A 55,652-nucleotide genomic window follows, 5' to 3' on the forward strand; every position below is an offset into this window, starting at 1 on the left:
AAAATGTTTTTGTATGAAACGCCGTTGTTCAGCAGCGACGTTTATTAATATATCAAGATGATAAATCAAAGTCAACGATTTTCACAAAAAAAAAATACTTTTTTGCTTGTCCGCAATTTCCGCGGCATCAACTATGATTTCCCCTGCTCTATTCTTTTGGTTTTCATGTATTTCATACAGTCTTTATGGGAAGCGACCCTTTTGAATAATTCAAATAATATTTTATATCTTTCATCCATTGCTCTTTTTACAATATGATCTATTCTTGAATCTTTCAAATCGAAAAGAATTTCATCCATTTCTCTTTTCAATAAGTATTCCATTTCCTGCTTCTCTCTTTCGTTTATTAAGAAACCCAGCAACTCTGTCACCCCTTCAACGTAGTAATTGTAGTTTTTTCCAACTGGGCGGAATTTATAATAGGCTTTTCGTTATTTCTGTAATATTTTTTCTTCGGACATGCATATGTTAGAACAGGATATTGTCTCTTGGAGGGATTGTATGAATGTTTTCTACTCATTAAATGCCCGAAAACTAAAACAGGGTATTCTGATTCTGGTCATTTCTTTTTTCACGGCTTTATTCATTTTTACCGGCAGCCTCTCTGCTCTTCCTGTTTTCTCAACGGATGATGGGCCAAAAGCCATTTATAAAGGTGATAAGGGAATATCCCTGACATTCAACGTGGGCTGGGGGGACGAGAAAGCTGAACCGATCCTTGAGAAGCTCAAGGATCAAGGGGTTCAATCCGCTACCTTCTTCCTTTCTGGAGCTTGGGCTGAAAGACATCCGGATATAGTTGAAAAGATCAATAAACAAGGATACGAAATCGGGAGCCTGGGTTATGCTTATAGTGATTACAGCGAGATGGAAGATGCCAAAGTGCGTCAGGACATCCTGAAAGCCCAAGAAGTCTTTGAGAAGTTGAATATTAAAGATGTCACTCTTCTTAGAATGCCAACCGGACATTTTGATAAACGGGTGCTGTCTATTGCCGATAAACTCGGATTTACTGTGGTTCATTGGAGCATCAACTCCCAGGACTGGACAAATCCAGGTGCCGAACAGATTATCAAAAATGTCTCTGCAGCGAAAAAAGGTGATATAGTGCTCCTTCATGCTTCGGATTCCGCTAAACAAACTGAAAAGTCCCTTCCGGAAATTGTTAAGGTTCTTAAGTCTAAAGGAGAATTCAAAAGTGTCTCTGAAATGATTGCCAATGGTAAGACGAAAACGACATTGGTTCCTTAATCAGAAAAGGACTGGCCCCTCGGCGGGATCAGTCCTTTCATCATTTCTTTGCTTTTCTTTCCTCTTCTGAGCGCTTATTGAATTTTGGCAATGCGAGCAGCTGGTAGGCATTACAGGCCACCAATGCAAACAGCATCAGGAAAAGCCACTTACTTTCTTTAGCCTGCAGGACCGGGAGCCACTCCAGCACCGTTACAACAACCATAAAGAAAATCGCCGGGATGAATGTATTCTGGGCTGACTGCTTGTTTTTCAAGAAGGCAACCCCCACCCCGGTCACGGTAATCATTAAGAATAAAAAGATATATGAATACCTGACCTCTCCATTGTTCGTAAATCCATCGAAGCGGAAATAAATCAAATCAAACAAAACAAAAAGAATTACTACGACCTGCACTGTATTCCAAAAAGAACGGAACATGCCAAGGCCAAATTGATGAATGGTCAAATAAGCGAAAAACCCCATTTGACTGATGACACTAAACGTAAAGCCGACTACTATAAGCCATAGAAGAACAGAAAGAATCCTTCCGAGGTCAAAATCAATGAACCATGGTTTGAATTCATCCCACCTCAATATCAGGCCTGAAACACCAGTTACAACTCCACCCACCATAAGTGTGGAGAAAAATAATCGAATCCAATTTCGGATAGTCACTTAAGAAATGCCTCCATTACATTTTTTTGCACTTCTTTGATTGTACCAAACGACCATTTAAAAAATCCACATCTACCTTATCCTGCGGTATATTTTTTTTGGTTTAATCCATATTAATTGTAGGGGTATTTTGAAGTGAAAGGGGCTTAAAAATGAAAAAATTATCCTTTCTATTTTTATTATTGCCGCTCCTGCTTCTTTCTGCGTGCGGCGGAGGAGGCGGGCAAGCGAGCGCCAGCCAGCCTGACTATGAGGAAACCAAGAAGATGGTTGTAGATATACTGAAAACAGATGATGGGAAAAAGGCGATCCAGGAGATAATGGCTGATGAAAAAGTGAAACAGCAGCTTATCATGGATGAAGGGGTTGTAAAGGAAACGATAACGACCACTCTAACTTCTGATAAAGGCAGCGAGTTCTGGAAGAAAGCTTTTGAAGACCCTAAATTTGCTGAATCCATGGCAAAGAGTATGAAGGGTGAAAATGAAAAGCTGCTGAAAGATCTCATGAAGGATCCCGAATACCAGGGCATGGTCATGGATATCATGAAAGATCCTGAAATCCAAAAGGAAATCGGAGAGACTCTGAAAAGCAAAGAGTACAGGGAGCATCTCCAGCAAGTAGTGACCGAAACCTTTGAAAGTCCGCTGTTCAAAGCTAAGATTCAGGACATCCTTCTTAAAGCAGCGAGCGAAATGAAAGGCCAGGGCGGAGAGCAGGGCGGACAAGGCGGTGCTGGTGAATCTGGTGGCGGAGGCGGACAAAGCGGCGGTGAATCCGGTGGCGGAGGCGGAGGCGGTGCTTGATCAGCCCTTCTCCTTCCTCCTCTTAAAACACATTTTCTCTTACGGAGAGAATCCCCATAGTAGGATCTCCCCTCTGTTTCTCTGATTGACTATCGCAGCAATTTATAAAAAAGGGAATAAAAAAACAAGCGGCTGTCGTTTCAAGCCGCTTGTTCTACGTTTCAATTCAGGACAGCAAGTCGATGACTTTGTGGGCGATATCCCCATAGATCTTTCCGACTCGGTGGTCTGTATCGTATACGGATGGAGCAAAGTCATCCTCATTCCAGTCAGGCTGCTGAAGCGGGAGCTGCCCAAGGAGGTTCGTTCTTAATTCTTCTGACAGTTTCTCTCCCCCGCCTCTTCCGAATACATATTCTCTTTCGCCGGTGTTCTTGCTCTCGAAGTATGACATATTCTCGATAACACCCAGGATCTCATGGTCAGTACTTAAAGCCATGGCGCCCGCACGCGCAGCAACGAATGCTGCAGTCGGGTGAGGGGTCGTCACGATGATCTCTTTACATTGCGGGAGCATTGTATGGATATCCAGGGCTACGTCGCCTGTTCCCGGCGGAAGGTCAAGCAGCAGGTAATCAAGGTCGCCCCATTCCACTTCATTGAAGAAGTTATTCAGCATTTTTCCAAGCATGGGCCCTCTCCAGATGACTGGTGCATTGTCTTCCACAAAGAAGCCCATAGAGATGACTTTAACGCCAAATCTTTCAACAGGGATGATCTTTTCTCCTCTTACGACCGGACGCTTCACAATCCCCATCATATCAGGAACGCTGAAACCATATATATCGGCATCGACCAATCCTACCTTTTTACCTGCGCGCGCAAGTGAAACAGCAAGGTTGACGGATACTGTCGACTTACCGACTCCGCCTTTTCCGCTGGCGATCGCGATGAATGTTGTTTTGCTTCCAGGAGACAGGAGGCTGCCGGACTCTTCGCCTTCCGGTTGTGATCCCCTATGTTTTTCAAGTTCCTCAGGAGAAAGATCTGCAAATCGGATACCCACCGTTTCAGCCCCATTTTCTTTAAGGACCTTGACGATTTCCTGCTGCATCTTCATTTGCTCTGCTGTCCCGGTTTTGGCAATCGCAACCTTTACACTGACATGATTCTTTTCCTCTTTGACACTTACTTCAAGAACACCGTTTGTTTCTTCCAGTGTTTTATGTAAAAATGGATCTTTGATTTTATATAGTAAATCTCTAACTTGTTGTTGGGATAACATAGCTAACACCTTCCTCTAATCTTGAATTCGTTTTCATTCTATTTCAGTATAACATATCCTAATTGTATTGAATTGTCTAACAGCTTATAGAAATAAAAAAACTGAGAGGTTATTCCTCATCAGTTTTCTCATCATAATACTTTAATACTCCTTCATATATGGAAGCAGCTACTTTTTGTTGATACTTCTCAGTAATAAGGTTGGCTTTTTCTCCCGGATTGGACAGGAAGCCAATCTCTACCAGGGCACCAGGCTTATTGATATGTTTTACCAAATACACATTCTGGATCCCCTTTGCCTCTCTCTTCGTGTTTTCAAGATTTCGGATCAGCTCGGACTGAATCTTTTCGGCAACCTCTTTGTTCTCCTTGAATTTAGGATTATAGAAGGTTTGTGCTCCGCTCCATCTGCTGGAAGGAATTGCATTCAAATGAATGCTGAGATACAGGTCGGCGTTGGATGAATTGATCATCTCCAGACGCTTCTTAAGATCCTGTGTTTTTCTCCGGCTGTATCCTCTTGTTCCTTCTGGAGCAAGATCACTGTCATCATCCCTCGTCATGATGACAAGGGCGCCCTGCTCCTGAAAGTAATCACGAAGCATCTTTGAAACATTCAAGGCAATATCTTTTTCCAGTACTTCATCTGACCCCGAACCGCTTTCCGCTCCCCCATCAGGGCCTCCGTGACCGGGATCAAGATAAATAATTTTTCCTGACAAAGGAAGATTCCAGGATTCCCAAGTGCCTGTATCAAGCAGTTTATATTGAAAAATGATGAATATTATGATGGCAACCCCGGCAAACCCTATCATCTTCAATTTATTTTTCATTTGAAATCCCTCCCCCATCTCTATAAAAAATATGGGACAAGGGATGAATTTAGAACTGCCGGAAAAAATTAATGCATTCTGAGCTTATGCCGTTTAATACCATTTTGATACCCTTCACTCCACCACGTCTCAACAAAATGTTCGCAGCTGTAATAAAAGGACTCGTCCACGGTATTGGAAACGCCAAGCTCTGACCAGTATAGCCAGAAGTTATATAAAGTATCGATATAGTGCTTCATTTCAGGATTACAGCGTTTTTGTACCTCTTCCAGTGTTTCGCCGCTGTATCCAAACTTGCTCAGCTTCCCGCCAAGTAAATAAGCCTCTACCGCCACATCAAAGCAGGCTTCATCAAACCCCTGCTGCATAAAGACGCCTCCCTGGATCTTGATCTGGCCAAAATGCTTTCGGACACTTTCCTGAAGCATCTTAATGGAGACTTCCCGCAGCAGCTTTCGTTCATGCTGTATCTGCTTCTCTCTTCTTTTTGAATTAAATGAAGTAATAACGCTCAAAGCGATTCCCTCCCTTTGAACGTTATTTTTAGCTTAAAGTCGTTCTTCATTCGAGCAATGGTTTCCAATTCTGGCTTTAGTGACAGTCACGCCCCGGATCTTGTCGAACCTGAGGTGCCTTGTTTGTTCTGCAGGCTAAGCGGGATACATTAATTTGGAAGTTTAGCGTTTGATGTAGCCCCGCCGGCCGAGCAACCAGCATCTTTTTATGTTTTTGACGTTATATTGTGCCTATTAACCCTCCTTTACTGCATCATCCATTGGTTCATCACAGTTGATGTCCGAATTACCCTCTTTTTACTACATCAAATAACTGGTTCTCCTGCTTTGATGTTCTAATCTGCTCTCTTTTCCTGCCTCGCAACTCTTTTCATTTTAAATGATGCCCCTATACCTCCAATAACATCAAAAAATCCCAGCTGGATAATCCAGCTGGGATCGAACGTTAATAAGATTAACGTTTTGAGAACTGAGGTGCACGACGAGCGCCTTTAAGACCGTATTTCTTACGTTCTTTCATACGAGCGTCACGAGTCAGTAATCCTGCGCGCTTAAGAGTTCCGCGGTATTCAGGATCAGCTTGAAGCAATGCACGTGCGATACCGTGACGGATTGCACCAGCTTGGCCAGTGTATCCACCACCGTGTACGTTTACCAATACATCATAGTTGCCAACAGTTTCAGTTGCAACTAGAGGCTGCTTGATAACCTCACGTAGTGCTTCGAATGGGATGTAGTTTTCTACTTCACGATCATTAATAACGATCTTACCGTTACCTGGTACTAAACGTACACGAGCTACTGAGCTCTTACGACGACCAGTTCCGTAATATTGAACTTGTGCCAAGATAATTACCTCCTCTTATTGATTATCCACGAAGTTCGTAAACTTCTGGTTGTTGTGCTTGATGCGGATGTTCAGCGCCAGCGTATACATGCAGTTTCTTGAACATTTGACGGCCTAAAGATCCTTTTGGAAGCATACCTTTAATACCAAGTTCAAGCATTTTTTCTGAGTAGTTTGTACGCATTTCAAGAGCTGTACGAGACTTCAAACCGCCTGGGTGTTGGCTGTGACGGTAGTAAATTTTGTCAGTAAGTTTCTTACCAGTCAATTCGATTTTGGAAGCGTTGATGATGATAACGTGATCACCAGTGTCAACGTGTGGTGTGAAAGTTGGTTTGTGTTTACCACGTAAGATTGCTGCTACTTCGCTGGAAAGGCGACCAAGAGTCTTTCCTTCGGCGTCAACAACGTACCACTTACGTTCGATTTCATTAGCTTTTGCCATATATGTCGTACGCATGAGTTACCCTCCTAATATTTATCATTCAATTTCATTTAAGTTCCGATAGTATATATCTTCAATCACAATAAGATTCCGGGGCTTATCGTGGGGTTAATAACATACCATATGTTATAATATCTTGTTCGCGCCGGGATGTCAAGGGAATGTTACACCTGGATTAGTTGTTTTAGTATTTTTTTTTCAATAGTATACTTTCCAGAGATACAGCCCTTGCGGAGCAGCTGTTTTGCCCGCTGCACCCCGGTCTGCCGCCTCCAGCATGCCTCTTACATCATCCGCAGTGTACTTGCCCCTTCCGACTTCCAAAAGCGTCCCTGAAAGGATTCTGACCATGTTATAAAGGAACCCATTCCCTATATAGGAGAAAGTGATCTCTTCTTCGGCTTCCTCGATTCCAATTGAGTAAATCGTCCGAACCTTATCCGCCACTTCCGTCTTCGCTGAACAAAAACTGGTGAAGTCATGTTCTCCAATCAAATACTCCGCAGCATTCCTCATTTCTTCGATATTTATCTGAAATGGATAATGCAATGCAAAGTGTCTTTTAAAAGGATCTGCTGCTTGGTTTTGGTAGACGCAGTATCGGTATTCCTTTTTGACGGCAGAAAAGCGTGAATGAAAATCACCTGAAACTTTTTCTGCCCAAGTGAGGACGATTTCCGGCGGCAGTTTGCTGTTCAGAACCGTTGGCCACTTCTCCTCTGGGATCGAGAGCCCTGTGTCGAAGTGAAAGACTTGTCCCTTTGCATGGACTCCTGCATCCGTTCTTCCCGATGCTGTTATCTTTACATCTTCCCCTTTATGGATTTCCCGGAGGGCTTTTTCTATTTCCAACTGGACTGTCCGCTTCCCAGGCTGCACCTGATAGCCGGCAAACGGTGTGCCGTCGTATGCCACTGTACACTTTATTCTCTGCATGAGAACACTCCTATCAGCCTCTTAATACAATCAGGATGGCTGCCAGGACAACCAGGGAACCAAGGACTGCCGTGTCTGTCACTGTCCAGTGCAGAACCCTGTATTTCGTCCTGCCTTCGCCGCCCTTGTAGCCTCTCGCTTCCATTGCGGTCGCCAAATCCTCCGCACGCTTGAATGCACCAACAAACAATGGAATCAGTAAAGGCACAATCGACTTGATTCTTTCTTTAACGGGCCCTGAAGCCAGTTCTGCTCCCCTGGCTGTCTGCGCTTTGATGATCTTGTCCGTTTCTTCCATCAAGGTAGGGATGAACCGGAGGGAGATACTCATCATCAATGCCATTTCATGTACAGGGAACCTGACTTTTTTCAGTGGGTTCAGCAAAGTTTCAAGACCGTCTGTTATCGAAATTGGCGATGTCGTAAGTGTCAGCAGGGTCGTTACCAGGATGAGATACGTAAAACGAAGCGAAATGAAGACAGCCTGTCTCAGACCCTCTTCATGGATTTTCAGGAAACCCACGTCCAGCAGAACTTCTCCTTCTTTAGTGAAAAATATATGCAGAAGGAAGGTGAACAAAACGAGCCACATGACTGGTTTCAATCCCCCAATTAGGAACTTGACTGGAATCTTCACCGAAAGCATGGCTCCTAATGTAAATGCTCCAAGGATTGCATAGGTTACCGCATTATTAGCAAGGAATACAATACATATGAATGCAAAAACAAAAACCAGCTTGGAGCGGGGGTCCATTTTGTGAACGAAAGAATCACTTGGTATATACCGGCCGAAAATCATTTTATCCATCATGAACGGTCACCGCTTTCCACATGGGCCAGTATTTCATCAGCAAGCTCTTCTATGGTCAAGCAGGTTCTGCCGAATTTGTGCCCCAGCTGCTGTTCCACGCTGTATTGAAATTTGACTGTCTCAGGGACATCCAGCCCAAGAGAGAATAACCAGTCCGGCTTCGAAAAAATCTCTTCCGGAGATCCCTTCCCGACTAGCTTCCCTTTCTGCATGATGACCAATTCATCCGCATACCGTGCTGCATCCTCCATGCTGTGTGTAACCAGCACTGTAGTCAGCCCTTTTTCCAAATGGATCCTATTGAACATATCCATGATTTCCGTCCGCCCTCTGGGATCGAGTCCTGCAGTAGGTTCATCGAGGACCAGGACATCCGGTTCCATGGCAAGTACTCCGGCAATGGCCACCCTTCTCTTCTGGCCACCTGATAAATCAAAAGGTGAGCGTTCCAATACTTCCTCATCGAGCCCGACAGTGACGATCAATTCCCTTGCACGCCTTTCTGACTCTTCCTCTGAAACCCCGAAATTTTGGGGACCATAGCAGATATCCTTAAGGACTGTCTCCTCAAAAAGCTGATGCTCAGGGAATTGAAAGACGATGCCGACGCGCTTCCGGATGGGCTTCAACTGCTTATTCTTCTTCTTTGGGGTTATTTCATATTCACCAATGGACACTTTGCCTGAAGTTGGCTTAAGCAGGGCATTCAAGTGCTGGAGAAGAGTCGATTTACCGGAACCGGTATGCCCTATGATAGCTGTGTATTTCTTTGAAGGCAAAAGGAGGTTGAGATCCTCAAGGGCCAGCTTCTCAAAGGGTGTCCCGGCAGAATACCGGTATTCTACTTGTTCAAATGATATGTCCATAAATCCCTCACCAATTCTTCCTGTGTTAAATAGGTTTCAGAAAGGGAGATCCCCCGTCTTTTCAACGCTTTTGCCATTCTTCCCGGAAACGGGATATCCAGCCCAAGAGCAGTCAATTCCTCGTCCAGTTTGAAAATTTCCAGAGGAGTCCCTTCCTTGAATACCTCTCCTTTGTTTAACACCAGCATACGATCAGCCTTTGCAGCTTCTTCCAAGTCATGGGTGATCGAAATGACTGTCAGGTTACTGTTCTTTTTTAGCTCACGGATTGTTGCCAGTACTTCCTGCCTGCCTTTAGGGTCCAGCATGGAGGTAGCTTCATCCAATATGATAATATCAGGCCTGAGCGCAACGACTCCAGCGATGGCCACACGCTGTTTCTGGCCACCAGACAGGTGGTGGGGTTCTTGATTAAGAAAATCACTCATATTGACCATGTCAAGGGCCCCGATGACTCTTTCTGCCATTATATACTGCGGGATTCCGTGATTTTCTAAACCAAAAGCCACATCATCTTCCACTGTCGTCCCGACAAACTGGTTATCGGGGTTTTGAAAAACCATTCCTATTTTGGCCCGGATATCCCAGACGCTCTCTTCTGATAATGGAATTCCATCCACTGTTACTGTTCCTTTTTCAGGAAACAGCAGCCCATTCAGCATTTTGGCTAAAGTTGATTTGCCAGAACCATTGTGCCCGACAATCGCCAGCCATTCTCTATCAAAGACTTTTAGGGAAATATCATTCAGGGCATAGGTTTCCTGCTCATGATAGCGATAACTTACATTTTCTATGGAAATGAGTTCTTTCATCGTACCACTCCTCTCATCTCTTCTATGCTCAAACTGTTCTCTTCTAAAATTTATTGAATTGGGAAAGCTACTTGTGAATCATTAGTATCTAGTTAAAGACAGAACACGGATTTCAAATTTTAATCCAACACAAATGGTAGTCTTTTTCAAATAGTGTTGGTCGGAGCGGAAGGTACCCAACTCCTGCGGGATTAGCGCGACGTCTAGTTCCAGCGCCCAGCCCCTCGGGGTCAAATAACCCAAAGAGAATAAAAGGGAAAATCGCCTTTTTTTCTCTTTGGAACATTTGCCTGTCGGGACTGATCGGGGCGCTTCCACTTTTGATGACAGGTGAGACCCCACAGGCCAGCCGAGGAGGCTCAATCCAGCTCCAGTGGCCAACGACTAGCAGATTTCGATCTCTCTTCTTGCGAATCCAGCTCCAAGGTACAGCTGATAGCGGATTTCCCAACTCCTCCTTGCGATAAGTCAACATCAACTCACGTTGTTCGTTATGTTTCCTTTATCTCATGCGAGTCAGTCCAGTCCGTACGCAGCTGAAAGGGCCTTTCCGCTTTTTAATGATAAGTCATCATCGAATCGCTTTGCTCTTCGTGATTCCTTTATCTCATCCGAGAGCTCTCCAATCTGTACGTCGCTGATCGGCCACTTGCGCTTTTTTGTTCACCGCGCGCCCCGCGGAGTTGGGTGCCTGCAGCTGAGATCAACACTTTTCGAAAAAGTCCTGAATACAAAAAAAAGCCTGCACCTCGTTCCATAGATAGCGGCTGCTTTCTTGTTCAGCGTGTGAACGGACTTCTAATGGATAGAAGCTGGAAGAGGTGCATGAGCTAGACGGGTCACTTCAGGGAATGCCCATCGTAACGCTCTGCTTTTTGAGTATTGACCAAGGTGTAAACAAAAAGGGCATAGAAGCAGTTAACAAAATAACTGTCCTGCCCTTGTTGTGTATGAATGAAATTATACTAGCTCAATGATAACCATTGGAGCACCGTCACCACGACGAGGTCCAAGCTTCATGATACGAGTGTATCCGCCTTGACGCTCTGTGTAACGGCCAGCGATATCAGAGAACAACTTTTGGATTGCATCCTGGTTCTCTTCTGCATTAGCAACTTCATGACGGATGAAGCTTGATGCTTGACGACGTGCATGCAAGTCACCACGTTTTCCTAATGTGATCATTTTCTCAACAACTGAGCGAAGTTCTTTTGCACGAGCTTCTGTTGTTTCGATGCGTTCGTTGATGATTAGGTCAGTAGCTAAATCGCGAAGCATTGCTTTACGTTGAGCGCTAGTACGCCCTAACTTTCTGTATGCCATTTTAGATTCCCTCCTTTGTTAAATCGTTAAATAACCTGATGCTTGACTCAGTCGTCCTTGCGTAAACCTAAGCCCAGATCTTCAAGCTTAACTTTAACTTCTTCCAAGGATTTACGCCCTAAGTTACGTACTTTCATCATATCTTCTTCAGTCTTGTTGGCAAGCTCCTGAACAGTGTTGATTCCCGCACGCTTCAAGCAGTTATATGAACGAACAGATAGATCCAGTTCTTCAATTGTCATTTCAAGAACTTTCTCTTTTTGGTCTTCTTCTTTTTCTACCATGATTTCAGCATTCTGAGCTTCGTCAGTAAGACCGACAAAGATGTTAAGATGCTCATTGAGGATCTTAGCACCAAGGGAAATGGCTTCTTTCGGGCCAATGCTTCCGTCAGTCCAAACATCAAGAGATAGTTTATCGAAGTTAGTCAATTGACCAACACGAGTGTTTTCTACTTGATAGTTAACGCGTGAAACTGGAGTGTAAATAGAGTCGATAGGGATCACGCCGATTGGCAGGTCCTCTCGTTTGTTTTGATCAGCAGGTGTATATCCTCGACCTCGTTGAGCTGTCAGACGCATACGGAAGTTGCTGTTAGCAGACAATGTAGCAATGTGCAGTTCAGGGTTAAGAACTTCTACATCACTATCGTGAGTAATATCAGCAGCTGTTACTACTCCTTCACCATTAACGTCAATTTCAAGCGTTTTCTCTTCATCAGAATAGATCTTCAGAGCAAGCTTTTTGATATTCATGATGATTGTCGTTACATCTTCCACGACACCTTCAATTGTTGAAAATTCATGCAGCACTCCATCAATTTGAATGGAAGTTACAGCAGCACCAGGGAGTGAGGACAATAGGATACGACGTAAGGAGTTACCCAAAGTTGTACCATACCCACGCTCAAGTGGTTCTACGACGAATTTTCCAAATGCGGCATCATCGCTGATCTCAACCGTTTCAATTTTTGGTTTCTCAATTTCGATCATTAATATTTACCCTCCTTCAAAACGTCGAAATCCCGGCTTAGGCAGCACCGAAATTTCCCATGTTTACGTTCCCGATTGTATACCAACAACTGGTTTAACCCTCTCCATGAAACGTATCATTTTATCATATCCATTATTGACAGGGATACGAAATTTATACAGAGAAATTAAACACGGCGACGTTTTGGCGGACGACATCCATTATGAGGAACTGGAGTAACGTCTCTGATAGCAGTAACTTCGAGTCCTGCAGCTTGAAGAGCACGGATTGCTGCTTCACGGCCTGCACCAGGTCCTTTTACTGTTACTTCAAGAGTTTTTAATCCATGTTCCTGGGATGCTTTTGCAGCAGTTTCAGCAGCCATTTGTGCAGCGAAAGGAGTAGATTTACGAGAACCTTTGAATCCTAAAGAACCTGCACTTGACCATGCTACAGCATTACCATGAACGTCAGTGATCATTACAATTGTATTGTTGAATGTAGAACGAATGTGTGCAATACCAGCTTCGATATTCTTTTTCACACGACGCTTACGAGTATTAGTTTTACGTGCCATTTTCAGATGTAACCTCCTTTACCTATTATTTTTTCTTGTTCGCTACAGTCTTACGAGGACCTTTACGAGTACGAGCATTGTTTTTAGTGTTTTGACCGCGAACCGGTAAGCCTCTGCGGTGGCGGAGACCACGGTAAGAACCGATTTCCATTAGACGTTTGATGTTTAGGGAGATTTCACGACGAAGGTCTCCTTCAACTTTCAACTTGTCAACGATGTCACGGATTTTACCAAGTTCATCATCAGTTAGATCGCGAACGCGAGTGTCTTCAGAAACACCAGCTTCTGCAAGGATCTTTTTAGCGGTATTTTTACCAATACCATAAATGTATGTTAGTGAAATGACAATACGTTTGTCACGTGGGATATCTACACCAGCAATACGTGCCATATTAAGCGCGCACCTCCTTCATTATTAGCCTTGTTTTTGTTTGTGTTTAGGGTTTTCACAGATAACCATTACTTTACCGCGACGGCGAATAACTTTACATTTTTCGCAGATGGGCTTTACAGATGGTCTGACTTTCATCTTATTCTAACCTCCTTGAGAGTACGGAGTGCAATAGATTATTTATAACGATAAGTGACTCTTCCGCGAGTCAGGTCATATGGAGAAAGTTCAACAGTAACTTTATCTCCTGGCAGGATTCGGATGAAGTGCATGCGAATCTTCCCGGATACATGAGCAAGTACCGTATGACCATTTTCTAATTCTACCTTAAACATAGCGTTAGGCAAAGTTTCAACTACCGTGCCTTCCACTTCGATTACATCATCTTTCGCCATCGAATTCGTCTCCCTTCTTAACATCATCTAAGACTTCATTCAAAAACTTTGTTAGAGCGTAACGCAGTTTCCCATTTGTCACTCGCCCAGTTTCTGATAAACTGTTCTGAACTTCTGGAGAAATATAATTGTGAAAAGAGAGATGTTGAATGTTTTTCTTCTTTGGACGATCAAACTTTCGTTTATCTCCATCCGCAATCAACACAAACCGTTCATCCAGCTTCTGGATGATCACCGAGTACTGCCCGGCATCTCTTCCTTTTTTGGTTGAAACGATTTGACCTATACACGGAGTCGTATCGGACTCGATCAATCAGATCACCTTCACTTAGGCTTTCGTTAAAATCTCGTAACCTTCTTCTGTAATAGCAATTGTGTGTTCAAAGTGAGCACACATTTTACCATCAACTGTGACAACTGTCCAGTTATCCGTCAATGTTCTTACATAACGACTGCCTGCATTCACCATAGGTTCAATAGCAAGTACCATACCAGGTTTAAGACGCGGACCTCTGTTAGGAGGACCATAATGAGGAATTTGGGGATCCTCATGTAAGTCTTGACCAACACCGTGCCCGACATACTCACGAACAATGGAAAACCCTTCTGCTTCAACAAAAGTCTGAATCGAATGAGAGATGTTCGATAGACGTTCACCTGGTTTTGCTTCTTTTAAGCCAAGATATAATGATTCCTCAGTTACATCCAGCAGTCTTTGAGTTTCGTCATCTATAGTTCCAACAGGATAAGTCCAAGCTGAATCACCATGGTAACCCATATATTTCGCACCGATATCGATGCTGATAATATCGCCGTCTTTCAACGTCCGGTCACCTGGAATCCCATGAACCAACTCGTCATTTACGGAAGCACAAATGCTGCCACGAAACCCATTATAACCTTTAAAAGAAGGAATTGCATCATTTTGACTTATGAATTTTTCAGCGATTGCATCCAATTCACGAGTCGTGATTCCCGGAGCGATATGCTTTTGCAATTCCTTGTGAGTGAGTGCGACAATTTTACCTGCTTCACGCATGATGTCTATCTCACGAGGAGTTTTACAAATGATCATTAGCGGGAGCTCCCGATCAGTTTATCGATTTCAGAGAATACCTCTTTGATATCCCTCTGTCCGTCGATGTTTACTAGATAGCCTTTGTCCTGATAGAAATCAAGAAGCGGCTGTGTTTGTTTGATATTGACTTCCAAGCGATTCTGAACCGTTTCCTCGTTGTCATCAGCACGCTGATAAAGTTCTCCGCCGCAGCGGTCGCAAACGCCGTCTTCACTTGGAGGATTAAATACAAGATGATAAGTCGCTCCGCAGTTTTTACAGATGCGCCGGCCTGTCAGGCGTTCCATCAAGACACCCTTATCTACTTGAATGTTAATCACATAATCAATTTTCTTGCCAAGGTTATCGAGGATGTTCTCAAGAGCGTCTGCCTGGGCAACCGTTCTTGGGAAACCGTCCAAAAGGAATCCTTTATGAGCATCTTCTTTGCTAAGACGCTCCTGAACGATACCGATCGTAACTTCGTCCGGTACCAATTCACCTTTATCGATAAAAGATTTTGCCTTCAAGCCTAGTTCCGTTTCTTCTTTCATAGCGGCACGGAACATGTCGCCTGTGGAGATATGAGGTATCCCATATTTCTCAACGATCTTTTCAGCCTGAGTTCCTTTTCCTGCACCCGGCAAACCCATCAATACTATATTCACTCGAATTCCACCTCAGTTTCTATTAGGGTTTCAGGGAACTGAAGTCCCCAAAACCTTTTTTATTTAATGAAGCCTTTATAGTGGCGTTTCACCAACTGAGCTTCCAGCCCTTTCATCGTTTCGAGTGCAACACCCACAACGATCAGCAAGCTTGTTCCTCCAATTTGAGCAGCAGGCGGTAAACCTGCAAACTTAATGAAGAAAACAGGAAGAATGGAAATGACAGCTAAGAATATCGCACCGACGAATGTCAGACGATATAGTACCCTTGTCAAATACTCCTGAGTGTTTTTACCAGGGCGAATTCCCGGAATGTAACCACCTTGCTTCTTCAAGTTCTCTGACATTTGTTCAGGATTGACTTGAATGAAAGCATAGAAGTACGTAAATGCGATGATCAACGCAACATAAATGATCATTCCGATCGGCTGGGTATAATCAAACACATATTGGATCGTACTTGTAACATCATTCGTACCAAAGAATGATGCGATGGTTTGCGGTGTAATAATGAAGGATATCGCGAAGATAACCGGAATTACACCTGCAGCATTAACTTTCAATGGCAAGTGAGTGGATTGTCCTCCGACAGGACTGCGGCCTACCAGACGCTTGGCGTATTGGATAGGAATCTTTCTCAGTGCCTGCTGGATAAAGATAACACCGACTATGATTGCCACGATAGCTAATAAGATCAATAGTGTCACCACGATGCGAAGGAACAGGGCGTCGCCGGCTCCTTGAAGCTGTGATGCATAATATTGGTTCACTGCATTAGGGATAGCTGCTACGATACCTGCGAAAATGATGATCGAAATACCGTTTCCAACACCTTTGGCAGTGATTTGTTCACCCAGCCACAATAAAAACGCCGTACCGGCAGTAAGGATCAATGCAATTAAAAGGTACGTCGTAACGCTTGGGTTAGGAATTAATAATCCACTATACATTGTATTGAATCCATAAGACATACCCAATGCCTGTATGAAACCAAGAATGATAGTGAAATATCGGGTAAACTGAGCTAATTTACGGCGGCCAACATCCCCCTGTTTAGACCATTCCGTAAATTTAGGCACAACATCCATCTGCAGTAGCTGCACAATGATAGATGCTGTGATATACGGCATGATCCCCATAGCAAAGATCGAGAAGTTTTGAAGCGCTCCTCCGCCGAATGTATTCAGGAAGCCGATTAACCCGGCTTGTTCTTGCATTTTCAGTACGTTTGCATCCACGCTCGGTACTGGAATGAAAGTACCCAAGCGGAAGACGACTAACATAAGAAGGGTGAAGATAATTTTGTTTCTTATATCACCCACGCGCATAAAATTGGAGATTGACTGAAACATTAAATCACCTCGGTTTTACCGCCAGCAGCTTCGATTGCTTCTTTAGCAGTAGATGAGAATTTGTTTGCTTTCACTGTAAGCTTTTTCTCAATATTACCTTTACCAAGAATCTTAATTCCAGCTTTTTCGCTGCTCACTACACCAGTTTCGATAAGAAGCTCAGGTGTAACTTCAGTTCCTTCTTCAAAGCGATTTAATGCATCAAGGTTAACAATTGCGTATTCTTTACGGTTGATATTCGTGAAACCGCGCTTAGGAAGACGTTGGAATAAAGGTGTTTGACCACCCTCGAAACCAGGACGAGTTCCGCCGCCAGAACGAGCGTTTTGACCTTTGTGACCTTTTCCGGATGTTTTACCATTACCGGAACCGATACCACGGCCTACACGATTGCGCTCTTTGCGAGAACCTTTAGCAGGTTTTAATTCATGTAATTTCATGTCGGCACCTCCTTATTTACAAAGAATCTAATTAAGCTTCTTTAACCGTGACTAAGTGAGCAACCTTATTGATCATACCGCGCATAGCAGCATTATCTTGTTGTTCAACTGTTTGATGAAGCTTACGTAAGCCCAGAGCCTTTACTGTTTCGCGTTGGTCTTTCGGACGACCAATCACACTGCGAGTGAGGGTAATTTCCAGTTTGTTTGCCATCGTTATCCCTCCCTTATCCTAACAGTTCTTCTACTGATTTACCACGTAACTTAGCTACGTCCTCAGCACGTTTAAGTTCTTTTAATCCGGAAATTGTAGCACGGATCATGTTGATTGGAGTGTTGGATCCCAATGACTTAGAAAGGATATCCTGTACACCAGCAAGTTCAAGTACCGCACGGACTGGTCCGCCAGCGATGATTCCTGTACCGGCAGAAGCAGGCTTGATAAGGATCTCACCAGCACCAAAACGACCGATTACTAGGTGAGGAGTAGTTCCACCTACCATAGGCACTTCAACAAGATTTTTCTTCGCATCTTCAATCGCTTTACGGATAGCATCCGGTACCTCTTGAGCTTTACCAGTACCGAAACCTACATGACCGTTTTTGTCTCCAACCACTACAAGAGCAGCGAAACGGAAACGACGTCCACCTTTAACTACCTTTGCAACACGGTTGATCGTTACTACGCGTTCTTCTAGTTCTAGTTTGTTTGGATCAATACGACGCATCTATATGTCCCTCCTTTTTTATTAAAATTCTAAGCCGTTTTCACGAGCTGCATCTGCTAGTGCTTTTACGCGGCCGTGGTATAGGTAACCTCCACGGTCAAATACTACAGATTTCAAACCTTTTTCAGTTGCACGTTTTGCAATTAGTTCACCGACTTGAGCAGCTGCATCTACGTTAGCAGTAGAGTCAAGGTTGATTTCTTTATCTACAGTAGAAGCACTTGCCAAAGTTACACCATTAACATCATCGATCAATTGAGCGTAGATGTTTTTATTTGAACGATATACGTTTAGACGAGGACGCTGTTCTGTTCCTGTGATCTTGGCACGTACACGTGCGTGTCTATTCTTACGCGTTTTGTTTTTGGATGGCTTAGTGATCATTAAGGTCACTCCTTTCTACTGCCTAAGCGGCATTATTTACCTGTTTTACCTTCTTTACGGCGTACATGTTCGCCTTCGTAACGGATACCTTTACCTTTATAAGGCTCAGGAGGACGGACAGCGCGGATGTTGGAAGCAATTGCGCCAACACGCTCTTTGTCGATACCTTTGATTGAAATTTTTGTGTTAGCAGGAACTTCGATTTCGATTCCGTTTTCCGGTTCGAATTCAACTGGATGAGAATACCCAACGTTCAATACAAGTTTAGATCCTTGTTTTTGAGCACGGTAACCTACACCGATAAGTTCAAGGTTTCTTTCGAATCCTTTAGAAACACCTTCAACCATGTTTGAGATCAAAGCACGAGTCGTTCCGTGTAATGAACGATGTTCCTTAGATTCAGATGGACGAGTGATGTTTACTACGTTCTCTTGAATTTCTATGTTCATATCCGGGCTGAATGTACGAGACAATTCACCTTTAGGACCTTTTACAGTTACGTTATTGGCATCAGTAGTAATTGTAACGCCTTCTGGCAACTCGATAGGTTTTTTACCTACACGTGACATACTGTTGCACCTCCATTCATTTCAAAAAATATTACCAAACGTATCCTAGTACTTCTCCACCGACTTGCTTAGCGCGGGCTTCTTTATCAGTCAACACTCCTTGAGAAGTGGAAACAAGAGCTACACCTAGTCCGTTAAGTACTTTAGGAACTTCATTAGCTTTTGCGTAAACGCGCAGACCTGGTTTAGAGATACGCTTTAATCCAGTGATTACACGTTCGTTGTTAGAACCATATTTTAAGAAAATGCGGATAACACCTTGCTTGTTATCTTCTACAAATTCCACGTCACGCACGAAACCTTCACGTTTAAGGATTTCAGCGATTTCTTTTTTGATGTTAGAAGCAGGTATTTCTAGCTTCTCGTGACGTACCATATTCGCATTACGGATGCGAGTAAGCATATCTGCAATTGGATCTGTCAATGTCATAATAATTTACCTCCTTCCCAATATAGGGTTTTACCAGCTAGCTTTTTTAACGCCAGGAATTTGACCCTTGTATGCAAGTTCACGGAAACAGATACGGCAAAGTTTGAATTTGCGGATTACTGAATGTGGACGGCCACAACGCTCACAGCGAGTGTATCCTTGAACTTTGTACTTAGGTTCACGTTTTTGTTTTGCGATCATTGATTTTTTAGCCACATTTTCGCCTCCCTTATTTAGAGATTACTTTTGAAATGGCATTCCGAATTGAGTCAATAACTCACGTGATTCTTCATCAGAGTTTGCAGTAGTAACGATAACGATATCCATTCCGCGTACTTTGGAAACTTTATCATAATCGATCTCTGGGAAGATCAGCTGCTCTTTAACACCAAGAGTGTAGTTACCGCGACCATCGAATGCTTTTTTAGAAATACCGCGGAAGTCACGTACACGTGGTAGAGATACAGAGATTAATTTATCTAGGAACTCATACATGCGCTCGCCGCGAAGTGTTACTTTCGCACCGATTGGCATACCTTCACGAAGACGGAAACCTGCGATAGATTTTTTTGCTTTAGTTACAACTGGTTTTTGACCAGTGATTAATGTTAATTCTTCTACAGCTGTATCCAATGCTTTCGCATTTTGAACTGCATCGCCGATACCCATGTTAACTACGATTTTTTCGAGTTTTGGTACCTGCATTACGGATTTATAATTGAATTTGCTCATTAGAGCTGAAGTGATTTCGTCATTAAATTTTGCTTTTAGGCGGTTCATTTGAGTACCTCCCTTCTACTTTGAACTATTTATCTAGAACTTCACCAGATTTTTTTGCTACACGTACATTTTTACCATCAACCTTCTTGAATCCTACGCGAGTTGGTTCATTCGTCTTAGGATCAAGCAGCATAACATTCGATACATGAACAGGTGCCTCTTGGCTGATGATTCCGCCTTGCGGGTTTGCTTGAGAAGGCTTTGAATGTTTCTTGATAACATTTATTCCTTCTACGATCACACGGTCTTTCTTAGGCAATGCTGACAATACAACACCAGTTTTGCCTTTATCTTTACCTGTGATAACCATTACTTTGTCGCCTTTTTTAACATGCATTAGTCGCACCTCCTCTTAACGCACAATAGGTTCTATTAAAGAACTTCTGGAGCTAATGATACAATTTTCATAAAGTTGTTTTCGCGCAATTCACGTGCTACAGGTCCGAAGATACGAGTACCACGCGGTCCTTTATCATCACGGATGATTACACATGCGTTTTCGTCAAACTTAATGTAAGTTCCGTCTGTACGGCGAACTCCGCTCTTTGTACGAACAACAACAGCTTTTACTACGTCGCCTTTTTTAACAACGCCACCTGGTGTTGCTTGTTTTACTGTACATACGATTACATCACCGATATTAGCTGTTTTACGGCCAGATCCGCCAAGGACTTTAATAGTCAAAACTTCACGAGCACCAGAGTTGTCGGCAACTTTCAAACGAGATTCTTGTTGAATCATCTAGGTAACCTCCCTTCGGAATGCAAATATCCGAACATTTATTAAATAATTACTGCTTTTTCTACTACTTCTACTAAACGGAAACGTTTTGTAGCTGAAAGCGGGCGAGTTTCCATGATACGAACGATATCGCCAGTTTTAGCTTCGTTTTGCTCATCATGAGCTTTAAACTTTTTAGAGTATTTTACGCGTTTGCCGTAAAGTGAATGTTTTTTGTAAGTTTCAACCAGAACTGTAACTGTTTTATCCATTTTGTCGGAAACAACACGTCCAGTGTAAACCTTACGTTGGTTGCGTTCACTCATTCTGCAAACCTCCTCTCAATTATCGATTGTTAACGCCGATCTCTCTTTCATGGATTACAGTTTTCATACGAGCGATCGCCTTGCGCACTTCGCGGATGCGGGCAGTGTTTTCAAGCTGTCCTGTCGCAAGCTGGAAGCGAAGGTTAAATAGTTCTTCTTTTAAGGATTTTACTTTTTGGTCAATTTCGGCAGTGGTTAGGTCACGGATTTCATTAGTTTTCATTTGATTCACCACCAATTTCTTCTCGTTTCACAAACTTAGTCTTGATAGGAAGTTTGTGTGATGCAAGACGAAGGGCTTCACGAGCAACCTCTTCAGATACACCAGCAATTTCAAACATGATCTTTCCAGGTTTTACAACTGCTACCCATCCTTCAGGAGCACCTTTACCAGAACCCATTCGGACTTCTAGAGGTTTTGCAGTGTAAGGTTTGTGAGGGAAAATTTTAATCCAAACTTTACCGCCACGTTTCATGTAACGAGTCATAGCGATACGAGCTGCTTCAATTTGACGGTTAGTGATCCAAGAAGCTTCTACAGCCTGCAGGCCGTATTCACCGAACGCAACCTCTTGACCGCCTTTTGCGCGACCACGCATCTTACCACGATGTTCACGACGATACTTAACGCGTTTAGGCAATAACATAATTATTTTCCTCCTTCCTCAGATTTCTTCTTAGCAGGAAGGACCTCTCCACGATAGATCCATACTTTAACACCAAGCTTACCGTAAGTAGTGTCAGCTTCAGCATGAGCATAATCAATGTCAGCGCGAAGTGTATGAAGTGGAACTGTTCCTTCGCTGTAATGTTCAGCACGAGCGATATCTGCACCGCCAAGACGACCAGATACTTGAGTTTTGATACCTTTTGCTCCTGCGCGCATTGCACGTTGGATAGTTTGTTTTTGAGCACGACGGAAAGATACACGGTTTTCTAATTGACGAGCAATGTTCTCTGCAACCAGCTTCGCGTCCAGGTCAGCTCTCTTGATTTCAACGATATTGATGTGTACACGCTTAGAAGTAAGCTCGTTCAAAGCTTTACGCAAAGCTTCAACCTCTGTACCACCTTTACCGATAACCATACCAGGTTTTGCTGTATGAATTGTGATGTTGATGCGGTTTGCCGCACGCTCGATTTCTACTTTAGAAACAGATGCGTCAACTAGGCGTTTCGCGATATATTCACGTACTTTAAGGTCTTCGTGCAGAAGATTGGCATAATCTTTATCAGCGTACCATTTTGATTCCCAATCACGAATTACTCCTACACGCAGTCCGACTGGATGTACTTTTTGACCCACGAATTATCCCTCCTTCTTTTCTGATACCACGATTGTGATGTGGCTTGTGCGTTTGTTGATTTGGCTTGCGCGACCCATCGCACGCGGGCGGAAGCGTTTCATTGTTGGACCTTCGTTAACAAAGGCATCAGAGATGACTAAGTTGTTCACGTCCATGTCATAGTTATGTTCTGCGTTAGCGATAGCAGATTTTAATACTTTCTCAACTACTGGAGAAGCAGCTTTAGGAGTAAGATTTAAAATCGCTACAGCTTCACCTACTTGCTTACCTCGGATTAGATCAACCACTAAACGTACCTTACGAGGAGCAATACGAACTGTTTTAGCGACAGCTTTAGCTTGCATTAGGATACCCTCCTCTCAATTAGCGTCTTGTTTTCTTGTCATCATTTCCATGACCTTTGTAAGAACGAGATGGTGCGAATTCACCAAGCTTGTGTCCTACCATGTCTTCTGTTACGTATACCGGTACATGTTTACGACCATCGTAAACCGCGATTGTATGACCGATGAAATTCGGGAAAATAGTAGAACGGCGTGACCAAGTCTTAACAACTTGCTTCTTTTCGCCTTCGTTCAATTTCTCGATTTTAACCATCAAATGATCATCAACAAAAGGTCCCTTTTTTAAGCTACGACCCATGTTTGAACCTCCCTTCGTGATTGTTCTACGGCTCTATGCGTGAACCGTAGTTCAATCCCGTTATTTTTTGCGACGGCGCACAATAAATTTGTCAGATTTGCTCTTCTTCTTACGAGTCTTGAATCCAAGAGTTGGTTTACCCCATGGAGACATTGGTGATTTGCGTCCGATAGGAGCGCGTCCTTCACCACCACCGTGTGGGTGATCGTTAGGGTTCATTACAGATCCACGTACTGTCGGGCGCTTGCCTAACCAGCGTGAACGACCTGCTTTACCGATGTTGATAAGTTCGTGTTGTTCGTTACCCACTTGACCTACAGTCGCGCGGCAAGATGAAAGGATCATGCGAACCTCACCTGAGTTCAAACGTACAAGCACGTATTTACCTTCTTTACCAAGAACCTGTGCAGATGTACCAGCAGAACGAACCAATTGTCCGCCTTTACCTGGTTTAAGTTCGATGTTATGAACTACTGTACCTACAGGGATGTTGATAAGTGGTAATGTGTTACCTACTTTGATATCTGCTTCAGGGCCGGACATTACTTCCATACCTACTTGAATTGTCTTAGGAGCAAGAATGTAACGCTTTTCTCCATCCACATAGTTGATTAATGCAATGTTTGCTGAGCGGTTAGGATCATACTCAATTGTAGCAACGCGTCCTGGTATACCATCTTTATCGCGTTTGAAATCGATAACACGGTATTGGCGCTTATGACCGCCGCCTTGATGACGAACTGTTAACTTACCCTGGTTGTTACGGCCGCCTTTTTTGTGTAAAGGCGCAAGCAATGACTTTTCTGGTTTGTCAGTAGTGATCTCTGCGAAATCAGATGTAGTCATACCGCGACGACCATTAGAGGTTGGTTTATACTTTTTAATCGCCATGTTTTTCCCTCCTCTTCTAAATTTTAATTATTATACTTCAAAGAATTCGATTTCTTTGCTTTCAGTTGTAAGAGTGACTACTGCTTTACGACGTTTGTTCGTATAGCCAGCGTGACGTCCCATACGTTTGAACTTACCTTTGTAGTTCATAACGTTCACTTTTGCAACTTTAACGCCGAAGATTTCTTCAACTGCATCTTTAACTTGAGTCTTATTCGCTCTAGTGTCGACTTCAAAAGTGTATTTTTTATCAGCCATAAGATCAGTTGAAAGTTCTGTAATTACGGGGCGCTTAATGATATCGCGTGCATCCATTATGCAAGCACCTCCTCTACTTTTTCAACTGCTGCTTTAGTGATGATCAATTTATCATGAGCAACAACGTCCAGTACGCTGATTCCGTTAGCTGCAACTACTGTTATACCAGGAATGTTACGTGCTGATAGTGCTACGTTATCTTCTGAACCTTCTGTTACCACTAGTGTTTTAGCGTTAACTGAAAGATTTTTCAATACGTTAGCGAATTCTTTTGTTTTTGGAGCATCAAAAACAAGAGATTCCAATACAAGGATGTTTTCGTCTGCTACTTTAGTAGAAAGAGCAGATTTGATAGCTAAGCGACGAACCTTCTTAGGAAGCTTGTAGCTGTAGCTGCGTGGAACTGGTCCAAATACAGTACCACCGCCGCGCCATTGTGGAGATCTGATAGATCCCTGACGTGCACGTCCAGTACCTTTTTGACGCCATGGTTTACGTCCACCGCCTCTTACTTCAGAACGGCCTTTTACTTTGCTTGTACCTTGACGCTGAGATGCTCTTTGCATGATAACAGCTTCATATAGTACGCTTTGATTCGGTTCGATACCAAATACTGAATCATTAAGTTCTACATCACCAACTTGTGATCCGCTTTGGTTAAATAATGCTACTTTAGGCATTCGTGTTTCCTCCTTTCCAAAAAAATTCTATTATTTTGTTTTAATGCCAGTCTTGACTTTAAGCATTGCTTTTTTAGGTCCAGGAACATTCCCTTTTACTAGAAGCAAGTTGCGCTCAGCATCAACTTTGACAATTTCAAGGTTTTGGATAGTGATTTGCTCTCCACCCATGCGTCCAGGCAATAGTTTACCTTTGAATACACGGTTTGGATCAACTGGTCCCATTGAACCAGGACGACGATGATAACGGGAACCGTGGGACATTGGTCCGCGGGATTGGTTGTGACGCTTGATAGCACCTTGGAAACCTTTACCCTTTGAAATTCCTGTTACATCTACGATATCGCCTTCTGCGAAAATTTCTACTTTGACTTCTTGACCTACTTCATAATCTGAAGAGTTAACTCCGCGGAATTCACGGATGAAGCGCTTAGGGGCAGTCTCCGCTTTGGCAACGTGTCCTTTTTCCGGTTTGTTAGAAAGCTTTTCGCGTTTGTCTTCGAAACCGATTTGGATAGCTTCGTAGCCATCAACTTCTGCAGTTTTCTTTTGAAGAACAACGTTTCCAGCTGCTTCGATAACAGTTACCGGGATAAGATCACCGTTTTCAGCAAAAACTTGAGTCATACCAATCTTTCTACCTAAGATTCCTTTGGTCATAAGTCACACCTCCTGAGTTGTTTTTGTATGGTTATTATAATTTGATTTCAATATCGACACCAGATGGAAGATCTAAACGCATTAGCGCATCAACCGTTTGTGGTGTTGGGTTAACAATATCGATTAAGCGTTTATGCGTACGCATTTCGAATTGCTCACGAGAATCTTTGTACTTATGGACCGCACGAAGAATTGTGTAGATTGACTTTTCAGTCGGAAGCGGGATCGGGCCGGATACTGCCGCACCAGAACGCTTTGCTGTTTCAACAATTTTCTCTGCAGATTGATCAAGGATTCTGTGATCATACGCTTTTAAACGGATACGAATTTTTTGTTTTGCCATTATTTTCCCTCCTTTTTCGCCTACTTTAAGATAGACATTCTCCATGGAAATTTCCCACACACTCGCCATGGCAAAGCGGCCGGGTGTGTCAGCAACCTTCCATTTCATCGCAGTCAAAGACCAACATTCTCTATTATAACTAATACACAGGAGATATGCAACATTTTATTGAATATCTTTGTGATCAGCGCACTTTTACAATTATACAAATCTATTTGGGTGTTTGCAAGGGGCTGAGGGTTTTACAAAATATTTCTAATGGGATGGGTTGTCACGTTTGCTGAAGAGTGCTTTGGAGTTTCAAGCTGCATGGTTATTTATAGAAGGAACTTGGTAATGGGTATGGTGATTCTGAAATGGGGTTTTGTTTGTCGTGTCATTCTAATGGAAGAAACTTGTTTTATTAAAAATGCTTTGCTTTATTATACTGTTAATTACTGAGGTACTATTGTAACCAGATGTTTTTCTTTGAATCACACTGCTATGGGCTGCTGTTCTTTTTGTAACCTGGTGTTTGGGTTTAAAGAAGATGTTTTCTTCTTATTCAAATTGTTATAAGGTGGATTTCCTTTTATCACCTTGTGTTTCTCTCTTATTCATACTGTTATAAACTGCGTTTTCTTTTTTAACCTGGGGTTCCCACCTCTATCACGTTGTTAAAACTGCGACTCCTTTTGTAACCTTTTGTAACCTTGTGTTTCTTCCGATTCACACCATTATTGGTTAGGAGTCATTTTTAAATTCCTTTGTTTCTTTCTCTATCAATCACATTATTTTCACACCCTGCTCTTTCCTGAATGGTACCTTTGTTTTCTATTCGCATCGCAATACTCTTGATCTTCTCTTGATCTTCTTTCTTTAGCCGCATGCAATCTCAACAAGCTGCTCATTTCCTATCTATAATGATTTGTTTCTCTCCTATCCTATCACTTCATTTGCGTAGTTATTCTTTTTATTTTGGCAGTTTCTCTGATAACGTCCCATCGCATCTCCACTAAACGGGCTGAAATAGCGGTATGCAGCATTGCCTGCATATTCACCTATACAATCGCATATAAAAAAGCAGATGGGCTCCGGATCCCATCTGCTTTATATTTTCATCGTCAGAGTAAGATTACTCTTGGATAGAAGCAACTACTCCAGCGCCTACAGTACGTCCACCCTCACGGATAGAGAATTTAGTACCTTCTTCGATAGCGATTGGAGAGATTAGTTCAACTGTCATTTCGATGTTATCTCCAGGCATAACCATTTCTACGCCTTCAGGAAGATTACAGATACCAGTTACATCAGTTGTACGGAAGTAGAACTGAGGACGGTAGTTAGTGAAGAATGGAGTGTGACGTCCACCTTCTTCTTTAGATAGAACATAAACTTCAGCTTTGAACTTTGTGTGTGGAGTGATTGTACCTGGCTTTGCAAGTACTTGACCACGTTGGATGTCTTCACGTGCTACACCACGAAGAAGAGCTCCGATGTTGTCTCCAGCTTCTGCATAATCAAGAAGCTTACGGAACATTTCTACACCAGTTACAGTAGTAGATTTAGGCTCTTCAGAAAGACCGATGATATCAACAGTATCTCCAACTTTTACTTGTCCACGCTCTACACGTCCAGTTGCAACAGTACCACGGCCAGTGATTGAGAATACATCCTCAACAGGCATCATGAATGGTTTTTCAGTGTCACGCTCTGGAGTTGGGATATAGCTGTCAACAGCTTCCATTAGTTCGTAGATTTTTTCTTCCCACTCAGGGTCTCCCTCAAGAGCTTTAAGAGCAGAACCTTTGATTACTGGTACATCGTCACCAGGGAAGTCGTATTCAGAAAGAAGGTCACGAACTTCCATTTCTACTAGTTCAAGAAGCTCTTCGTCGTCTACCATGTCACATTTGTTCATGAAAACAACTAGGTATGGTACACCAACTTGGCGAGAAAGAAGGATGTGCTCACGAGTTTGTGGCATTGGGCCATCAGCAGCAGAAACAACTAGGATTCCGCCGTCCATTTGAGCAGCACCAGTGATCATGTTTTTAACGTAGTCAGCGTGACCAGGGCAGTCAACGTGTGCATAGTGACGAGTATCAGTTTCGTACTCAACGTGTGCAGTAGAAATTGTGATACCGCGCTCTCTTTCTTCTGGAGCACCGTCAATTTGGTCATAAGCCATAGCTGTTCCACGACCATACTTCTTGTGAAGAGTAGTTGTGATAGCAGCTGTTAATGTAGTTTTACCATGGTCAACGTGACCAATTGTACCGATATTAGCATGTTGCTTGGAACGATCGAATTTTTCCTTACCCATTAGGAAATCCTCCTTTGATTTTTAAAGAATTAAGTATATTTTATATGGTTGTCAGAAGGCAGGGGTGCTGCCTCCTTTGATACCATAGCTTACACTAGTATTTATACTTGATTACAGCGAATAAATCAATTATTCACCTTTATTTTTTTTGACGATTTCTTCAGCGATTGATTTAGGTACTTCTTCATAATGGTCGAAGTGCATAGAGTATGTTCCGCGACCTTGCGTGTTAGAACGCAATGAAGTTGCATAACCAAACATTTCAGAAAGTGGAACGAACGCTTTAACTACTTGTGCGTTACCGCGGGCTTCCATACCTTCAACGCGTCCGCGACGGGATGTGATATCACCCATGATGTCTCCCATGTACTCTTCAGGGATGACAACTTCAACCTTCATCATTGGCTCAAGGATAGCTGGATCACACTTAGAAACTGCGTTTTTAAGTGCAAGGGATGCAGCTACTTTAAAGGCCATTTCAGAAGAATCGACGTCGTGGTAAGAACCGTCCACTAGTCTGGCTTTTACATCGATCAATGGATAACCGGCGATAACACCATTTTCCATAGCGTCTGCAAGACCAGCTTGTACTGCAGGGATGTATTCACGTGGAACAACCCCTCCGACGATTCCATTTTCGAATTCGAAGCCTTTTCCTTCTTCGTTTGGAGAGAATTCGATCCAAACGTGTCCGAATTGTCCACGACCACCGGATTGACGGGCAAATTTACCTTCAACCTTAGCAGAACCGCGGAAAGTTTCACGGTAAGATACCTGAGGAGCACCAACGTTAGCTTCAACCTTGAATTCGCGTCTCATGCGATCCACGATGATATCCAAGTGAAGTTCACCCATACCCGCGATGATTACTTGTCCAGTTTCCTGGTCAGTATGCGCGCGGAATGTAGGATCTTCTTCTTGAAGTTTCTGTAGCGCAGTTGTCATTTTATCTTGGTCCGCTTTAGATTTAGGCTCAACAGACAGCGAGATAACAGGCTCTGGGAATTCCATGGACTCCAAGATTACAAGGCTCTTTTCGTCACATAGTGTGTCACCAGTTGCAGTGTCCTTAAGACCCACTGCAGCAGCGATGTCTCCAGCGTATACTGTAGAGATTTCTTCACGAGAGTTGGCGTGCATCTGCAGGATACGGCCTACACGCTCACGCTTGCCTTTCGTGGAGTTTTGTACGTATGATCCTGAGTCTAATGTTCCAGAATACACACGGAAGAATGTAAGTTTACCAACATAAGGGTCAGTCATAACTTTGAACGCCAATGCAGAGAAAGGAGCGTCATCCGTTGAAGGACGAGTTACTTCTTCTTCTGTATCAGGAAGTGTACCTTTGATATCGGCAACATCAGTTGGAGCCGGAAGGTAGTCGATGACAGCATCGATCAATAACTGGACACCTTTGTTTTTGAAGGCAGAACCACAAAGTACAGGATAGAAATCTACAGTCAATGTAGCTTTACGAACTGCAGCTTTCAACTCGTCATTAGTGAACTCTTCGCCTTCTAGATATTTCATCATGAGTTCTTCATCAAGGTCAGCTACCGCTTCAACTAGTTTTCCACGGTATTCTTCAGCTTGATCTTTGTACTCATCCGGGATTTCGCGAGCTTCAGCGCGTGTTCCAAGATCATCTTCGTAGAAATATGCTTTCATTTCCAGAAGGTCGATGATTCCTTCGAATTCATCCTCAGCACCGATTGGAAGCTGTACAGGATGTGCATTCGCTTGAAGACGGTCATGCAAAGTTCCTACAGAGTATAGGAAATCTGCACCGATTTTATCCATCTTGTTAACGAATACAACACGTGGAACACCGTAAGTTGTTGCTTGGCGCCAAACTGTTTCAGTTTGAGGCTCAACTCCAGACTGAGCGTCTAGAACTGCTACTGCACCATCAAGTACACGAAGGGAACGCTCAACTTCAACTGTGAAGTCTACGTGTCCTGGTGTATCAATGATATTGATACGATGGTCTTTCCAAGAAGCTGTTGTCGCAGCAGATGTGATCGTGATTCCACGTTCCTGCTCCTGCTCCATCCAGTCCATTTGGGAAGCACCTTCGTGAGTTTCACCGATTTTGTGAATACGTCCAGTATAGAAAAGGATACGCTCTGTTGCAGTTGTTTTACCGGCATCGATGTGAGCCATGATACCGATATTACGAGTCTTTTCTAAGGAGAACTCTCTAGGCATGTCGTCTTTCTCCTTCCATTAATGAAAATTAGTTTGTATAGTAGAAGATTACCAGCGATAGTGAGCAAACGCTTTGTTCGCTTCAGCCATCTTATGCATATCTTCACGCTTCTTAACAGAAGCTCCAGTGTTGTTTGCTGCATCAAGGATTTCGTTAGCTAAACGCTCTTCCATTGTCTTTTCACCGCGAAGACGAGAGTAGTTTACTAACCAACGAAGACCTAATGTAGTACGACGCTCTGGACGAACTTCTACAGGAACTTGGTAGTTTGCACCACCCACACGACGGGCTCTTACTTCCAATACAGGCATGATGTTTTTCAGAGCTTGATCGAATACTTCCATTGCATCTTTTCCAGAACGCTCAGCAATAAGATCAAACGCTGCGTATAGTTTCTTTTGAGCTTTACCTCTCTTACCGTCAATCATGATTTTGTTGATTAGACGAGAAACTAATTTGGAATTGTACATTGGATCTGGTAATACGTCTCTTTTTGCTACAGGACCTTTACGTGGCATGTGTTTTCCTCCTTTCAACGAAAGTTATCTATTCGTTAAGTTCTTGTTTATTATTTCTTAGCTGCTTTAGGACGCTTAGTACCGTATTTAGAACGGCCTTGCATACGACCTTCAACACCAGCTGTATCTAGCGCACCGCGAACGATGTGATAGCGTACTCCCGGTAAATCTTTTACACGTCCTCCGCGAATAAGTACAACGCTGTGCTCTTGAAGATTGTGGCCAATCCCAGGAATGTATGCAGTTACCTCGATTCCGTTTGTTAGACGTACACGAGCGTATTTACGCAACGCTGAGTTTGGTTTCTTCGGAGTCATTGTACCAACACGAGTACAAACACCGCGTTTTTGTGGAGAAGAAAGGTTAGTGTTCACTTTTTTGAAACTGTTGTAACCTTTATTCAAAGCAGGTGAAGTAGACTTTGTTGATTTAGATTGGCGTGGTTTACGCACTAATTGATTAATAGTAGGCATGGATATATCCTCCCTTCTTACATTTTATAAGCCCACACATCCAGGTGGTTCATTTTTGTGTAAAAACAAAGTCTTTGCAGTATTTGTGCTGCAAAAACTATTTTACTTAATAATAGCAACAGCTGCGGCTCCAACGTCTATTCCGCATGACTTCCCCAGCTTTCGCATGGAATCAACTCGTGTCACTGGAACATTCATTTCTTCGGCTGTTTGTATGACTTTGGAAGTAACTTTATGATCAGCATCTCCTGCTACGACCAGCAACGATACAAGTCCGTTTTTAAGAGCTTTGACTGTCTGCTTTGTTCCTACAATGATTTCAGACGCCTGTGATACTTTTTCATAAGACATATTTCATCCTCCAAAGTAACAGGTTACAGTATAGGAGCAACCTTGAATATATTATCATCTTAAAAATCTATTGTCAACAATAGAAATGAATAATTTATAAGTGCGGCGTCAAAATTAACGCCGCACTATATTAAATTACTCTACTGTGACTGCCTCTTCTGCTTCTTGATCCATCAAAGGTTCTGCTTTGCGGTAGCGCTGCATTCCTGTTCCGGCTGGAACAAGTTTACCGATGATGACATTTTCTTTCAAGCCGAGAAGCTCGTCACGCTTGCCTTTGATCGCTGCATCTGTAAGGACACGAGTTGTCTCCTGGAAGGATGCCGCAGACAAGAATGAGTCAGTTTCTAGAGATGCTTTCGTGATACCAAGCAACACCGGACGGCCTGTAGCTGGTACAGAGCCTTCAAGGATCGCTTTTTCATTGGCATCCGTAAACTGGTGGATATCAAGCAATGTACCAGGCAGAACATCGGTTTCACCTGCATCGATTACTCTTACTTTTCTCAGCATTTGACGAACCATTACCTCTACGTGCTTATCGCCGATTTCAACACCCTGCATACGGTAAACTTTTTGAACTTCACGAAGCAAGTATTCCTGAACCGCGTTTACGTCGCGGACTTTCAATAGTTCTTTTGGATCGATGGAACCTTCAGTAAGCTCCTGGCCTCTATCCACACGGTCATTGACACCGAACTTCAAGCGGGCGGTATATGGAGCTGTGTACGTCCTGGTTTCAACATCGCCTTGAACCGTAATTTCATATTGACGATCCTTGCCTTCTGAAATGGACGTGATAACACCCTCGATTTCAGAAATGACAGCCTGACCTTTCGGATGACGAGCCTCGAAGATCTCCTGGATACGCGGAAGACCCTGAGTGATATCGTCTCCTGCCACCCCTCCTGTATGGAAGGTACGCATGGTAAGCTGTGTACCCGGCTCACCGATTGATTGGGCAGCGATGATACCGACTGCTTCGCCGACTTCTACCTTTTGGCCGGTAGCAAGGTTTGTTCCGTAACACTTCTCACACACACCATGGCGTGTATTACATGTAAATGCGGAACGGATATAGACTGTTTCGATACCAGAATCAACGATTATCTTAGCAAGATCTTCGGTAATCAATTGATTTTCTTCAACAATGACTTCTTTTGTTTCCGGATGCTTGACTGCCCTGCGGGAATAGCGTCCGATAAGGCGTTCTTCAAGCGGTTCGATGATTTCCGTACCATCCTTGATGGATGCAACATGAAGGCCGCGGTCTGTTCCGCAATCTTCCACACGGACTATGACATCCTGTGCTACATCGACAAGACGGCGTGTCAGGTAACCTGAATCGGCAGTCTTAAGGGCCGTATCGGCAAGACCTTTACGTGCACCGTGAGTGGAAATGAAGTACTCAAGTACTGTCAGCCCTTCACGGAAACTTGATTTGATAGGAAGCTCGATGATACGACCAGCCGGGTTGGCCATTAGTCCGCGCATACCTGCAAGCTGAGTGAAGTTGGATGCGTTACCACGCGCACCGGAATCACTCATCATGAAGATAGGGTTGCTTCTGTCGAGCGTAGCCATCAATTTGCCTTGGATTGTATCCTTGGCAGCACTCCAGATCGAGATAACTCTGTCATAACGCTCATCTTCAGTAATCAATCCGCGCTTGAACTGTTTCAGCACATTATCGACTTTGGACTGCGCTTCTTTCAGAATTTCCTCTTTCTCGCCAAGTACGACGATATCTGCGATACCGACCGTTATACCGGCTTTGGTGGAGTATTTGAATCCAAGGTCCTTCATGCGGTCGAGCATACGGGAAGTTTCTGTGATCGCAAAGCGTTTGAAGACTTCCGCGATTACATTTCCAAGGAATCCTTTTTTGAACGGATTGATTAACTCTCTATTTTTGAACTCTTCTTTAATGTCAGTTGTCGGGTCAACGAAATAGTTCTCAGGTGTCACTGTTTCCAGGTTGCTCTGAGTCGGCTCGTTGATGTAAGGGAAACTGTCTGGAAGAATTTCATTAAAGACAATCTTTCCGACTGTTGTCAGTAATAGTTGTTTATTCTGCTTTTCAGTGAACGTCTTATTATTAACTGAGCTCGCTGCAATCGCAATACGGCTGTGCAGGTGCACATATCCGTTCTGGTATGCAAGCAGCGCTTCGTTTGCATCTGTGAACGTGCTTCCTTCCCCTTTTGCACCCTCGCGTTCCATCGTCAGGTAGTAGTTACCAAGAACCATATCCTGGGACGGAGTTACAACCGGCTTACCATCTTTCGGGTTCAGGATGTTCTGTGCTGCAAGCATGAGCATTCTGGCTTCAGCTTGTGCTTCACTTGACAACGGTACGTGGACAGCCATCTGGTCGCCATCGAAGTCAGCGTTATATGCAGTACATACGAGCGGGTGAAGGCGGATTGCCCTTCCCTCTACCAGTGTCGGTTCGAAAGCCTGGATTCCCAAACGGTGAAGAGTCGGGGCACGGTTAAGTAATACAGGGTGCTCTTTGATTACTTCTTCAAGCACATCCCATACTTCAGGCTGGATTCTTTCAATTTTACGTTTCGCACTCTTGATGTTATGCGCTATGCCTTTTTCAACCAGTTCCTTCATAACGAACGGCTTGAACAGCTCAAGTGCCATTTCTTTAGGAAGGCCGCATTGGTACATTTTCAAGTTAGGACCAACGACGATTACTGAACGGCCGGAATAGTCAACACGCTTACCAAGAAGGTTCTGACGGAAACGTCCCTGTTTCCCTTTAAGCATGTGGGAAAGAGATTTCAACGGTCTGTTACCAGGACCGGTTACCGGACGTCCGCGGCGGCCGTTATCGATCAATGCATCAACAGCTTCCTGGAGCATACGCTTCTCGTTTTGTACGATAATGCTTGGTGCACCAAGATCCAATAAACGCTTCAAGCGGTTATTACGGTTGATAACACGGCGATAAAGGTCATTCAGATCAGAAGTTGCAAAACGCCCGCCATCAAGCTGGACCATCGGGCGCAGCTCAGGAGGGATGACAGGAAGTACATCAAGGATCATCCAGTCAGGATTGTTTCCTGAATTACGGAATGATTCAACCACTTCAAGTCTTTTGATTGCACGGGTGCGGCGCTGGCCTTGGGCAGTCTTCAGCTCTTCCTTCAAGAAATCGGCTTCTTTATCCAGGTCGATGTCCTGAAGGATCTTCTTGATCGCTTCAGCACCCATTGCAGCCTGGAATTTAACACCATATTTTTCACGGTATGCACGATATTCTTTTTCAGAGAGTAGCTGTTTCTTCTCAAGGGCAGTATCGCCCGGTTCTGTCACTACATAGGAAGCGAAGTAGATGACTTCTTCCAGAGCACGAGGGGACATGTCTAAGACAAGTCCCATACGGCTTGGGATTCCTTTGAAGTACCAGATATGAGATACAGGTGCTGCAAGCTCGATATGCCCCATTCTTTCACGGCGTACCTTCGCTTTTGTCACCTCAACTCCGCATCGGTCACAGACGACACCCTTATAGCGGACGCGCTTGTATTTACCGCAGTGGCATTCCCAGTCCTTAGTAGGGCCGAAGATGCGCTCGCAGAACAAGCCGTCCTTTTCGGGTTTAAGCGTACGATAATTGATTGTTTCAGGCTTCTTGACTTCACCGAACGACCAAGAACGAATCTTGTCTGGTGATGCAAGGCCAATTTTCATATATTCAAAGTTATTTACATCTAGCAAGGGGCCTACCTCCCTTTTAATCTACAGGTTCTAACCCTAATTGCTCCAGAATCCGATTACTCTTTCGACCCAACTGTTTCGGATTCCTGTTCATCCTTGTCTGCGATATTTAAAGTATCTGCCTGCTGTGATTCCTCTTCATCTTCCAAGTCACGCATTTCGATTTCCTCATCGTTGCTTGAAAGGATCTTAACGTCCATACCCAAGCTTTGAAGTTCTTTAATCAATACTTTGAATGACTCAGGAACTCCAGGTTCAGGTACATTTTCACCTTTGACAATGGCTTCATAAGTTTTCACACGGCCGACAACATCATCAGATTTAACTGTAAGGATTTCTTGCAGTGTATAAGCAGCACCGTATGCTTCAAGTGCCCATACCTCCATCTCACCGAAACGCTGTCCGCCGAATTGAGCTTTACCGCCCAATGGCTGCTGTGTAACAAGTGAGTAAGGTCCAGTTGAACGGGCGTGAAGCTTATCGTCAACCATGTGAGCCAATTTGATCATATACATGATACCAACTGATACACGGTTATCGAATGGTTCACCAGTACGCCCATCATATAGGACAGTCTTGGCATCCCTCGCCATTCCTGCCTCTTCGATTGTAGCCCAGACATCTTCTTCACGCGCTCCATCAAATACAGGAGATGCTACGTGGATCCCAAGATATCTAGCAGCCATACCAAGGTGAAGCTCAAGCACCTGCCCGATGTTCATACGGGAAGGAACCCCAAGTGGATTCAACATGATATCGATCGGTGTTCCGTCTGGAAGGAACGGCATATCTTCTTCTGGAAGGATACGTGAGATAACACCCTTGTTACCATGTCGTCCGGCCATCTTATCTCCTTCAGAAATCTTACGTTTCTGAACGATATATGCACGAACCAGCTGGTTCACACCTGGAGGAAGTTCATCTCCGTCTTCACGGTTGAAGACTTTGACATCCAGGACGATCCCGCCGCCGCCATGCGGTACGCGAAGAGAAGTATCACGGACTTCACGTGCCTTCTCACCAAAGATGGCATGCAATAGTCTTTCTTCTGCTGTAAGCTCTGTTACACCCTTAGGCGTTACTTTACCTACTAGAAGGTCGCCGTCTTTGACTTCTGCACCGATGCGGATGATACCACGTTCATCGAGATTGCGAAGAGCATCTTCACCGACATTCGGGATATCACGCGTGATTTCTTCCGGTCCAAGTTTTGTATCCCTGGACTCAGATTCGTATTCTTCAATATGGATGGAAGTATAAACATCGTCTTTGACCAGGCGTTCACTCATGATGATAGCATCTTCATAGTTGTAGCCGTCCCATGTCATGAAACCGACCATGACATTTCGTCCAAGGGCAAGTTCACCTTTTTCCATTGAAGGACCGTCTGCAAGGATTTCACCCTTTGTTACGCGGTCGCCTTCACTTACGATCGGGCGCTGGTTGTAACAAGTTCCCTGATTGGAACGGATGAATTTCTGCATTCTATATTTATCAAGATCGCCTTTTACTTCCTGGCCATCAATTTCTTTAATCTGGCGTACCCAAACCTGTTTCGCTTCTACACGTTCCACAATACCTTCATGCTTGCAAATGACCGCAGCACCAGAGTCCTTTGCGGACACGTGCTCCATCCCCGTACCTACGATAGGAGATTCCGGGTTCATAAGCGGCACTGCTTGACGCTGCATGTTCGCTCCCATAAGGGCACGGTTCGAGTCATCGTTCTCAAGGAACGGTATACATGCTGTCGCTGCAGAAACAACCTGTTTCGGTGATACATCCATGTAATCGATGCGCTCACGTTTAACAACTGTGTTCTCACCGCGGAAACGTGCGATGACTTCCTCATCAAGGAATGATCCGTCATCACTTAAACGGGCATTCGCCTGTGCAACTACATAATTATCTTCTTCGTCCGCAGTCAGGTAATCCATGCGGTTCGTTACCTTCCCTGTGTCAGGGTCGACACGGCGGTAAGGCGTTTCAATGAAACCGAAACGATTCACTTTTGCGAATGAAGATAAGGAGTTGATCAATCCGATGTTCGGACCCTCCGGCGTTTCAATCGGACACATACGCCCATAGTGGGAGTAGTGGACGTCACGAACTTCGAATCCTGCACGTTCACGAGTCAGACCACCAGGTCCCAATGCTGAAAGTCTTCTCTTATGAGTCAACTCGGCAAGCGGATTGGTTTGGTCCATGAACTGGGAAAGCTGTGAACTTCCGAAGAACTCTTTGATGGAAGCGATAACAGGGCGGATATTGATTAATTGCTGCGGAGTGATTGTGTTGGCATCCTGAATGGACATTCTCTCACGCACTACACGCTCCATACGGGATAGACCGATCCTGAATTGGTTCTGCAGCAATTCACCAACAGAACGAAGGCGCCTGTTACCCAAGTGGTCAATATCATCCGTATCTCCTACTCCATGAAGCAAGTTAAAGAAGTAACTGATGGAAGAAATGATATCAGCAGGTGTAATGTTTTTGATTTCCTCTTCAACAAACGCATTACTGATAACGTTGATTTCTTTTTCTCCCTCTTCATTTGGAGAGTAAATTTTAATAGATTGAAGAACTACATCTTCTTCCAAAACTCCGCCAGATTGCTGGTAGGTCCTGAAACCGATCCCGTTCTCCAAGTATGGAATGATTTTGTCAAGAGCACGGCGGTCAAGCACAGTACCCTTTTCAGCTACAATCTCACCTGTTTCCGGATCGGCCAGCGTTTCTGCCAGAGTCTGTCCGAAAAGACGGTTTTTGATATGAAGCTTTTTGTTCATTTTGTAGCGTCCTACATTGGCAAGGTCATATCTTTTAGGATCAAAGAAACGTGAAACTAATAGACTCTTGGCATTTTCAACTGTAGGCGGCTCACCCGGACGGAGTCGCTCATAGATTTCAAGAAGCGCTTTCTCGATACCTTCCGTGTTGTCCTTCTCGAGTGTATTCCTGATATACTCATTATCACCAACAAGATCGATGATTTCTTGATCAGAACCAAACCCAAGTGCACGCAAAAGAACCGTTACCGGTAATTTACGTGTGCGGTCGATCCGCACATGCACTACATCTTTCGCATCTGTCTCATATTCCAGCCACGCACCGCGGTTTGGAATAACGGTGGCAGTGAAGCCCTTCTTGCCGTTTTTGTCCATTTTACCGCTGAAGTACACACTTGGAGAACGAACAAGCTGTGATACAATAACGCGTTCCGCACCATTGATCACGAACGTCCCCGTGTCTGTCATCAATGGGAAATCTCCCATGAATACATCCTGGTCCTTGACTTCGCCGGTTTCCTTGTTTAACAAACGGACCTTTACCCTTAACGGCGCAGAATATGTTACATCGCGCTCTTTTGATTCTTCCACCGAGTACTTTGGCTCTCCAAGGCTGTAATCAATAAATTCCAAGGAAAGATTACCAGTGAAGTCCTCAATCGGAGAAATGTCGCGAAACATCTCTCTTAATCCCTCATCAAGAAACCATTGATAGGAGGATGTTTGAATTTCGATTAAATTTGGTAAATCTAATACTTCACTGATACGCGCAAAACTTCTGCGTTGGCGGTGTCGTCCATACTGAACTAGTTGACCTGTCAACTGATTCACCCCTCAAATCAAACGTTTTGGTTGCCTCTATTGGTCTTATAGCAGCACAACCACTCTACCATAAGACAAAAAGAAAAAGGGTTTTACTCCATAAAACCTCATTTTCCACATAACGAGCTATTATTTTATAATCTTTTCCAATTATCCCAAACTTTATACATATGGACATAATACCGGAAAATAATATTTTTGCATTTTATAATACTAACATAGCCCATATATTACGTCAATTAATTTTCTTTTACGGATTTTAAAATCTGATAGCCTTTTTTCTTGGCTGCCACTTCTGCATTTCCGTAAACATCGGCCATTTTTTTCTGAGCTGAGGATGCACCTTGTTTCTTCTGGATGACAACCCACAACTCGCCTCCAACAGCCAGATGATTATAACTGTCTTCCAGGATTTCATGGACAACCTCTTTCCCTGCCCTTATTGGCGGGTTTGTCAGGACGGCCGAGAATCCCATTTCATTTACATTCGTAAGGCAGCTGCTTTCATAGATTGAAACATTCGATAATTTATGGACATCCGCATTTTCTTTTGCAAGTCCCAGCGCCCTTTCATTGACATCGACCATATGGATTGTCCGTTCCGGAAATGCTTTCGCCATCGCAAGTCCGACAGGTCCATAGCCGCAGCCGACATCAAGCAGCGGCCCTTCAATTTCATTTTCCGCAAAAGAATCGATAAGGAGCCGGGATCCAAAGTCGATTTCATTCTTCGAAAAGACACCTTGGTCCGTTTTTAAGCGAAATTTAAAATCTCTTAATACTGCTTCTATTTTCTGAGGGTCACTTTCCACCTCAGGTGTACGGGAATAATAATGATTCGTCATCAAAAGCCTCCCATCCGGAGTGTTCAGCGAAACGCTGCAGCCAACCTGATTTATATGCGGGATTTTCTACCGACTAACAGAACAAAAAAGCCCGCTATAATAAGCGAGCTTTTAAATCTGTCGTGAATTACTTAACTTCTACGCCAGCTCCAACTTCTTCAAGTTTAGCTTTAAGCTCTTCAGCTTCTTCTTTAGAAACGCCTTCTTTAAGAGCTTTTGGAGTGTTATCAACAAGTTCTTTCGCTTCTTTAAGACCAAGGCCTGTGATTTCACGAACAACTTTGATAACTTTGATTTTTTGAGAACCAGCGCTCTCAAGAACAACGTCGAATTCAGTTTTTTCTGCAGCAGCGTCTCCGCCACCAGCAGCGCCCATTGCTACAGGAGCAGCAGCTGTTACACCAAATTCTTCTTCAATAGCTTTTACAAGATCGTTCAATTCAAGAACAGACATTTCTTTAATAGCGTCGATAATTTGCTCTTTACTCATTTTATATTTCCTCCTATATTGTATGGATTAGTTTTGGATTTGTCTGCAAGTTAACTTGCAGGATTAAGCGCCTTGCTCTTCTTTTTGGTCCGCAACTGCCTTTGTAGCCAACGCGAAGTTGCGCATTGGTGCTTGAAGCACGCTGAGAAGCATGGAAAGAAGACCTTCGCGAGATGGAAGTTCAGCGATTGCCTTAACTTCTTCAACAGAAGTTACCGTACCTTCGATGATACCCGCTTTGATTTCAAGAGCTTCATGGTCTTTGGCAAAGTTATTAAGAATCTTTGCTGGAGCCACAACCTCTTCTGTACTGAACGCAATCGCGTTCGGTCCAGTCAACACTTCATTTAATCCTTCGAAACCAGCTGCTTCAGCCGCACGACGTGTCATTGTATTTTTGTATACTTTGAAGTCGATGCCAGCTTCACGAAGTTGTTTACGAAGTTCAGTAACCTCAGATACATCAAGACCGCGGTAATCCACGATGATAGTAGATACACTGTTCTTCATCTTGTCTGAGATTTCGTCAACGATTTGTTTCTTTTGATCAAGAATGCTGCTCATCATTACACCTCCTGTAGATTTCTGATGAACATTCATACCGGCCTATCACAATAAAAATGCCTCCATATCGTTGATAGACATGAAGGCATTGCATACGAATTCCTGAGAATCGTCATATCGCAATTACCTCGGCAGGAAATTAAGCTTGGCAGCCCCTGCTGTCTACGGTACAAATGTTATATATTTTTTAACAACAGAATGAAGTATATAACATACATTCTGTTAAGTCAACATCAAAATTAAATTATTTTACAGTGAATGTTGAAGGATCTACTTTTACTCCAGGACCCATTGTTGAAGTAACAGCTACGTTCTTCACGTAAGTTCCTTTGGCAGCAGCCGGTTTCGCTTTAAGCATTGTATCGTACATTGTAGTGAAGTTCTCAACAAGCTTGTCAGTATCGAATGATACTTTACCGATTGGAACATGTACGTTACCAGCTTTATCAGCACGGTATTCAACTTTACCAGCTTTGATTTCGTTAACCGCTTTTTCTACATCGAATGTTACTGTTCCTGTTTTAGGGTTTGGCATTAGACCTTTTGGTCCAAGCACACGTCCAAGTTTACCAACTTCACCCATCATGTCAGGTGTAGCAACGATTACATCGAAATCAAACCAGCCTTGGTTGATTTTCGCGATAAGATCTGCATCGCCAACGAAGTCAGCGCCAGCAGCTTCTGCTTCTTTTGCTTTTTCGCCTTTTGCGAATACTAGAACTTTTTGAGTTTTACCAGTTCCGTGCGGAAGTACAACAGCTCCGCGGATTTGCTGGTCGTTTTTACGAGTGTCTACTCCAAGACGGAAAGCCACTTCTACAGATGCATCAAACTTAGTGAAGTTTGTTTTCTTAACAAGTTCAACCGCTTCTGCTACATTGTAAGCTTGAGAACGGTCTACAAGTTTTTGAGCTTCAAGATACTTTTTACCTTTTTTAGCCATTTTAATTTCCTCCTTGATTGTGGTTTTAGCGGAATAACCTCCCACGAATAAAGGTTGCGAGTGAAACGGAAATTTCATCATCGCAACCTCGTCCAACATGCACATTCAACTAAACAGGGATTAGTCTTCGATGACAATACCCATGCTGCGCGCAGTACCTTCAACCATTAACATAGCCGCTTCCACGCTTGCAGCGTTCAAGTCAGGCATTTTCGTTTCAGCGATTTCACGTACTTTGTCACGTTTAACCGTTGCAACTTTGTTACGGTTTGGTTCACCGGAACCAGACTCGATACCAGCTGCTTTCTTAAGTAAAACTGCAGCAGGCGGAGTTTTAGTGATGAATGTAAATGAACGGTCTTCAAATACCGAAATTTCAACAGGGATAATCAAGCCAGCTTGATCAGCTGTGCGAGCATTAAACTCCTTACAGAATCCCATGATATTAACACCAGCCTGACCAAGTGCTGGACCAACCGGCGGCGCTGGATTAGCTTTACCAGCAGGGATTTGCAACTTAACAACTTTAACTACTTTTTTAGCCACGAGACACACCTCCTTAAAGTCCGTGATGTGGTAATAGGGCCGATATTGCCCTCCCACTCATTTAAATAATGTCTTTATAAACATAAAGAACTTAATTTGTAGTACAGCAGTCTCTCGCGGAAACAGACTGACTTATGAAATATTAACACTTTCCAAATGGAATTTCAAGTTCTTTTGGATTATAATTTATCAATCTGCGTAAACTCCAACTCTACCGGAGTTTCGCGGCCGAACATATTCACCAATACTTTCACCTTTGCCTTTGCAGCATCGATTTCTTCGATCTGGCCAGTGAAGTTGGCAAAAGGTCCCTCTGTCACTGTGATAGTCTCGCCTAGTTCGAAGTTGACGTCGAGTCTCTTTTCAACCATGCCCATCTGCTTAAGCAGTGAGTTCACTTCTTCGGGAAGGAGCGGTGTAGGTTTGGAACCGGAACCCGTAGATCCCACGAACCCTGTTACTCCCGGAGTATTCCGCACAACATACCAAGAGTCATCCGTCATGACGATTTCAACGATCACATATCCAGGGAACACTTTCTTTTTGACAACTTTCTTCTTTCCGTTCTTGATCTCTGTTTCTTCTTCTTCAGGAACTACCACCCGGAAGATCTTATCTTGCATTCCCATTGATTCCACTCGTTTTTCCAGGTTTGCTTTTACTTTGTTTTCATATCCTGAGTAAGTATGAACAACATACCAGTTCTTCTCCATTTGTTAGGACTTAATGTCCGTCCCTCCTCTAATAAACATAATCATAATTTTTTGGCCCAAATGAAAAAACCCGATTTTCAACGGGTTCCTAGAAGTTTTGCGCTATTAAATGTCATTATACCATGAATTGTCTCTCTATATACAATGCATTCTGTATTTCTCTATTATTGTTAAAAACCAGTATAATACCAAAAGGCTTTATCTGCCAGGAATAAGACGGATAAGTTCAGAAATCCCCAAGTCGATGACTGTAAAGAAAAGGGCTACAAAAATAACAGTGGAAATGACAGTGATTGTATAACGAGTAAGCTCTTTGCGCTTCGGCCAGCTTACCTTTTTCATCTCTGATGAGACATTGCTAAAGAATTTGAACATCTGTTGTTACCTCCAACTTGTATATATCACCGGGCGTTAATCTTATTCAAGCCCCGGCAGCCGGCTCCTGGCAGATTTCGGTCTTCTTCCTTTGCGGGAAGTCAACACCGGCTCAAGTTCCTTGGCCGTGTTTCCTTTATCCCGGGCAGGAGATCCCAATCTGTTCGGCGCTGTCCGGCCGCTGGCGCTTTCTATTCTACTTTGTTTCTTTATGGAGCGTGTGGGCATTGCATGTACTGCAAAACTTCTTTAACTCTAATCTATTCTTCTTGCCGCTTCTGTCATTCGGAGCGGTATAGTTGCGGGAACCACATTCATTGCAAGCCAAAACGACCTTGCTGCTCATAAATTTCACCTGCTGTTTTATACTAATTAAGTCCTATCCAAAATAACATGGCGGTGTTTTTGTGTCAATATAGTCCCGTAAGTCCTACAGTGTGATTTCCCTTACTTCCAGATACCTTTCGAGCTTGCGTTTGACCCTCTGCAGAGCATTGTCTATCGATTTCACATGGCGGTTCAATTCTTCTGAAATCTCCTGATAGGATTGGCCGTCAAGGTAAAGTGATAAGACCTTCCTCTCCAGGTCGCTCAGGAGTTCTGCCATCTTATCTTCCATACTGTCAAACTCTTCCCTGTTGATGATCAGCTCTTCCGGATTCGTGATTTTCGCCCCGGTTATGACATCCAGCAGAGTCCTGTCAGATTCTTCATCGTAGATGGGTTTGTCCAATGACACATAAGAATTCAATGGGATATGCTTTTGGCGTGTCGCTGTCTTGATTGCTGTGATGATCTGCCTGGTTATGCACAGTTCGGCAAATGCTTTGAAAGAAGTCAGCTTGTCCTCTTTATAGTCACGTATGGCTTTGTACAGGCCGATCATGCCTTCCTGTACAATATCTTCCTTATCTGCACCAATCAGAAAATAAGATCTCGCCTTCGCTCTCACAAAATTCCGATATTTTTTAATAAGAAAATCCAGCGCTTCACTTTCTCCCTGGTGAACCATTTCAATCACGGCTTCGTCGTCCATCGTCTCTAGTAGAGCTTTCAGTTCTCCTGTGCTGCTGTGAATGTCCACACACATCCTCCTCGCGCAAACAATAGATAGACAATATTATACAGCACTGTTTTTGTAAGCGTCAACAGGTCATTGCTCTCCTCTGCGCCATTTTTCAAAAATTTCTGCCACTTCTTCCGTGAGGGTGATCTTTGATGAAGGCTTTCTCTCCGCTGTTTTTTTAACATTCTTTTCAATTTTTTTCTGGATGGACTGCCACTCATTAAAAAGTTCACGCGCTGATTTTCTCAGCGCCCCCTGCCCGAAAATCGCCCACTGTTCCGTGAAGTCGGAGGTAGCAACATGGATTTGTGTTTTAATATTATTCAACTCGATCGCCAGCTTCTCGATTCTTTCGTCAGCCGTCTCGTTTTCTCTTGTATAAAACACATCCACTTTGTAGTTTTTGTATTTTCTTTCAATCCCTGTTACATAATGGGCATCGAAGATAACGATGACCCTGTAACCGGTGTATCCCTGATACTCAGCCATACATTCCACCAGGCGGTCCCTGGCTGCAGCAAGGTCTTTGTTCTTCAATTCCCTAAGCTCCGGCCAGGCCCCGATTATGTTGTAGCCGTCGACGAGTAGAATGTTCATTTTCTACTCCCCTAAAGGATGGCGTTTGCGGTATACCTCATACATCAGAATGCTGGCTGCGACAGATGCATTCAATGATGTCACATGTCCCACCATAGGCATCTTAATAAGAAAATCACATTTATCCCTTATTAAACGGCCGATTCCTTTTCCTTCACTGCCGATGACAAGGCATATCGGCAAAGTTCCATCCAGCCTTCGGTAATCATCCGCACCTTTCGCATCTGTTCCCGCTACCCACAGGCCTCTATCCTTCAGCTCATCGATAGTTTGGGCCAGGTTGGTGACCCGCGCTACAGGGATATGTTCAATCGCTCCCGTCGATGCTTTTGCGACGGTAGCTGTAAGTCCCACCGCTCTTCTCTTCGGAATAATGATTCCATGAACACCTGATGCATCTGCCGTCCTCATGATCGACCCAAGATTATGAGGATCTTCAAGTTCATCCAGCATCAGGAAGAATGGTGTTTCACCCTTTTGTTCTGCTCTCGCATACAGCTCGTCCATCTCTGCATATTGATAAGCTGCAACGGATGCTACAACCCCTTGATGGTTCTCCTTTACCATTCCTTCAATCTTCTGCTTTGGCACAAATTGGATCAGGACTTTCTTTTCTTTAGCCAGCTTTGTGATCTGTGTCATCGCCCCTTTTTGTGATCCTTCGGCAATCCAGATTTTGTTTATGTCACGGCCTGATTTCAATGCTTCTATGACAGGGTTCTTCCCTGCAATAAATTCACTATCCATCATGATCCTCCTTTCTCAGTGTTCCTATTGTTTTCCAGAGTTTTCTGTATCAGTTCTTCCAGCCGGTCTTTTCGGTTTTGTAAAAACAAATAACCAATCAAGGCTTCAAAAGCTGTACTGTACCGGTAAGTCTGTACGTCGGTGTTCTTGGGGATGGTCCCGGATTTGGCATTGCGCCCTCTCCGGACGACCGCCATCTCTTCTTCTGAAAGTATTTCAAGATCCGTTATTTCCTTGAGTGCAGCTGCCTGCGCCTTGGCAGAAACATAGCCAGTGGCTGCCCGGTGGAGCTGATTGGGTTTCACCCTGCCTGACTGGAGCAGGAATTGCCGTACATAAGTTTCATATACGGCATCCCCCATATAGGCAAGAGCAAGGGCATTCATTTGTTTTGCATCTATTTTTTCATTTTGCTGATATAACATGATTACCCTCTTTTCCAGCGAGTTCCTTGAGCAGTATCTTCAAGTATTATATTCATATCTTTCAACTTGTCCCGCAGTTCATCCGCAAGCTGGAAGTTTCGATCTTTCCTTGCCTGGATTCGCTGGGTGATCATTTCTTCAATCTCTTCATCAAGCAAACCGGTTTCTTCAAGCTTTAGTCCCAGCACTTCGAAGAACTCCTGGAAATGTTTCATGAATTCATCAATTACAGCAGCTGAAGTGTTCTTTTCCATGAGGTAATAGTTTGCCTGTCTGGAAAGCTCGAATAAAACGGAAATACCATTGGCTGTATTAAAATCATCATCCATTTCAGTGATGAACTGTTCTTTCAGTGAAGAAATTTTGTCCATCCATCCTTGATTATCATCAGTCAGCCCCGCTGATGCATCCCTTCTGTGCTTAAGGTTTTCATAAGATGTCTTCAGGCGGTCAAGCCCTGTCTTGGCATTCTCCAGCAGGTCAAGATTGTAGTTGATCGGGTGGCGGTAATGGACTGATAACATGAAAAACCTAAGGACCTGCGGATCCTGTTCTTTAATGATGTCATGGACAAGAACAAAGTTCCCAAGTGACTTGGACATCTTTTCGTTGTCGATGTTGATGTAGCCATTGTGCATCCAGTAGCGTGCAAAAGTCTGGTTATTCAAGGCCTCTGACTGGGCAATTTCGTTTTCGTGATGGGGGAAAGCCAAGTCCTGCCCGCCTGCATGGATGTCGATCGTTTCTCCAAGATACTTCTTGGCCATGGCTGAGCACTCGATATGCCAGCCCGGACGACCCTGGCCCCAAGGACTTTCCCAGAAAATTTCTCCTTCTTTCGCTGCTTTCCATAGCACGAAGTCCAGCGGGTCTTCCTTTTTGTCTCCCGCCTCGATCCTGGCTCCGACTTTCAACTCATCAATGGATTGATGGGATAGTTTTCCGTAGCCTTCAAATTTTCTGGTCCGGTAATAGACATCGCCTTTAGATTCATAAGCATACCCTTTGTCAATCAATGCCTGGATGAAATCAATGATGATGTCCATGTTTTCTGTTACCCGGGGATGGACATCCGCTTTTTGGCATCCAAGGGCACCCGTGTCTTCATGATAGGCAGCAATGAAGCGCTCGGCAATGGTTGGCACATCTTCGCCTAATTCGTTTGCAGCCTTGATCAGCTTGTCATCCACATCCGTGAAATTTGATACAAAGTTGACATCCCAGCCTCGATATTCGAAATAACGGCGGACCGTATCAAAGACGATAGCCGGACGGGCATTCCCTATATGGATATAATTGTATACCGTCGGACCGCAGACGTACATCTTTACCTTTCCTTCTTCAAGCGGTTTGAATTCCTCTTTTTTCCTTGTGAGTGTGTTGTAGATTTTAATGGCCATTTTGCCGGGATTCCCCTTTCTGTTGCGCTTCTGTGAGCATTTTTTTCAATACAAGTATCTGATTTTCCAGATCGTTGCACCGGTCTGCCACTGGATCCGGGAGATCGGTATGATTGAAATCTTTCCCTTTTACTTTCACGCCGTCCTTTATGACGACCCTGCCCGGAATGCCGACCACTGTTGAATTTGGAGGCACATCCTTCAGAACCACCGAACCTGCACCTACCTTAGAATTTTCTCCAACTATGATGGAACCCAGTACTTTGGCACCTGTTGCCACAAGGGCGTTGTCCTGGATGGTCGGGTGCCGTTTGCCTTTTTCCTTCCCCGTCCCGCCAAGGGTGACTCCTTGGAAGATGGTTACATTGTCACCGATCTCACAGGTCTCGCCGATGACGACACCCATCCCATGATCGATGAAGAAGCGGCTGCCGATCACAGCTCCCGGATGAATTTCCACTCCGGTAAAAAAGCGGCTTATCTGGGAGATCACTCTCGCGATGAAGTAAAATTTCCGTTTATAAAATGCGTGGGCCAGCCTGTGGGCCCATATTGCATGCAGTCCTGAATAAGTCAAGATGACCTCCAGGGCGTTTCGGGCCGCCGGATCCTGATCGAATACGGTCTGTATATCTTCTCTTAGATGCTTGAACAATTGAATCTCCCTCCTTTCTTTTATCCCTTTTTTCAAAACAGGAGTATAAACTGGCTATTTCCAAAATTAATTACTTAGAAGGTAATTTTTTAGCTGTTATTAAAGACTTTCCTAAATAAAAACAATTTTCTTGAAAGAGGTATGCGTGTTATTACGTAAGTTGATTGGAGCGAAGGTGTGCGATCTCCTGCGGGACTAGCGGGACTCATCCAGTTCCAGCAGCCAGCACCTAGCAGATTTCGGTCTCTCTTCTTGCGATAAGTAACCTCAACTCACTTAGTTCGTTGTGTTTCCTTTATCACATCTGAGAGTCCTCCAATCTGTACGGTGCTAAACGGCTGCTTCCGCTTTTTAGTTCAACGCCCGCCCCGCGGAGTCGCACACCTGGAGCGAAAATCAACTATACTTTTTCAAAAACAAAAAAACGCCTCTGTCCATAGACAGAGACGCTTTAGGCGCGGTTCCACTCTGTTTGGGCAAAACAATAATCGTTTTTCCCCAACTTCAATCCCCAGTAACGGAAGGAAACCGCCTTTACATACTATTTTCAATAAAGGACTCCGAGGTGCATTTCAAGAAACGAGAGGCTTAAACCACTTTCAGCCGGTGATGGTTCTCTCTGAAAAGCTTCGCTTCATTACTTCTCCTCTTCAACACTTTTGCTTATTCGTTTTTAATACTTTTAATATATTACAATCTCGCGCAAATGTTAACCCAAAAGACTCTCAATCCGATGTTTTACTTTATCTTTCCCTAAAAGCTCGATTGCATTCGGAAGCTCAGGTCCATGTGTTTGGCCGGTAACTGCTGCGCGGATCGGCATGAAAAGCTTCTTCCCTTTATGTCCCGTGGACTTTTGGACAGCTTTGATTGATTTTTTGATTCCTGCCGCTTCATACTCTTCAAGCTGATCGATTTCCTGAACAAAAGCTCTTAAAACTTCCGGCACCTGCTCTTCAGCAAGGACTTCTTTTGCTTCTTCTTCATACTCGATATCCTTCTTGAAGAACATTTCTGAAAGCTCAACGATTTCTGCACCAAAGCTCATTTGCTCCTGGTACAGGGCAATCAATTTCATTGCCCACTCTCTTTCTTCTTCTGAAGGATTTTCGCTGACTTTACCGGCCTTCACCAAATGCGGAAGCGCCAATGAAGCAACCTCTTCAAGATCAAGGTTTTTCATATACTGGTTGTTGACCCAGAGAAGCTTCTGCTTATCGAATACTGCCGGTGATTTAGATAAGCGTTCAGGGTCAAAGATGTCTATGAACTGCTCTTTGCTGAACAGCTCCTCTTCCCCTTTTGGAGACCAGCCCAGTAAGGCGATGAAATTGAATAATGCTTCAGGCAGGTATCCAAGCTCTTCGTACTGCTCGATGAACTGAATGATGGTTTCGTCACGCTTGCTGAGCTTTTTGCGGTTCTCGTTTACGATCAATGTCATGTGTCCGTATACCGGTGCTTCCCATCCAAATGCTTCAAAAATCATCAGCTGCTTCGGAGTGTTGGAGATATGGTCATCTCCCCGGAGGACATGGGTGATTTTCATTAGATAATCATCGACCGCCACAGCAAAGTTGTAGGTAGGAATTCCATTTTTCTTTACGATTACAAAATCGCCGATCCCATCAGATTCAAAAGAAACATCATCCTTCACGATGTCATCGAATTTATACACTTTGCCTGCCGGCACCTTAAAGCGGATGCTCGGCTGGCGGCCTTCAGCTGCGAGCTTCTCCTGCTCTTCCTTGGAAAGGTTCGCACACTTCCCGGAATATCTCGGCATTTCGCCTCTCGCCTGCTGTGCTTCACGCTCAGCTTCAAGTTCCTCTTCAGTACAGTAGCATTTGTAAGCAAGGCCTTTATCTAAAAGCTCCTGGTAGTACTTGCTGTAAATATGATTTCTTTCTGATTGGCGGTATGGTCCATACTCGCCGCCTTTATCAACACTTTCATCCCAGTCGATGCCTAGCCATTGCAAATATTTCAGCTGGCTTTCTTCGCCGCCTTCAATATTTCTTTTCTCGTCTGTGTCTTCCACCCTGATAATGAATTTCCCGCCGGTGCTGCGGGCATAAAGGTAGTTAAAAAGCGCTGTTCTGGCATTGCCGATATGTAAATGTCCAGTCGGACTTGGAGCATAACGCACTCTGATTTCGTTTGTCATGAGTCTTTTCCTCCTCGATTCTCAGTATCTCTGCAATATTTTATCACCGTTGGGTGCATGAATAAAGCTATATTGTCGTTCTGAAGATGCCTTTTTTAAAAAAGTTGGTGATTTCCGCTTCAGGTGTTCAACTCCGCGGTGCGGGCGGTGAGCCTCTTCAACTGCGCTTGCGTGGTCTCACCTTTCAAAAATGGAAGCGGCCGCTGGAGCTGGATGAGTCCCGCTAATCCAGCAGGAGTTGCACACCTTCCGCTCCATTCACCAGCGTAAACAATACAGATTTGAATCTTTAAAGCAGGAGCATTATAGAAATCTTATATTATTTGGATAGGGGATTATCTTGACAGATCGTAATATAACCTAGTCCTGTTATACCTATCACTACTGTCTCATTGTAATTAGTTAGATTTCTTAACAACCAACACGGCTGCCTGCGCTGCGATTCCTTCCCCGCGCCCGGTGAAGCCCAGTTTTTCAGATGTGGTTGCTTTTACATTCACCTGTGAAATGTCTGCTTCAAGCAGTTCCGCGATTCTTTCTCTCATTTGGGAGATATAAGGGGCCATTTTTGGCATTTGTGCAATGATGGTGCAATCGATATTCGCCAGTTCATAGCCTTCCTCTTTTACCAGATTCCAAACATGACTCAACAGCTTTCCTGAGTCTGCGTCCTTGAATTCCGGGTCGGTATCAGGGAAATGCTTCCCGATATCGCCTGCAGCTATCGCTCCTAAACAAGCGTCCGCAATGGTATGTAAAAGCACATCTGCATCAGAGTGGCCAAGCAGGCCCTTTTCATAAGGAATGGTGATCCCCCCGATGATCAACGGCCTCCCTTCCGTCAATTGATGAACATCAAATCCTTGTCCGATCCTGAACATGATCATACTTCCTTTCAGCACTATATTTGCCTTCTCTTTGCGAGGATCGCCTCTGCAAAGTATAAATCCTCCGGCGTTGTTATCTTAATATTATCATAGTCACTCTCAACAATTCCGACTTCCTCACCCAGACGCTCCACAAGCGAGGCATCATCAGTACCTGTGAAGCCTTCCCGTTCAGCTCTCTGGTGGGCTTCCGTGAGAAGTCCGATCCGAAAAGCCTGCGGGGTCTGCACCTGCCATAAGCTTGACCGTTCGATGGTTTCCTGGACAATGCCGCCTGCCGCTTTCTTGATCGTATCTTTGACAGGCGCAGCTGCGATGGCTGCTCCTCTTGTTTCAGCTCCCTTCACCAGTTCCTTAATGGTGGATTGCGCGATGAAAGGCCGTGCGCCATCATGCACAAGGATCATCTCTGCGTCCTGAACGGACTTCAATGCATTATATACACTATCCTGCCGCTCTTTACCTCCAATTACCATTCTCTTGATCTTTGACAGTTTATGCTTTTCAGCCAGCTTTTCAAGCGTTTCTTTATCATCCTCGTGTATAGCAAGAATGATCCCTTCGCATTCAGGATCGTTCTCAAATACGTCTAATGTATGAAAAAGGATGGGACGGCCGTCAAGCTCGAGCAGCAGCTTATTTTTCCCGGCTTTCATTCGCTTCCCCTGTCCTGCTGCCGGGATGATCACCTGGTATTTCATATGCAAACTCCTATCTCCCTCAGACTGATAAAAAGGCGGTGACAGAACTCCTTTCAGAGTCCATTCGCCACCGCCGGTTTTTACCATGCTGTTAGTTTAACAATTATAATGCTTTTTCCAATTGTTTAGGCTTAGCAAAAATCATTCTGCCGGCCGAAGTCTGAAGAACACTTGTCACAAGGACTTCAATACTTTTGCCGATATAATTTCTGCCTTCTTCAACAACGATCATTGTGCCGTCGTCAAGGTATGCAATGCCCTGCTTCTGTTCTTTCCCATCCTTGATGACCTGGACACGCAATTCTTCCCCGGGAAGGACTACAGGTTTCACTGCATTTGCTAAATCATTGATATTCAGGACCTGCACACTTTGCAAATCGCAGACTTTATTTAAGTTGAAGTCGTTGGTCACGACAATTCCATTTGTAATCTTGGCCAGCTTCACGAGCTTGCTGTCGACTTCCTGGATCTCCTCGAAGTCCCCTTCATAGATCTGGACTTCAATCGGAAGTTCTTTTTGAATGCGGTTCAGTATGTCAAGTCCACGCCTGCCCCTGTTTCTCTTCAATACATCCGAGGAATCGGCAATATGCTGGAGTTCTTCCAGAACAAATTGTGGAATGACGATGATGCCTTCAAGGAAACCGGTCTGGCAGATATCTGCTATGCGTCCATCGATGATGACACTTGTATCAAGGATTTTAAGCGTCTTTTCAGGAGCTTCAACCTCATCTTCCGCACCTTTCTTTTTCGTTTTGTTGCCCATTGAGAAGAGGTTTATCAGTTCATCCCTTTTCTTGAATCCCACCTGGAACCCAAGGTATCCAAGCAGCAGGGTCAGCAAGATTGGCACGACTGTATTGACAATCGGGATTTCCATTGAATTAAAAGGGATTCCGAAGAGATAAGCGACGAATAACCCAAGAATTAAACCAAGGCTCCCAAACAGGATATCAGTCACTGGTGCTTTCACAAGTGAATCTTCAAACCACTTCACAAAGTTTTCCACGTACTTAACTGCCCAGAAAGTTAATATATAAAAAATAATAGCTCCTAAGATTGCAGTTATATAAGGGTTGTTTAATAATGGTTCATCTGACAAATTGATTAATGTAAGCAAATCGGGAAGAAGAAAAATTCCTAATGTCCCCCCAAGTATAAGGAAACATGCTTGAACGATTCTCTTTAACATCCCCTCACCTCCTCCTACTCATTATAAACAAATTCCTATTTTTGAAACGTATAAAATCGCAATATTTTTTGAATGTAATCAAATTGACACGCTATTGATATATTAAAATAATAATAAGTGCTCTCATCCTTTTAAAAAAGGCTAACACTTAATTATAGGTGTGTCAATTTTAAAAATACATATTCTAACACAACAGTATAAATATGACAAATTACCTATAGCTGTCTGTCCGCAAATGTCTGCTCCCTTATGAGCTTTAAGCCTTGCTTGATTTTGCGGGCGCGGACTTCCCCGATTCCTTCGACATCATCCAATGCTTCTACATCCGCCTTCAGGATGTGCGGCAAAATCTCAAAGTTCGTCACAAGATTTTCAATGATGACGATCGGGAGCCTCGGAATTTTGTTCAGCACCCGGTAACCCCGCGGGCAGATCCCGTCATCCAAATGGATATATCCATTATATCCAAGCAGCTTAAGAAGGACGGTATCATCCAGCACCTCCGAATGAACCAGCTCCTGGAATTTATGCAGGACATCAAATGGTTTGATGTCGCGGGCATGGGAGTAATCCCTTATGATCATCATGGCTTCCTCTTCAATGTCTGAGAGGAGTTCATTCATTTGAAGGCGTATGAGCCTTCCTTCTGTTCCAAGCTCACTCAAATAAGTGAGAAGTTCATTCTTGATCCGAAGGACCATTTCAAACCGATGGAGGACCTGGAGCAAGTCGCTGTAGGTGACCAGCTCTTCGAATTCCAGGACAGAAAGATTTGAAATACTTTGATCAAGCACCACTTTATACTTTTCAAGGGTCTGGATGGCCTGGTTCGCTTTTGTAAGGATATTGGAGATATCCTTAAGGGCATACCTGAAGTTTCCTTGATATAAGGTGATGACATTCCTTCTTTGGGAAATGGCGATCACCAGGCATTTTGTCTGTTTGGCCACACGTTCTGCAGTCCGGTGCCGCATGCCGGTTTCAGAAGAAGGTACGGTTGCATCGGGGGCCAGCTGCGCATTTGCCAGGATGATTTTAGTTCCGGAGTCGTTCAGGATGATGGCACCGTCCATTTTCGCCAGTTCATAAAGATAGCTGGGAGAAAACACACTGTTGATATGAAAGCCCCCATCCACAAGCGATTTCACTTTTTCATTGTAGCCAATGACGATAAGTCCCCCGGTTTTTGCTCTAAGTACATTGTCGATACCTTCCCGGAGCGGCGAGCCCGGGGCAACGAATTGCAGGATATCGGACATCGACTTATCCTGTACCTTCTTCTCACTCATGTAATTATCCTCCTAAAATTTGCTTCAGTGCTTCATTTATATTTTTCACACCGATAATTTCGATACCCTTCGGTGCTTTCCACCCGCCGATATTATTAGCAGGAATAATGACTCGTTTGAATCCCAGTTTGGCCGCTTCCTGCACCCGCTGCTCAATTCTTGACACCCTGCGGATTTCCCCTGTCAGCCCCACCTCGCCGATGATGCAGTCAAAGGGATCCGAGGACTGGTCCCTGAAGCTGGAAGCTATTGAAGCTGCTACCGCAAGATCGATAGCCGGTTCGTCCAGCTTCACTCCGCCGGCTACTTTCAGGTATGCATCCTGATGCTGAAGCAGGAAGCCGGCTCTTTTCTCAAGAACAGCCATGATCAGGGAGACCCTGCTGTGGTCAATCCCCGTTGCCATCCTCCTTGGATTATTGAAGCTGGTCGGAGTGACAAGCGCCTGGATCTCCACAAGTACCGGCCTGGTTCCTTCCATTGATGCAACTACAGTGGAACCGGCAGCTCCCTGCGACCTTTCTTCAAGGAATATCTCTGAAGGATTTTCCACTTCTTCAAGACCAAGTTCCTTCATTTCAAAGATTCCCATTTCATTCGTCGAACCAAACCGGTTTTTTACCGCTCTGAGGATTCTGTATGCATGATGTCTTTCACCTTCAAAGTAAAGGACTGTATCAACCATATGTTCCAGCAGCCTCGGCCCTGCAATGGAACCCTCTTTTGTAACATGCCCGACTATGAAAATCGCAATTCCTTTTGTTTTGGCAATCCGCATTAACTCTGCCGTACATTCACGAACCTGCGAAACGCTCCCCGGGGCAGAGGTCACTTCGGGATGGAAGATCGTCTGGATGGAATCAACAATCACAAATTCAGGCGACAATTCCTCGATCGTTCCATGTATTGCTTCCAAATTGGTTTCCGCATATATATAAAGATCGTCTGCCT

At 44.0% G+C, this 55,652-nt stretch carries 72 protein-coding genes and 2 other annotated features (1 of these 74 running past the window's edge); of the genes, 2 read left to right on the top strand and 70 right to left on the bottom strand.

Annotation, left to right across the window (positions count from 1 at the left end):
* Positions 1–131 precede the first annotated feature (131 nt).
* Positions 132–362, bottom strand: a complete 231-nt coding sequence (locus D3H55_RS17330; protein WP_119548585.1) for a hypothetical protein — start codon at positions 360–362, stop codon at positions 132–134.
* A 139-nt stretch (positions 363–501) separates the two neighbouring features.
* Between D3H55_RS17330 and pdaB the strand changes: the two genes are divergently transcribed.
* Positions 502–1,251 (top strand): polysaccharide deacetylase family sporulation protein PdaB, encoded by a 750-nt coding sequence (gene pdaB, locus D3H55_RS17335; protein ID WP_119548586.1) that lies wholly within the window; start codon positions 502–504, stop codon positions 1,249–1,251.
* A gap of 40 nt (positions 1,252–1,291) precedes the next feature.
* On the opposite strand, the gene D3H55_RS17340 is transcribed toward pdaB, so the two are convergent.
* Positions 1,292–1,909, bottom strand: coding sequence for a KinB-signaling pathway activation protein (locus D3H55_RS17340; RefSeq protein WP_119548587.1), 618 nt, complete (start codon positions 1,907–1,909; stop codon positions 1,292–1,294).
* Positions 1,910–2,061: 152 nt separating this feature from the next.
* On the opposite strand from D3H55_RS17340, the gene gerD reads away from it, so the two are divergent.
* Positions 2,062–2,715: a spore germination lipoprotein GerD gene (gene gerD / locus D3H55_RS17345; RefSeq protein WP_119548588.1), complete on the top strand. Its 654-nt coding sequence runs from the start codon at positions 2,062–2,064 to the stop codon at positions 2,713–2,715.
* A 166-nt stretch (positions 2,716–2,881) separates the two neighbouring features.
* Here gerD and salA read toward each other — a convergent pair whose 3' ends face one another.
* The 68 genes from salA to radA all read right to left on the bottom strand — a co-directional run.
* Positions 2,882–3,940 carry an iron-sulfur carrier protein/transcriptional regulator SalA gene (salA, locus tag D3H55_RS17350; protein ID WP_119548589.1) on the bottom strand — a complete coding sequence of 353 codons (1,059 nt, stop codon included), beginning with the start codon at positions 3,938–3,940 and terminating at the stop codon, positions 2,882–2,884.
* A gap of 109 nt (positions 3,941–4,049) precedes the next feature.
* On the bottom strand, positions 4,050–4,772 hold the full coding sequence (cwlD, locus tag D3H55_RS17355; RefSeq protein WP_119548590.1) for an N-acetylmuramoyl-L-alanine amidase CwlD: 723 nt from the start codon (positions 4,770–4,772) through the stop codon (positions 4,050–4,052).
* Between the two features lie 68 nt (positions 4,773–4,840).
* Positions 4,841–5,287, bottom strand: coding sequence for a DUF2521 family protein (locus D3H55_RS17360; RefSeq protein WP_119548591.1), 447 nt, complete (start codon positions 5,285–5,287; stop codon positions 4,841–4,843).
* 454 nt (positions 5,288–5,741) lie between these two features.
* Entirely contained in the window at positions 5,742–6,134 is a 393-nt protein-coding gene (gene rpsI / locus D3H55_RS17365; RefSeq protein ID WP_119548592.1) for a 30S ribosomal protein S9, read from the bottom strand.
* A 22-nt stretch (positions 6,135–6,156) separates the two neighbouring features.
* Positions 6,157–6,594: a 50S ribosomal protein L13 gene (gene rplM / locus D3H55_RS17370; protein ID WP_119548593.1), complete on the bottom strand. Its 438-nt coding sequence runs from the start codon at positions 6,592–6,594 to the stop codon at positions 6,157–6,159.
* A 183-nt stretch (positions 6,595–6,777) separates the two neighbouring features.
* Positions 6,778–7,515, bottom strand: coding sequence for a tRNA pseudouridine(38-40) synthase TruA (gene truA, locus D3H55_RS17375; protein ID WP_119548594.1), 738 nt, complete (start codon positions 7,513–7,515; stop codon positions 6,778–6,780).
* A gap of 13 nt (positions 7,516–7,528) precedes the next feature.
* Positions 7,529–8,326 (bottom strand): energy-coupling factor transporter transmembrane component T family protein, encoded by a 798-nt coding sequence (locus D3H55_RS17380; RefSeq protein ID WP_119548595.1) that lies wholly within the window; start codon positions 8,324–8,326, stop codon positions 7,529–7,531.
* Positions 8,323–9,192: an energy-coupling factor ABC transporter ATP-binding protein gene (locus D3H55_RS17385; protein WP_119548596.1), complete on the bottom strand. Its 870-nt coding sequence runs from the start codon at positions 9,190–9,192 to the stop codon at positions 8,323–8,325. The genes D3H55_RS17380 and D3H55_RS17385 overlap by 4 nt, the downstream gene beginning before the upstream one ends.
* Positions 9,168–10,004, bottom strand: coding sequence for an energy-coupling factor ABC transporter ATP-binding protein (locus D3H55_RS17390; RefSeq protein WP_119548597.1), 837 nt, complete (start codon positions 10,002–10,004; stop codon positions 9,168–9,170). Before D3H55_RS17390 ends, D3H55_RS17385 begins: the two co-directional genes overlap by 25 nt.
* Positions 10,005–10,964: 960 nt before the next feature.
* Complete coding sequence (gene rplQ / locus D3H55_RS17400; protein WP_119548599.1) at positions 10,965–11,327, bottom strand: 50S ribosomal protein L17; 363 nt, start codon at positions 11,325–11,327, stop codon at positions 10,965–10,967.
* A gap of 47 nt (positions 11,328–11,374) precedes the next feature.
* Entirely contained in the window at positions 11,375–12,319 is a 945-nt protein-coding gene (locus tag D3H55_RS17405; RefSeq protein WP_119548600.1) for a DNA-directed RNA polymerase subunit alpha, read from the bottom strand.
* A gap of 167 nt (positions 12,320–12,486) precedes the next feature.
* Positions 12,487–12,876, bottom strand: coding sequence for a 30S ribosomal protein S11 (rpsK, locus tag D3H55_RS17410; RefSeq protein ID WP_119548601.1), 390 nt, complete (start codon positions 12,874–12,876; stop codon positions 12,487–12,489).
* A 25-nt stretch (positions 12,877–12,901) separates the two neighbouring features.
* On the bottom strand, positions 12,902–13,267 hold the full coding sequence (gene rpsM / locus D3H55_RS17415) for a 30S ribosomal protein S13 (RefSeq protein ID WP_119548602.1): 366 nt from the start codon (positions 13,265–13,267) through the stop codon (positions 12,902–12,904).
* A gap of 24 nt (positions 13,268–13,291) precedes the next feature.
* A complete protein-coding gene (gene rpmJ / locus D3H55_RS17420) occupies positions 13,292–13,405 on the bottom strand; it encodes a 50S ribosomal protein L36 (RefSeq protein WP_000868344.1) in 114 nt (37 codons plus the stop codon).
* A gap of 38 nt (positions 13,406–13,443) precedes the next feature.
* Positions 13,444–13,662: a translation initiation factor IF-1 gene (gene infA / locus D3H55_RS17425; RefSeq protein ID WP_113929778.1), complete on the bottom strand. Its 219-nt coding sequence runs from the start codon at positions 13,660–13,662 to the stop codon at positions 13,444–13,446.
* A complete protein-coding gene (locus D3H55_RS17430) occupies positions 13,649–13,975 on the bottom strand; it encodes a KOW domain-containing RNA-binding protein (RefSeq protein WP_119548603.1) in 327 nt (108 codons plus the stop codon). Before D3H55_RS17430 ends, infA begins: the two co-directional genes overlap by 14 nt.
* Positions 13,976–13,990: 15 nt before the next feature.
* A complete protein-coding gene (gene map, locus D3H55_RS17435; protein ID WP_119548604.1) occupies positions 13,991–14,737 on the bottom strand; it encodes a type I methionyl aminopeptidase in 747 nt (248 codons plus the stop codon).
* Positions 14,737–15,387, bottom strand: a complete 651-nt coding sequence (locus D3H55_RS17440) for an adenylate kinase (RefSeq protein ID WP_119548605.1) — start codon at positions 15,385–15,387, stop codon at positions 14,737–14,739. The genes map and D3H55_RS17440 overlap by 1 nt, the downstream gene beginning before the upstream one ends.
* A gap of 59 nt (positions 15,388–15,446) precedes the next feature.
* Positions 15,447–16,739 (bottom strand): preprotein translocase subunit SecY, encoded by a 1,293-nt coding sequence (secY, locus tag D3H55_RS17445; RefSeq protein WP_119548606.1) that lies wholly within the window; start codon positions 16,737–16,739, stop codon positions 15,447–15,449.
* Positions 16,739–17,179, bottom strand: a complete 441-nt coding sequence (gene rplO / locus D3H55_RS17450; protein ID WP_119548607.1) for a 50S ribosomal protein L15 — start codon at positions 17,177–17,179, stop codon at positions 16,739–16,741. Before rplO ends, secY begins: the two co-directional genes overlap by 1 nt.
* 31 nt (positions 17,180–17,210) lie before the next feature.
* Positions 17,211–17,393 (bottom strand): 50S ribosomal protein L30, encoded by a 183-nt coding sequence (gene rpmD, locus D3H55_RS17455; protein WP_119548608.1) that lies wholly within the window; start codon positions 17,391–17,393, stop codon positions 17,211–17,213.
* A gap of 13 nt (positions 17,394–17,406) precedes the next feature.
* Complete coding sequence (rpsE, locus tag D3H55_RS17460; protein ID WP_119548609.1) at positions 17,407–17,907, bottom strand: 30S ribosomal protein S5; 501 nt, start codon at positions 17,905–17,907, stop codon at positions 17,407–17,409.
* A gap of 21 nt (positions 17,908–17,928) precedes the next feature.
* Complete coding sequence (rplR, locus tag D3H55_RS17465; protein ID WP_119548610.1) at positions 17,929–18,291, bottom strand: 50S ribosomal protein L18; 363 nt, start codon at positions 18,289–18,291, stop codon at positions 17,929–17,931.
* Positions 18,292–18,323: 32 nt separating this feature from the next.
* The gene (rplF, locus tag D3H55_RS17470) at positions 18,324–18,860 is read right to left on the bottom strand and encodes a 50S ribosomal protein L6 (protein WP_119548611.1); all 537 of its coding nucleotides are present in this window, start codon (positions 18,858–18,860) and stop codon (positions 18,324–18,326) included.
* Positions 18,861–18,891: 31 nt separating this feature from the next.
* The gene (gene rpsH / locus D3H55_RS17475) at positions 18,892–19,290 is read right to left on the bottom strand and encodes a 30S ribosomal protein S8 (RefSeq protein ID WP_119548612.1); all 399 of its coding nucleotides are present in this window, start codon (positions 19,288–19,290) and stop codon (positions 18,892–18,894) included.
* Positions 19,291–19,320: 30 nt separating this feature from the next.
* Positions 19,321–19,506 (bottom strand): type Z 30S ribosomal protein S14, encoded by a 186-nt coding sequence (locus D3H55_RS17480; protein WP_119548613.1) that lies wholly within the window; start codon positions 19,504–19,506, stop codon positions 19,321–19,323.
* A 24-nt stretch (positions 19,507–19,530) separates the two neighbouring features.
* On the bottom strand, positions 19,531–20,070 hold the full coding sequence (gene rplE, locus D3H55_RS17485) for a 50S ribosomal protein L5 (protein WP_119548614.1): 540 nt from the start codon (positions 20,068–20,070) through the stop codon (positions 19,531–19,533).
* A gap of 25 nt (positions 20,071–20,095) precedes the next feature.
* Positions 20,096–20,407 carry a 50S ribosomal protein L24 gene (rplX, locus tag D3H55_RS17490; protein WP_119548615.1) on the bottom strand — a complete coding sequence of 104 codons (312 nt, stop codon included), beginning with the start codon at positions 20,405–20,407 and terminating at the stop codon, positions 20,096–20,098.
* Between the two features lie 35 nt (positions 20,408–20,442).
* Positions 20,443–20,811, bottom strand: a complete 369-nt coding sequence (gene rplN, locus D3H55_RS17495) for a 50S ribosomal protein L14 (protein ID WP_119548616.1) — start codon at positions 20,809–20,811, stop codon at positions 20,443–20,445.
* A 41-nt stretch (positions 20,812–20,852) separates the two neighbouring features.
* Entirely contained in the window at positions 20,853–21,116 is a 264-nt protein-coding gene (gene rpsQ, locus D3H55_RS17500) for a 30S ribosomal protein S17 (RefSeq protein ID WP_006838979.1), read from the bottom strand.
* 19 nt (positions 21,117–21,135) lie between these two features.
* Entirely contained in the window at positions 21,136–21,339 is a 204-nt protein-coding gene (gene rpmC / locus D3H55_RS17505; protein ID WP_113929762.1) for a 50S ribosomal protein L29, read from the bottom strand.
* Positions 21,329–21,763, bottom strand: coding sequence for a 50S ribosomal protein L16 (rplP, locus tag D3H55_RS17510; RefSeq protein WP_113929761.1), 435 nt, complete (start codon positions 21,761–21,763; stop codon positions 21,329–21,331). Before rplP ends, rpmC begins: the two co-directional genes overlap by 11 nt.
* A gap of 2 nt (positions 21,764–21,765) precedes the next feature.
* Positions 21,766–22,422, bottom strand: a complete 657-nt coding sequence (rpsC, locus tag D3H55_RS17515; protein ID WP_119548617.1) for a 30S ribosomal protein S3 — start codon at positions 22,420–22,422, stop codon at positions 21,766–21,768.
* 3 nt (positions 22,423–22,425) lie between these two features.
* On the bottom strand, positions 22,426–22,767 hold the full coding sequence (gene rplV / locus D3H55_RS17520; protein WP_006838981.1) for a 50S ribosomal protein L22: 342 nt from the start codon (positions 22,765–22,767) through the stop codon (positions 22,426–22,428).
* Between the two features lie 19 nt (positions 22,768–22,786).
* Positions 22,787–23,065 (bottom strand): 30S ribosomal protein S19, encoded by a 279-nt coding sequence (rpsS, locus tag D3H55_RS17525; protein WP_113929759.1) that lies wholly within the window; start codon positions 23,063–23,065, stop codon positions 22,787–22,789.
* 60 nt (positions 23,066–23,125) lie between these two features.
* Positions 23,126–23,956, bottom strand: coding sequence for a 50S ribosomal protein L2 (rplB, locus tag D3H55_RS17530; protein WP_119548618.1), 831 nt, complete (start codon positions 23,954–23,956; stop codon positions 23,126–23,128).
* Positions 23,957–23,986: 30 nt separating this feature from the next.
* Positions 23,987–24,271: a 50S ribosomal protein L23 gene (gene rplW / locus D3H55_RS17535; protein ID WP_119548619.1), complete on the bottom strand. Its 285-nt coding sequence runs from the start codon at positions 24,269–24,271 to the stop codon at positions 23,987–23,989.
* Positions 24,271–24,894 (bottom strand): 50S ribosomal protein L4, encoded by a 624-nt coding sequence (rplD, locus tag D3H55_RS17540; protein ID WP_119548620.1) that lies wholly within the window; start codon positions 24,892–24,894, stop codon positions 24,271–24,273. The genes rplW and rplD overlap by 1 nt, the downstream gene beginning before the upstream one ends.
* Before the next feature lie 30 nt (positions 24,895–24,924).
* A complete protein-coding gene (gene rplC / locus D3H55_RS17545) occupies positions 24,925–25,554 on the bottom strand; it encodes a 50S ribosomal protein L3 (protein ID WP_119548621.1) in 630 nt (209 codons plus the stop codon).
* Positions 25,555–25,588: 34 nt separating this feature from the next.
* Complete coding sequence (gene rpsJ, locus D3H55_RS17550) at positions 25,589–25,897, bottom strand: 30S ribosomal protein S10 (protein WP_034676072.1); 309 nt, start codon at positions 25,895–25,897, stop codon at positions 25,589–25,591.
* Between the two features lie 1,114 nt (positions 25,898–27,011).
* Positions 27,012–28,202 carry an elongation factor Tu gene (gene tuf / locus D3H55_RS17555; protein ID WP_119548622.1) on the bottom strand — a complete coding sequence of 397 codons (1,191 nt, stop codon included), beginning with the start codon at positions 28,200–28,202 and terminating at the stop codon, positions 27,012–27,014.
* Between the two features lie 129 nt (positions 28,203–28,331).
* Complete coding sequence (gene fusA / locus D3H55_RS17560; RefSeq protein WP_119548623.1) at positions 28,332–30,410, bottom strand: elongation factor G; 2,079 nt, start codon at positions 30,408–30,410, stop codon at positions 28,332–28,334.
* Positions 30,411–30,458: 48 nt separating this feature from the next.
* Positions 30,459–30,929, bottom strand: a complete 471-nt coding sequence (gene rpsG / locus D3H55_RS17565) for a 30S ribosomal protein S7 (protein ID WP_119548624.1) — start codon at positions 30,927–30,929, stop codon at positions 30,459–30,461.
* Between the two features lie 50 nt (positions 30,930–30,979).
* Positions 30,980–31,402 carry a 30S ribosomal protein S12 gene (gene rpsL, locus D3H55_RS17570; protein ID WP_113929750.1) on the bottom strand — a complete coding sequence of 141 codons (423 nt, stop codon included), beginning with the start codon at positions 31,400–31,402 and terminating at the stop codon, positions 30,980–30,982.
* A gap of 102 nt (positions 31,403–31,504) precedes the next feature.
* Entirely contained in the window at positions 31,505–31,753 is a 249-nt protein-coding gene (locus tag D3H55_RS17575) for a 50S ribosomal protein L7ae-like protein (protein ID WP_119548625.1), read from the bottom strand.
* A 135-nt stretch (positions 31,754–31,888) separates the two neighbouring features.
* The gene (gene rpoC, locus D3H55_RS17580) at positions 31,889–35,485 is read right to left on the bottom strand and encodes a DNA-directed RNA polymerase subunit beta' (RefSeq protein ID WP_119548626.1); all 3,597 of its coding nucleotides are present in this window, start codon (positions 35,483–35,485) and stop codon (positions 31,889–31,891) included.
* Positions 35,486–35,541: 56 nt separating this feature from the next.
* Positions 35,542–39,099 carry a DNA-directed RNA polymerase subunit beta gene (rpoB, locus tag D3H55_RS17585; RefSeq protein WP_119548627.1) on the bottom strand — a complete coding sequence of 1,186 codons (3,558 nt, stop codon included), beginning with the start codon at positions 39,097–39,099 and terminating at the stop codon, positions 35,542–35,544.
* A gap of 239 nt (positions 39,100–39,338) precedes the next feature.
* Positions 39,339–39,944: a class I SAM-dependent methyltransferase gene (locus tag D3H55_RS17590; protein ID WP_119548628.1), complete on the bottom strand. Its 606-nt coding sequence runs from the start codon at positions 39,942–39,944 to the stop codon at positions 39,339–39,341.
* Positions 39,945–40,071: 127 nt separating this feature from the next.
* Positions 40,072–40,434, bottom strand: coding sequence for a 50S ribosomal protein L7/L12 (gene rplL / locus D3H55_RS17595; RefSeq protein ID WP_119548629.1), 363 nt, complete (start codon positions 40,432–40,434; stop codon positions 40,072–40,074).
* Between the two features lie 63 nt (positions 40,435–40,497).
* Entirely contained in the window at positions 40,498–40,998 is a 501-nt protein-coding gene (rplJ, locus tag D3H55_RS17600) for a 50S ribosomal protein L10 (protein ID WP_119548630.1), read from the bottom strand.
* Positions 40,999–41,042: 44 nt separating this feature from the next.
* Positions 41,043–41,184 (bottom strand) — a sequence feature (ribosomal protein L10 leader region).
* A gap of 58 nt (positions 41,185–41,242) precedes the next feature.
* Positions 41,243–41,941 carry a 50S ribosomal protein L1 gene (rplA, locus tag D3H55_RS17605; RefSeq protein WP_119548631.1) on the bottom strand — a complete coding sequence of 233 codons (699 nt, stop codon included), beginning with the start codon at positions 41,939–41,941 and terminating at the stop codon, positions 41,243–41,245.
* Between the two features lie 120 nt (positions 41,942–42,061).
* Positions 42,062–42,487, bottom strand: coding sequence for a 50S ribosomal protein L11 (gene rplK, locus D3H55_RS17610; protein WP_148941924.1), 426 nt, complete (start codon positions 42,485–42,487; stop codon positions 42,062–42,064).
* Positions 42,488–42,666: 179 nt separating this feature from the next.
* Positions 42,667–43,200, bottom strand: coding sequence for a transcription termination/antitermination protein NusG (gene nusG, locus D3H55_RS17615; RefSeq protein WP_119548633.1), 534 nt, complete (start codon positions 43,198–43,200; stop codon positions 42,667–42,669).
* A 198-nt stretch (positions 43,201–43,398) separates the two neighbouring features.
* Positions 43,399–43,575, bottom strand: a complete 177-nt coding sequence (gene secE, locus D3H55_RS17620) for a preprotein translocase subunit SecE (protein WP_113929740.1) — start codon at positions 43,573–43,575, stop codon at positions 43,399–43,401.
* 42 nt (positions 43,576–43,617) lie between these two features.
* Complete coding sequence (locus D3H55_RS24470; protein ID WP_168413158.1) at positions 43,618–43,803, bottom strand: hypothetical protein; 186 nt, start codon at positions 43,801–43,803, stop codon at positions 43,618–43,620.
* Positions 43,772–43,921: a 50S ribosomal protein L33 gene (rpmG, locus tag D3H55_RS17625; protein ID WP_119548634.1), complete on the bottom strand. Its 150-nt coding sequence runs from the start codon at positions 43,919–43,921 to the stop codon at positions 43,772–43,774. Before rpmG ends, D3H55_RS24470 begins: the two co-directional genes overlap by 32 nt.
* Before the next feature lie 84 nt (positions 43,922–44,005).
* Positions 44,006–44,665, bottom strand: a complete 660-nt coding sequence (sigH, locus tag D3H55_RS17630) for an RNA polymerase sporulation sigma factor SigH (RefSeq protein ID WP_119548635.1) — start codon at positions 44,663–44,665, stop codon at positions 44,006–44,008.
* A gap of 63 nt (positions 44,666–44,728) precedes the next feature.
* Positions 44,729–45,238 carry an NYN domain-containing protein gene (locus D3H55_RS17635; protein ID WP_119548636.1) on the bottom strand — a complete coding sequence of 170 codons (510 nt, stop codon included), beginning with the start codon at positions 45,236–45,238 and terminating at the stop codon, positions 44,729–44,731.
* A 3-nt stretch (positions 45,239–45,241) separates the two neighbouring features.
* On the bottom strand, positions 45,242–45,985 hold the full coding sequence (gene rlmB / locus D3H55_RS17640; protein WP_119548637.1) for a 23S rRNA (guanosine(2251)-2'-O)-methyltransferase RlmB: 744 nt from the start codon (positions 45,983–45,985) through the stop codon (positions 45,242–45,244).
* On the bottom strand, positions 45,985–46,410 hold the full coding sequence (locus tag D3H55_RS17645; protein WP_119548638.1) for a Mini-ribonuclease 3: 426 nt from the start codon (positions 46,408–46,410) through the stop codon (positions 45,985–45,987). The genes rlmB and D3H55_RS17645 overlap by 1 nt, the downstream gene beginning before the upstream one ends.
* Positions 46,411–46,412: 2 nt before the next feature.
* A complete protein-coding gene (gene cysS / locus D3H55_RS17650) occupies positions 46,413–47,810 on the bottom strand; it encodes a cysteine--tRNA ligase (protein WP_119548639.1) in 1,398 nt (465 codons plus the stop codon).
* Entirely contained in the window at positions 47,800–48,465 is a 666-nt protein-coding gene (cysE, locus tag D3H55_RS17655; protein WP_119548640.1) for a serine O-acetyltransferase, read from the bottom strand. The genes cysS and cysE overlap by 11 nt, the downstream gene beginning before the upstream one ends.
* A gap of 439 nt (positions 48,466–48,904) precedes the next feature.
* Positions 48,905–49,128: a binding site (T-box leader), on the bottom strand.
* A 46-nt stretch (positions 49,129–49,174) separates the two neighbouring features.
* Positions 49,175–50,632 carry a glutamate--tRNA ligase gene (gene gltX, locus D3H55_RS17660; protein WP_119548641.1) on the bottom strand — a complete coding sequence of 486 codons (1,458 nt, stop codon included), beginning with the start codon at positions 50,630–50,632 and terminating at the stop codon, positions 49,175–49,177.
* A 398-nt stretch (positions 50,633–51,030) separates the two neighbouring features.
* Positions 51,031–51,513, bottom strand: a complete 483-nt coding sequence (gene ispF / locus D3H55_RS17665) for a 2-C-methyl-D-erythritol 2,4-cyclodiphosphate synthase (protein ID WP_119548650.1) — start codon at positions 51,511–51,513, stop codon at positions 51,031–51,033.
* Positions 51,514–51,533: 20 nt separating this feature from the next.
* Positions 51,534–52,220, bottom strand: a complete 687-nt coding sequence (gene ispD / locus D3H55_RS17670) for a 2-C-methyl-D-erythritol 4-phosphate cytidylyltransferase (protein ID WP_119548642.1) — start codon at positions 52,218–52,220, stop codon at positions 51,534–51,536.
* 103 nt (positions 52,221–52,323) lie between these two features.
* A complete protein-coding gene (locus D3H55_RS17675; RefSeq protein ID WP_119548643.1) occupies positions 52,324–53,412 on the bottom strand; it encodes a PIN/TRAM domain-containing protein in 1,089 nt (362 codons plus the stop codon).
* A 215-nt stretch (positions 53,413–53,627) separates the two neighbouring features.
* Positions 53,628–54,701: a DNA integrity scanning diadenylate cyclase DisA gene (gene disA, locus D3H55_RS17680; RefSeq protein WP_119548644.1), complete on the bottom strand. Its 1,074-nt coding sequence runs from the start codon at positions 54,699–54,701 to the stop codon at positions 53,628–53,630.
* Positions 54,702–54,705: 4 nt separating this feature from the next.
* On the bottom strand, positions 54,706–55,652 hold the 3' portion of the coding sequence (gene radA / locus D3H55_RS17685; protein WP_119548645.1) for a DNA repair protein RadA. Its footprint extends 430 nt past the window's final position; 947 of the gene's 1,377 nt are visible here — the last part of the coding sequence; the start codon falls outside the window, past its right edge; its stop codon occupies positions 54,706–54,708.

Source organism: Bacillus salacetis, assembly GCF_003581585.1.
GTDB lineage: Bacteria > Bacillota > Bacilli > Bacillales > Bacillaceae_B > Rossellomorea > Rossellomorea salacetis.

Bases quoted from the DNA above. Each gene is read 5' to 3' on its own strand.
- pdaB (WP_119548586.1), top strand. From the start codon at position 502: ATGAATGTTTTCTACTCATTAAATGCCCGAAAACTAAAACAGGGTATT.
- gerD (WP_119548588.1), top strand. From the start codon at position 2,062: ATGAAAAAATTATCCTTTCTATTTTTATTATTGCCGCTCCTGCTTCTT.
- salA (WP_119548589.1), bottom strand. From the start codon at position 3,940: ATGTTATCCCAACAACAAGTTAGAGATTTACTATATAAAATCAAAGAT.
- cwlD (WP_119548590.1), bottom strand. From the start codon at position 4,772: ATGAAAAATAAATTGAAGATGATAGGGTTTGCCGGGGTTGCCATCATA.
- rplM (WP_119548593.1), bottom strand. From the start codon at position 6,594: ATGCGTACGACATATATGGCAAAAGCTAATGAAATCGAACGTAAGTGG.
- truA (WP_119548594.1), bottom strand. From the start codon at position 7,515: ATGCAGAGAATAAAGTGTACAGTGGCATACGACGGCACACCGTTTGCC.
- D3H55_RS17380 (WP_119548595.1), bottom strand. From the start codon at position 8,326: ATGATGGATAAAATGATTTTCGGCCGGTATATACCAAGTGATTCTTTC.
- D3H55_RS17385 (WP_119548596.1), bottom strand. From the start codon at position 9,192: ATGGACATATCATTTGAACAAGTAGAATACCGGTATTCTGCCGGGACA.
- D3H55_RS17390 (WP_119548597.1), bottom strand. From the start codon at position 10,004: ATGAAAGAACTCATTTCCATAGAAAATGTAAGTTATCGCTATCATGAG.
- rplQ (WP_119548599.1), bottom strand. From the start codon at position 11,327: ATGGCATACAGAAAGTTAGGGCGTACTAGCGCTCAACGTAAAGCAATG.
- D3H55_RS17405 (WP_119548600.1), bottom strand. From the start codon at position 12,319: ATGATCGAAATTGAGAAACCAAAAATTGAAACGGTTGAGATCAGCGAT.
- rpsK (WP_119548601.1), bottom strand. From the start codon at position 12,876: ATGGCACGTAAAACTAATACTCGTAAGCGTCGTGTGAAAAAGAATATC.
- rpsM (WP_119548602.1), bottom strand. From the start codon at position 13,267: ATGGCACGTATTGCTGGTGTAGATATCCCACGTGACAAACGTATTGTC.
- rpmJ (WP_000868344.1), bottom strand. From the start codon at position 13,405: ATGAAAGTCAGACCATCTGTAAAGCCCATCTGCGAAAAATGTAAAGTT.
- infA (WP_113929778.1), bottom strand. From the start codon at position 13,662: ATGGCGAAAGATGATGTAATCGAAGTGGAAGGCACGGTAGTTGAAACT.
- map (WP_119548604.1), bottom strand. From the start codon at position 14,737: ATGATCATTTGTAAAACTCCTCGTGAGATAGACATCATGCGTGAAGCA.
- secY (WP_119548606.1), bottom strand. From the start codon at position 16,739: ATGTTTCAGTCAATCTCCAATTTTATGCGCGTGGGTGATATAAGAAAC.
- rplO (WP_119548607.1), bottom strand. From the start codon at position 17,179: ATGAAATTACATGAATTAAAACCTGCTAAAGGTTCTCGCAAAGAGCGC.
- rpmD (WP_119548608.1), bottom strand. From the start codon at position 17,393: ATGGCAAACAAACTGGAAATTACCCTCACTCGCAGTGTGATTGGTCGT.
- rpsE (WP_119548609.1), bottom strand. From the start codon at position 17,907: ATGCGTCGTATTGATCCAAACAAACTAGAACTAGAAGAACGCGTAGTA.
- rplR (WP_119548610.1), bottom strand. From the start codon at position 18,291: ATGATCACTAAGCCATCCAAAAACAAAACGCGTAAGAATAGACACGCA.
- rplF (WP_119548611.1), bottom strand. From the start codon at position 18,860: ATGTCACGTGTAGGTAAAAAACCTATCGAGTTGCCAGAAGGCGTTACA.
- rpsH (WP_119548612.1), bottom strand. From the start codon at position 19,290: ATGACATTGACAGATCCAATTGCAGATATGCTTACTCGCATCCGTAAT.
- rplE (WP_119548614.1), bottom strand. From the start codon at position 20,070: ATGAACCGCCTAAAAGCAAAATTTAATGACGAAATCACTTCAGCTCTA.
- rplX (WP_119548615.1), bottom strand. From the start codon at position 20,407: ATGCATGTTAAAAAAGGCGACAAAGTAATGGTTATCACAGGTAAAGAT.
- rplN (WP_119548616.1), bottom strand. From the start codon at position 20,811: ATGATTCAACAAGAATCTCGTTTGAAAGTTGCCGACAACTCTGGTGCT.
- rpsQ (WP_006838979.1), bottom strand. From the start codon at position 21,116: ATGAGTGAACGCAACCAACGTAAGGTTTACACTGGACGTGTTGTTTCC.
- rpmC (WP_113929762.1), bottom strand. From the start codon at position 21,339: ATGAAAACTAATGAAATCCGTGACCTAACCACTGCCGAAATTGACCAA.
- rplP (WP_113929761.1), bottom strand. From the start codon at position 21,763: ATGTTATTGCCTAAACGCGTTAAGTATCGTCGTGAACATCGTGGTAAG.
- rplV (WP_006838981.1), bottom strand. From the start codon at position 22,767: ATGCAAGCTAAAGCTGTCGCTAAAACAGTTCGTATTGCTCCTCGTAAG.
- rpsS (WP_113929759.1), bottom strand. From the start codon at position 23,065: ATGGGTCGTAGCTTAAAAAAGGGACCTTTTGTTGATGATCATTTGATG.
- rplB (WP_119548618.1), bottom strand. From the start codon at position 23,956: ATGGCGATTAAAAAGTATAAACCAACCTCTAATGGTCGTCGCGGTATG.
- rplW (WP_119548619.1), bottom strand. From the start codon at position 24,271: ATGGATGCACGCGATATCATTAAGCGCCCCGTAATTACAGAACTTTCA.
- rplD (WP_119548620.1), bottom strand. From the start codon at position 24,894: ATGCCTAAAGTAGCATTATTTAACCAAAGCGGATCACAAGTTGGTGAT.
- rplC (WP_119548621.1), bottom strand. From the start codon at position 25,554: ATGACCAAAGGAATCTTAGGTAGAAAGATTGGTATGACTCAAGTTTTT.
- rpsJ (WP_034676072.1), bottom strand. From the start codon at position 25,897: ATGGCAAAACAAAAAATTCGTATCCGTTTAAAAGCGTATGATCACAGA.
- tuf (WP_119548622.1), bottom strand. From the start codon at position 28,202: ATGGGTAAGGAAAAATTCGATCGTTCCAAGCAACATGCTAATATCGGT.
- fusA (WP_119548623.1), bottom strand. From the start codon at position 30,410: ATGCCTAGAGAGTTCTCCTTAGAAAAGACTCGTAATATCGGTATCATG.
- rpsG (WP_119548624.1), bottom strand. From the start codon at position 30,929: ATGCCACGTAAAGGTCCTGTAGCAAAAAGAGACGTATTACCAGATCCA.
- rpsL (WP_113929750.1), bottom strand. From the start codon at position 31,402: ATGCCTACTATTAATCAATTAGTGCGTAAACCACGCCAATCTAAATCA.
- D3H55_RS17575 (WP_119548625.1), bottom strand. From the start codon at position 31,753: ATGTCTTATGAAAAAGTATCACAGGCGTCTGAAATCATTGTAGGAACA.
- D3H55_RS17590 (WP_119548628.1), bottom strand. From the start codon at position 39,944: ATGACGAATCATTATTATTCCCGTACACCTGAGGTGGAAAGTGACCCT.
- rplL (WP_119548629.1), bottom strand. From the start codon at position 40,434: ATGAGTAAAGAGCAAATTATCGACGCTATTAAAGAAATGTCTGTTCTT.
- rplJ (WP_119548630.1), bottom strand. From the start codon at position 40,998: ATGAGCAGCATTCTTGATCAAAAGAAACAAATCGTTGACGAAATCTCA.
- rplA (WP_119548631.1), bottom strand. From the start codon at position 41,941: ATGGCTAAAAAAGGTAAAAAGTATCTTGAAGCTCAAAAACTTGTAGAC.
- nusG (WP_119548633.1), bottom strand. From the start codon at position 43,200: ATGGAGAAGAACTGGTATGTTGTTCATACTTACTCAGGATATGAAAAC.
- secE (WP_113929740.1), bottom strand. From the start codon at position 43,575: ATGTTCAAATTCTTTAGCAATGTCTCATCAGAGATGAAAAAGGTAAGC.
- D3H55_RS24470 (WP_168413158.1), bottom strand. From the start codon at position 43,803: ATGCCCACACGCTCCATAAAGAAACAAAGTAGAATAGAAAGCGCCAGC.
- rpmG (WP_119548634.1), bottom strand. From the start codon at position 43,921: ATGAGCAGCAAGGTCGTTTTGGCTTGCAATGAATGTGGTTCCCGCAAC.
- sigH (WP_119548635.1), bottom strand. From the start codon at position 44,665: ATGTGTGTGGACATTCACAGCAGCACAGGAGAACTGAAAGCTCTACTA.
- D3H55_RS17635 (WP_119548636.1), bottom strand. From the start codon at position 45,238: ATGAACATTCTACTCGTCGACGGCTACAACATAATCGGGGCCTGGCCG.
- rlmB (WP_119548637.1), bottom strand. From the start codon at position 45,985: ATGGATAGTGAATTTATTGCAGGGAAGAACCCTGTCATAGAAGCATTG.
- D3H55_RS17645 (WP_119548638.1), bottom strand. From the start codon at position 46,410: ATGTTATATCAGCAAAATGAAAAAATAGATGCAAAACAAATGAATGCC.
- cysS (WP_119548639.1), bottom strand. From the start codon at position 47,810: ATGGCCATTAAAATCTACAACACACTCACAAGGAAAAAAGAGGAATTC.
- gltX (WP_119548641.1), bottom strand. From the start codon at position 50,632: ATGACAAACGAAATCAGAGTGCGTTATGCTCCAAGTCCGACTGGACAT.
- ispF (WP_119548650.1), bottom strand. From the start codon at position 51,513: ATGTTCAGGATCGGACAAGGATTTGATGTTCATCAATTGACGGAAGGG.
- ispD (WP_119548642.1), bottom strand. From the start codon at position 52,220: ATGAAATACCAGGTGATCATCCCGGCAGCAGGACAGGGGAAGCGAATG.
- D3H55_RS17675 (WP_119548643.1), bottom strand. From the start codon at position 53,412: ATGTTAAAGAGAATCGTTCAAGCATGTTTCCTTATACTTGGGGGGACA.
- disA (WP_119548644.1), bottom strand. From the start codon at position 54,701: ATGAGTGAGAAGAAGGTACAGGATAAGTCGATGTCCGATATCCTGCAA.